The sequence below is a fragment of the Thalassolituus marinus genome, from assembly GCF_020320395.1.
Lineage (GTDB): Bacteria > Pseudomonadota > Gammaproteobacteria > Pseudomonadales > Oceanobacteraceae > Venatoribacter > Venatoribacter marinus.
On sequence record NZ_JAEDAH010000026.1, the window covers coordinates 1 to 50,742 of the forward strand.

Below are 50,742 nucleotides of genomic sequence, written 5' to 3' on the forward strand. Positions count from 1 at the left end.
AGGGGATAAGTTCCCCTGGTAGGCAGTAGGCATTGCAGATTTAAAAGTCGTTTATAGAAAACAGATATCTTTAAACTGTGGGACCGCAGTGGCATTGCACTCCTTTTTTTATGAATGCTGAAAGGCTTCGCCGGGCATATCACTTTGTCCTGTGGTGGCATGCGAACTCAGGCTGGCTGCGCTAAGCTGAAACTCAGATTATGGGCCCGGGATCTGGCCATGGCATTGCTTAAGAAAAATATCTGGCTGCTGTTTCTGTTCGTGCTGCTGGCCAGTTGCACGCTGTTGATATATTTATCGTTTGCCCGCTGGAACGGTATGATGCGTCATTATGACGAACTGCAACAAGGCGTGGTCAAACACTGGTACGGTAGCTTCTCCTCTGTTCTTGAACAGCAGGAAGGCATTATCACTCTGATGGGAAAAACCCTGCTGTTGCAGCAGCGCGAACGTAACGTACAGAACGATCTGGATGAGATTATGGCGCTCAATCCGGAAATCTTTGCCGGTTTTGCCCTGATCTCCACGGCAGGTGAAGTGCTGGAACTGACCAGTAATCTGCAAAGCGATAATCTTCCCAATCTGTCTGAGCTGCCACAGACCCGCGATTCCTTCGGCTATGCCATGACCACCGATAAAATGGTGCTGGGCCGTACCTACAATGCGCCGCGCCTGGTGGTGCCCGCACGCAAAGCAATTTATGACAAGGATGGCCAGCTGCTTGGGGTGATGACGGGAGCACTGAAGTTCGGTTCGGAAGACGGCTTGTTTGGCCGCACTCAGGTGCTCGGTGACTTTAACCGGATAACCATTCTGCGCGAGCGCGACCATTACATTCAGTACGCGACCAACGGTCAGCCACTGGCAGATTTTTATAGTGAGCCAATGCCGGCCATTGAATATGAGCGTTTGCTGGCGGCAATGAAAATGAATCGTTCCTTCGATTTTCTCCATGCCCGCGACAGTGGTCAGGCGCTGAGCTTTGAGCGCATCAGTGAGGATGGTCGCGGTACTGTACGCGGTGTCGCACTCTACAATGAACGCTATGAGTTCTGGTTAATTTCTGAAATCGAAGAAAGCTTTTTCATTTATCAGTTTATGCATGTTTTTGCCGGATACCTGTTCATCATGGTGATGTTTCAGCTGGCGATGTTTTTTCTGTTTCGCAGCATTGATCGTTCGGAAAAAAAGCAGCGTTCTGTGCTGGAATTTCAGGCCAATCATGATCCGTTAACCCAGTTGCCAAACCGCAACTTCCTGCTGAGCAAATTTGAAGAATGGCGCGCCAATAAAACGGAATTTTCTCTGCTATTTGTTGATCTGGATAACTTTAAGGGCATTAACGATAGCTTTGGTCACAAGCTGGGTGATGAGCTGCTGGTACGACTTGCCTCGCGGTTACAAAAGGTTATTCAGAGTCGTGATCTGCTGATTCGTCATGGCGGTGACGAGTTTGTCATGCTGATTTCGGATGAACGGCTTGAGGCTGCAGAAAATCTGGTTGCCAACCGGATTTTTTCCGCCTGCGAGAACATTGATGTGCAGCAAAAGATATTTTCACCTGGCGTCAGCATCGGCATTGCTCATTTTCCACAGCATGGCCAGGAACTGGATGAGCTGATGCGAGCGGCAGATATCGCCATGTATGATGCCAAACGCAAGCGCAATACGGTTCGTATTTTTCAGCCGGATCTGGAAGGTAAGTACCTGTTGCGTGCCCGCATCGAACAGTTACTGCGCGGGGCGGAAAAGCGCGGTGAAATTTATATGAACTATCAGCCGCAGGTGGACAGCAGTGGACGGTTGCATGGTGTCGAAGCACTGGTGCGCTGGAATCCCCCCGAGCTTGGTTTTGTTCCACCGGACCAGTTTGTTGCAGTCGCTGAACATAGCGGTCAGATGACGGCGCTGGGTGACTTCATTATCGACAATGCACTGCAGGAGATCGCCGATATTCAGAGTAGCAGTGGCCGCAGTTTCTGCCTGTCACTGAATATTTCGGTTAAACAGCTGTCAGAGCCAGACTTTGCCGACAAACTGCAGGAAAAAATTGTCGCCAGCGGCCTCGCTTTTGTAAATGTTGTGGTTGAAATAACTGAAAATATTCTGATTGATGATGTTGAACGTATGCGTGCAGTACTGGAACAAATACACGCTCAGGGAATTCGTATTTCGCTGGACGACTTTGGCACCGGTTATTCTTCGCTGAGCCTGCTACGTCATTTACCGCTGGATGAAATCAAGATCGATAAAAGCTTCGTCGATCATCTGATCGAAGATGAAACCGCATTGCGTATGGCGCGCAATATTGTCGCCATCGGTCGTAACTACAATGTGACTCTGGTGGCTGAAGGGGTGGAAACGGAAGCTCAGCTAGAGTGCCTGAATCAGATTGGATGTGATCTTTATCAGGGCTATTATTTTTCACGGCCATTATCGGCTGAGGCGCTGCGTTGCTTTCTGGATGAGCGTCCGCTGTAAGACAATAAAAAAGCCGCAGAGTCTGCGGCTTTTTTTAAATCAGAAGACCTGGTGGCCTTCGATAAACACGGCGCTGACGGCGCCTTTCAGTGTTTGCCCGGCGAGAGGGCTGTTGCGTCCTTTGGACAGCAGCTCTGAGCGACGGAAACTGCGTTCGAGCAGGGGATCGATCAGAGCGGCATTAAATGCCTGACCTTCAACCAGTCCCTGTTCAATACCGGCAATCTGTGCAGGCAGCGTACTGGTGGCACGAATCAGTGCTGTCAGCGACAGTTCCCCGCGTTCAACCAGTTGCAGTGCCAGTGGCAGGAAGCCGTCAAACATCGACATGCCCGGCTCAGCATCAGCGAATGGCGCCTTCTTCGCCGCCACCTCATGTGGCTGATGGTTCGAACTGATGGCCAGTTCGCCGGAATTAACTGCGGCCAGCAATGCCTGACGGTCACTTTCGCTGCGCAGCGGAGGCTGTACATTGAACTGGCTGTTGTAGCCGTTTACCGCGTCATCGGTATAGATCAGATTGGCCAGCGCTGTGTCGGCACTGATGCTCAGGCCTTCATTGCGTGCCTGCTGCAACATGGCAACACTGCGCGCGCAGCTGATCTGACTGATGTGTGCACGTACACCGGTTTGCTCAATCAACAGCAGCATCTGCGCCAGCGCGATGGTTTCGGCGGTGCGTGGAATGCCACTCAGGCCCATGCGGGTGGCCACCGGACCTTCGTGCATGCAGCCGCCAGCGGACAGCGCGATGTCGTTGGCGCTAAGGAACACCGGGATATCGTACGTTGCTGCATATTCCATTACCCGGCGCAGAACGTAGCTGTCTTTGAACGGACGACGAGCGTTGCTCAGTGCCACGCAGCCGGCTTCGTGCAGGGTAAACATGCTGGCCAGCTGTTCGCCTTCCAGACCCTGAGTCAGGGCGCCGAGTGGCAGCACCTTGCTGTATCCGGCTTTGCTGGCTTTTTCCAGAATCAGTTTCACTACCGCGGAACTGTCAGTTACTGGCTTGGTATCAGGTAACGAGCAGACGTGGGTAAAACCACTGGAACAGGCGGCACGGGTTTCGCTGGCGATGGTGCCTTTGTGCGCATAACCGGGTTCCGGCAGGTGGGCACCAAGGTCTACCAGCCCGGGCACCAGCCATTTGCCCTGACCGTCGATGGTCAGCTCAATGCCACCGCCAGCGGGTTTGTGACCAATGGCGGCGATTCGTCCTTCGGCAACGTACAGGTCAGTTACCTGATCCAGATTGCTGGCCGGATCAATCAGACGGGCGTTTTCAATGTGCAGGTAACGCATGATTAAGCCTCCTCCTGATCGTTGCCATACAGTTCATTTTTTTCCTGCTGCTGGCCGCTCATGGCCATGGCCATCACCGCCATACGAACGGCAATACCGTAGCTGACCTGATTCAGAATGACCGATTGCGGGCCGTCGGCGACGTTGGATTCAATTTCGACACCGCGGTTGATCGGACCCGGGTGCATGACGATGGCATCCGGTTTGGCGTAGGCCAGTTTCTCTTCGGTCAGACCGTAAAGTTTGAAAAATTCGCCTTCGCTTGGCAGCAGTGCATTCTGCATACGTTCTTTCTGCAGGCGCAGCATGATCACCACGTCACAATCTTTCAGGCCCTCTTCCATGCGGTAGAAGGCCTTACAGCCCAGCGACTCAATGTCTTTTGGCAGCAGTGTGCCCGGGCCAATAACCCGTACTTCCGCCGCACCCAGAGTACGCAGGGCGTGAATCTGGGAGCGAGCAACACGGGAATGCAGGATATCGCCAACGATAGCGACGATTTTGCCTTCGATGCTGCCTTTGTGGCGACGAATCGTCAGCATATCCAGCATTGCCTGAGTCGGGTGTGCATGGCGACCGTCGCCGGCGTTAATGATGGCAACGTGCGGGGTGACGTGCTCGGCAATAAAGTGCGCGGCACCGGAATCGGCATGACGCACGACGAACATGTCGGAATACATGGCCTCGAGATTCCACAGCGTATCCATCAGGGTTTCGCCCTTGGCCGTCGCTGACTTGGAAATATCGAGGTTAAGAATATCGGCAGACAGACGCTTAGCCGCCAGCTCGAAGGTTGAGCGGGTGCGGGTGCTGTTTTCGAAAAACAGGTTTACCACGGTTTTACCGCGCAGCAGAGGGACTTTTTTAACGTCCCGTTCCTGTGTGCTGATAAAGGAATCGGCGGTGTCGAGGATTTCGGTCAGAAGCTCGCGGCTCAGGCCCTCAGTGGTGAGGAAGTGCTTCAGACGACCGTCGGCGGTCAGCTGCACCTTGGCTGGGTCTGTATTCATGATCAGGCTGCTCATAAAGTCGGTAATCAGGCGAGTGTCAGGGTCAGGGGTTGCGGGCCGGTCAGTTTCACCAGCTGGCCTTCGCTCAGCGTCAGTGCGGCGCCACACAGGTCAGGCTGAATCGGCAGCTCGCGACGACCGATATCCAGCAGGCAAACCAGGGTGATACTGGCTGGGCGACCGTAATCGAACAGTTCATTCATTGCGGCACGGATGGTACGGCCACTCATCACTACGTCGTCGACCAGAATGATATGACGGTCTTCAATGCTGTCCGGCAGTTCCGAGCCTTTTACCTGCGGATGCAGGCCGTGACGGGTGAAGTCATCGCGATAAAAACTGATATCCAGCGAGCTGACGCCGTCTTCGGTCTGCAGTTTTTCCTGCAGGCGGTCAGCAACCCAGACGCCGCCGGTGCGAATGCCAACCAGCAGTGGGCGGTCAATCTGTTGCTCTGCCAGGTAGGTGACCAGTCGCTCACTCAGCTCAGTACAGGTTGTTTCGATATCAGGCAGGTTCATTGAGCCTTACTCCTCAAGCGGCCAGGCGGCCATCCAGCTTTCAAGAATCAGTTGTGCCGCCAGCCCGTCGACCGAGTTGGCGCCAAAGTCGCGGCTGCCACCCTGAGCAATCACAATGCCTTTGGCTTCGTAGCTGGTCAGGCGTTCGTCATGGGTGTAGGCGGGGCGATGATAACGGCCTTCCAGTCGTCCGGCGAATTTCTTTGCCCGCCGGCTCATGTCACTGGGTGTTCCGTCCATATTCAATGGCAGACCGACGACAAAGGCATCGGGTTGCCATTCATCAATAATGCGCTGCAACAGATCCCAGTCGGGAATGCCGTCGCGGGCTTTGATCGGTTCCAGTTGTTGACTGGTTGCGGTGAGGCGCTGACCGGTGGCAATGCCGATGCGTTGAGTACCGAAATCAAAGCCCATCAGGGTGCGTACGCGCGCGGCTGGAGCCTGACTCATCAGGCGTGCCCCGCATCGCTGCTGAGAAATTCAGCACTGATTCCGAGCAGCGACAAGGCCGCGTCGTAGATTTCTTCAACCGGCGTGTCGAACAGTAGTTCGCCAGAGGCTTCAACGGTGAGCCAGCTGTTGTCACGTAATTCGGCATCCAGTTGGTCGGCATCCCAGCCAGCATAGCCCAGAGACAGTCGGTAATCCCGTGGTCCGGAGCCGCCGGCAATGGCGCGCAGGATATCTTTCGACGATGTCAGGTGGGATTGCTCGGTGATGTTAAGGGTTGAGCCCCAGTTGCCCTGCTGGCGATGCAGGATAAAACCGTTTTCCGGACTGACCGGACCGCCGGCATATATCTGCGGATCAATCAGCGGCAGGCGGGATATTTCCAGCTGCTCACAGATGTCGCGAAACATCACCGGCATCGGTTTATTGAGAACGATGCCCATAGCGCCGTCGTGGTTGTGTTCACACAGGTAGGTAACGGTCCCTGCAAACCATGAATCTTCCAGCTGCGGCATGGCAATCAGCAGATGATTCTTCAGCGATTTTATCTGTTCCATTAATTGGCTTCCGACAGATAGCGGTTCCCTTTGAACTGCCAGGTGCGGATGATTTCCAGAATGTCAGTGTTTTTGCGCATTTCTTCGGTAAAGGGAGCAAAGGGAGCCGACATGCGTACGATGCGCAGCGCAGCGTCATCCAGCACTTTACGGCCAGAAGACTCAAGAATGGTCAGCTCGTTGATGGTGCCATCCGGGTTGATAGCAACCAGCAGACGCAGACGACAGTTGTCGAAGCAGCTTTCGGCTTCGCGCGGATAATTCAGTGCCCCCATCTGTTCAATCTTGCGGCGCCAGCTGTTCACGTAATAGGCGTCATTGGCTTTCATGGTGGAGGCCGCAGTCAGACGCTGTACTCGTGGTTGCTTGGCGTAGGCCTGACGCTGGGTGTCGAGTTTGGCTTCCAGACTGGCCATCTCGAGACTGCGCTGCAGCAGGGATTTCTGTGGGCCATCCGGCAGATCCAGTTGCAGTGTTGGGGCCAGATCGGAGGTGTTGGTACGGCTGCGTGAATCAGCGCGGGTGGTGACGATACGCTGGTTGCCCTCAGGTTTGCGCGGCGCTGTGGCCTGCTGTTCCTGCGGCGATGCTTCATTAACGGTATTGGCCTGAAAGTCTGCTTCGACGTCGGTGGTCAGCATACGGGCCTCGTCCAGAGTACCGCTGCCCTCCTGATTTTCCTGGGCAATAAAGTCTGCGTGTTCCGGTGCCTTGTCGCTTTTATAGCTGGCCAGGGTCACTTCCAGTGTTTTTGACAGGTTGCTGGGGTCTGTGGCTTTGAAACTGATGCCAAGCACCACCAGAGCGTGCAGTAATAGCGCCAGAAACAGGGCGAAGGACAAACGATCGGAGCTGTTTACGACGGTTGCTGACATACGCGCAGAGTTACCTGATTGTGACCTGGAAAACCGGTGAAAAACGCCTGCAAGTCTGCGCGTTTCGCACCGGTTTGTCCATCATCTGGCGCTGGATGTGAGGTGTCCGGCGTCGGAGGTCGGACGTCAGACGTCAGACGTCAGACGTGTTCAGCTTCGCCAGCAAACACTCAATCAGCTGACCTGCAACGTCGATACCGGAGTCGCGGCTGATTTCACGTACACAGGTGGGGCTGGTGACATTGATCTCGGTAAGGTTGTTGCCGATCACATCAAGGCCTACGAAATACAGTCCTTTCTCTTTGAGGTAAGGACCAACCTGTTCGGCAATGGCGCGATTTTCATCACTCAGGGGCTGAGTCACACCGGTGCCGCCGGCGGCCAGGTTGCCACGGGTTTCGCCGCTGGCCGGAATGCGTGCCAGGCAGTAAGGCACTGGCTCGCCATCAATCATCAGAATGCGCTTGTCGCCTTCGGTGATTTCCGGGATATAACGCTGCGCCATAATCTGTTGGCTGCCGTGGTTGGTCAGGGTTTCAATGATGACGCTGACGTTCGGGTCATCATGCTTCAGGCGGAAGATGGATGAACCACCCATGCCGTCCAGCGGTTTGAAGATGACATCCCCCTGTTCCTTGTGGAACGCCTTCAGCAGGTCGGCGCGACGGGTCACAATGGTCGGCGTCATCAGCTCAGGAAAAGCCGTGGCGAAGATTTTCTCATTACAGTCGCGCAGGCTTTGTGGCTTGTTGGCCACCAGTACACCTTCTTCTTCGGCGCGTTCCAGAATATAGGTGCTGTAAATGAACTCGCTGTCGAATGGCGGGTCTTTACGCATCAGAATGATGTTCAGGTCGGCCAGTGGGCGCTCTTCAAACTCGCCCATGTCGTACCAGTGCTCCGGGTTCATGGCAACACGTACCGGCGCCATGCGCGCCATGGCGCGGCCATCACGAATGTAGAGATCGCTCTGTTCCATGTACCACAGCTGGCAGCCTTTTTCCTGGGCGGCATTCATCAGGGCCAGAGAGGTATCTTTCTTGAAATTAATGGTGGCAATCGGGTCCATTACCACGCCGACTTGGATGCTCATGGTCACTTTACTCGTGCTTCTGCGATTCAATAGTGCCAGTGTAACTGATCGATGGTTCCACAGGCGTAACTTAATTGTGTGATATGGCGCATAGCACCGGCCTAGCGTTTGTTACATGATATGTGATACAAACGTGCGCAATGGCGTCTACTGCGTTTGTGAACACAGCAGCTTACGAAAACATAATAAAACGGATGGTTAAGGCCGCCCTATGGACGACAACTTTCAGAACATTAAGGTCATGGTCATCGACGATAGTAAAACCATTCGTCGGACCGCAGAGACACTTCTAAAGAAGGTTGGCTGCGAAGTCATTACCGCTACAGACGGTTTTGATGCGCTGGCCAAAATCGCGGATACTCATCCGGATATCATCTTTGTCGACATCATGATGCCACGTCTGGACGGCTACCAGACCTGTGCATTAATTAAAAATAACTCAAAATTCAAGTCGACCCCGGTCATCATGCTGTCCAGTAAGGATGGCCTGTTCGATAAAGCTAAAGGACGGATTGTCGGCTCTGACGAGTACCTGACGAAGCCGTTCAGTAAAGAAGAGCTGCTCGGCTCCATTCGCCAGTACGTCAAGTCCTGAGACAGCGTTTGTATAAAGATTTTGAGAGGTAAAAAAGCATGGCCCGTATTTTGGTAGTAGATGATTCTCCAACAGAAACTGAAGCGTTTCGCTCAATGCTGGAGAAGAACGGTCATGAAGTGATGACTGCAGAGAATGGTGCTGATGGCGTGGCGGTTGCCCGCCAGGAAAAGCCGGACTGTGTACTGATGGATATCGTTATGCCAGGCCTGAACGGCTTCCAGGCGACCCGTCAGCTGACCAAAGATCCGGAAACTCAGCACATTCCTGTGATTATTGTGACTACCAAGGATCAGGAAACTGACCGTGTATGGGGTAAGCGTCAGGGCGCCAGCGGCTATCTGGTTAAACCAGTGGCTGAGGGTACTCTGCTGTCTGAGATCAACTCGGTTCTGGCAGGTTAATGATGCATCCGTTTGCCCGATTACTGGATATCGCTGAACGTAGCCGCAGTCATGCTTCGGCACTGCCACAGCAGGTTGAAGCGGTTTCCTACTGGCGTGGTGTGGGCTTTATGCTCGCAGGTCAGAATTTCGTGGCAGACATGGCGGATGTAAGTGAAATTCTGCAGCCTCCGCGCCTGACCAAGGTGCCGGGGGTGCGCAGCTGGGTGCTTGGGGTGGCCAATGTTCGTGGCCGCCTGGTGCCTGTGATGGATCTGGCCGGTTTACTCGGTCTGCCTTCCAAAGCGAACTGGCGCAGTCGTCGGGTGCTGGTGGTGGAGCAGGGTGATCACCTGATCGGTTTGCTGGTGGATGCGGTTCTGGGGATGCAGCAGTTTCCGATTGACCGTACTGTGGCAGCAGACACTATTGATCCGGCGTTTGGCGTTTATGTCGAACACGGTTTTGAGCGGGATGGCCGTGAGTGGCCTGTATTCCAGCTGGTTCAGCTGGTTCAGGCGCCGGAATTCCTGCAGATTGCGGTTTAACCGCACCGGATTATCCGGACCTGTCCTCGGACAGAAATAATTAAAATGCATGCAGTGAGTGTGGAGAGAACGGCATGAGCGGAAATTCAGGAAGCGTCTTATCGACAGCCTTCAGGAACCGTACCAACGGTGTACTGGCAGGCCTGTTGTTTGTGTTTCTGGCGGTGTTCATTGGTATTACGGTATATGTGAACACGCTGGCAAACCGGGACGAACAATACATCGAGCACGCAGGTGAGCTGCGCGTACTGTCTCAGGAACTTGCGAAGAACGCCGTAGAAGCGGCGGGTGGTAAGCGTGAGGCATTCGCCGAACTGAAAGCCGCCCGTGATAACTTCGAGATGCGTCTGGGATACCTGACCCGTGGTAATGCTGAAACTGGTCTGCCACCGGCAGAAGTGGCAGCCATGAGCGATGTATCGGGTGTCTGGGCTGATGTACAGACCAATGCCGACCAGATTATCCGCGCCCAGGATATTATTCTCTCCCTGCACGAAGTTGCCGCGACACTGGCGGAAACGATTCCTCAGCTGCAGGTGGAATACGACGAGATCGTAGAAATTCTGCTGGATAACGACGCACCTGCCGATCAGGTGGCGGTAGCCCAGCGTCAGTCCTGGTTGGCAGAACGTATCGTACGTTCTGTTAACAAGGTACTGGCGGGTGGTGAAGACGCGGTAATGGCGGCAGACGCTTTCGGTCGTGACGCCTCGCTGTTCGGTCGGGTACTGAACGGTATGATTCAGGGCAACGTTGCCATGAACATCTCTCAGGTAACTGATGAGGAAGCGATTTACGCTCTGGCGGAAGTTGCTGAGCTGTTCGAATTCGTATCCGGTTCCGTTGACGAAATTCTGGAAACCTCTCCTGAACTGTTCCAGGTTCGTGAAGCATCTGACTCTATCTTTAATGACTCTGTGACGCTGCTGCAGCAAACATCCTCCCTGACTGAAGGCATTCAGGAAGGTGGTGCTCAGCGTCTGACTCTGCAGCTGGTTGGTTACGTATCTGCGCTGCTGGCGCTGGTTGTAATGGTGGCCTTCGGTGTTGTGTCTTACCGTGAAACCCGTCGCGACCTTGAGAAAACTGCTAACGCCAACGAACAGAACCAGATGGCGATTCTGCGACTGCTGGATGAAATTGCTGACCTTGCGGACGGTGACCTGACAGCTTCGGCAACGGTAACCGAAGACTTCACGGGTGCGATTGCTGACTCCATTAACTACGCGATCGACCAGATGCGCTCTCTGGTATCGGCGATTAACGATACAGCGGTACAGGTATCCTCCGCTGCTCAGGAAACCCAGGCGACAGCAATGCACCTGGCAGAAGCTTCTGAGCACCAGGCGCAGGAAATTGCCGGAGCCTCTGCGGCGATTAACGAAATGGCGGTGTCCATTGACCAGGTATCTGCTAACGCCTCGGAATCATCCGCGGTAGCGGAGCGGTCGGTAGCGATCGCGAACAAAGGTGCTGAAGTGGTACAGGCGACCATTAACGGCATGGATAACATCCGTGAACAGATTCAGGAAACCTCCAAGCGTATTAAACGTCTGGGTGAATCCTCACAGGAGATTGGTGACATCATCTCCCTGATTACGGACATTGCTGACCAGACCAACATTCTGTCTCTGAACGCTGCGATTCAGGCATCCATGGCCGGTGACGCTGGCCGGGGCTTCGCGGTAGTTGCGGACGAGGTACAGCGTCTGGCGGAGCGTTCTGCTGCGGCAACCAAGCAGATTGAAGCGCTGGTTAAAACGATTCAGAACGATACCAACGAAGCGGTAATCTCGATGGAACAGACCACTACCGAGGTGGTACGTGGTGCTCGCCTGGCGCAGGACGCGGGTGTTGCTCTGGAAGAGATTGAAAACGTATCGAAAAACCTCGCGGAACTGATTCAGAACATTTCCAACGCTGCTCGTCAGCAGGCATCGTCCGCAGGTCATATCTCCAATACGATGAACGTTATTCAGGAAATTACCTCGCAGACATCTGCGGGTACGACTGCAACAGCGAAGTCGATTGGTAACCTGGCAGAAATGGCTAACAAGCTGCGTGAATCCGTAGCGGGCTTCAAGCTGCCGGAAGCTGAAATGGATGAGCAACAGGCGCTGTAAGCGTCTGGCTGGATAACTATAAATGAACCATCAGTTACGTGCCGGACTGAGCACCATCCCTGAAATGGATGACACTCAGTTTGGTCGATGGCAAAACCTGCTGGAAGAGCGAACCGGAATGTGCCTGGCACCTCAGCGTCGTTCTTTCCTGCAGACCAGCCTTGGAATCCGTATGCGGGAAGTCGGCTGCGACAGCTATGAAGAATACTATCAGCGTATTCTCAGCGGTCCGGTGGGGGCAATTGAATGGAGTACGCTGGTTGACCGGCTGACCGTTCAGGAAACCCGATTTTTCCGTGATCCGGATGCATTTGCCTTCGTTGAACAGTATGTACAGCAAAAAGCTGCTGACCCATCTACAGAGTCTGTCGACTTGTGGAGTGTTGGCTGCTCCTCAGGTGAGGAAGCCTACAGTCTGGGCATGATTGCCGAGCGCTGGCTGACGCCTGCAGGTAAACAGTACGCTGTCACCGGAACTGATATATCCACCATCGTTTTGCGTAAAGCCCGTGCTGGTAAATACCAGGGGCGGGCTCTGGACTGGGTCCCTGCGGACTATGCAGGAATCGGGTTCAAGGAAATGGCACCGGGCGGGGCACTTGAAGTGTCAGACCGGCTGCGTCAGCGCAGCTGCTTCAGTCAGGTGAATATCCTGAATCTGTCAGCCAGCCCGCTGCAATCGCAACATGTAATTTACTGCCAGAATGTGCTGATTTATTTCCGCCGCTGGCGTCGCCGCGAGATCCTGAATGTACTGGCTGAGCGTCTGGCGCCCGGTGGCATTCTGGTAATTGGCCTGGGCGAAATGGTTGACTGGCAGCATCCGCTGCTGGAACCAGTGCATAGCAGCCGTGTATCCGCATTTGTGCGCAAGCAAGCAAACTCTACAGGGGAGACCGCAAGGCGATGAGTCAGGACTACATCGCCCTGGAATGGGTAAAAGGGGAAATCGAAGAAACGCTGCAGCAGGCCCAGCAAGCGCTGGAAGCCTATGTGGAAAATCCCCAGGATAAAAGTCGGTTGAAATTCTGCCTCAGCTACCTGCATCAGATTCACGGTACGCTGCAGATGGTAGAGTTTTATGGTGCTGCGCTGCTGGCGGAAGAAATGGAAGCCATTGCAGCGGCTATCGGAGAAGGATCTATCGCCAACGAACGCGATGGTCTTGAAATTCTGATGCAGGCCATTATTCAGCTTCCACACTACCTCGAACACGTGAAGGTGGGTCGTCGCGATCTGCCTGTCGTTCTGCTGCCTATTCTGAATGAGCTGCGCTCCGCCCGTGGTGAAGCCTTCCTGTCAGAAACAGCCTTGTTTGCGCCGCAGATCAGTTATCCGGCTCGACTGACCGATCAGCAACTCGCAACCTTTGCGTCTGCCGATTTTGGTCAGTGGGCGCGCAAACTGCGTCAGATGATGCAAACGGCCACTCTGCAGTTGCTGCAGAATAAACAGCCGGATGTTGCGAAACAGTACCTGAATAAAGTGTTTGCCCGTCTGATGAAGGGCCTGGGTAATACACCGTCTGGTATGGTGTGGCTCCCGGCTCTGGCATTCAGCGAATGGCTGATGAAGCAGAACAGTCTGCCGAAGAGTGCTAAGCAACTGTTGCGTCAGCTGGATCACTCTCTGAAAGGTGTGATCGAAAACCCTGCCGAAGCTATTAATGAGCTGCCAGCAGAAGAGCTGCTAAAAAACTTATTATTCTACGTTGCCCGTACAGATGTGCAGGGCGAAGCCATTCGTCGTGCTCAGCATGAATTTGGTTTGCAGCAGGCATTACCAACCGAAGAGGAAATTCGTCAGGAGCGCGATGCGCTGTCTGGTCCGGATAAAGACACGGTCGGTCATGTGCTGGGTGCACTGGTAGAAGAAATTGCTGCAATCAAAGACCGCTTTGATTTGCTGATTCGTAGTGATGAAGACCGTATTGCGGCACTTGAGTCCCTTTCTCCTTCGCTGAAACAGCTGGCAGATACCATGGGAATGCTGGGCCTGGGAATGCCACGTCGTGTCATGCAGGAACAGCAAAGCACGGTTACACGCTTGCTTGACGCTGGCAGTGTACAGGACAGTGAACTGCTCGATGTGGCAGGCGCCCTGTTGTACGTCGAAGCTACGTTAAGCGGTATGCAGCGTGAAGGCGACCTGAACGCTCAGGCCGGTGAAACTACCTTGTCTGATGCACAGAAGGCCGTTTTACGCGAAACCCGCAACGTGCTGGAGCAGGTCAAAGACGCCATCGTTGAATACATCGCCAAGCAGTGGGCGATCGAAGAGCTGGAAGAAGTTCCATCTTTGCTGCACAGCATTGAGGGTTCACTGAGTATGATTCCGCTGCCTCGGGTGGCGAATATTCTGGCTCAGGCTGCTGCTTTTATCCGCGGTACCCTGGTGGATGATGGTATCAAACCAGAGTGGGCGGTACTGGATATCCTTGCGGATGTACTGTCGTCGGTTGAGTACTTCGTCGAGCGTTATACCGAAAACCCGCGTAGCGCGGGCGATGAGCTGCTGGAAAAAGCAGAGGCATCACTGCTTGCTCTGCCGGGTGTGGAAGCCGCAGCGTTTAATGATTCTGTTGAAGATGACGTAGCAGAAGCTCTGCCAGAGGCGAATGTAACCAGCTTTGATGAGGCTCTGGGTCTGAATGAGGCTCAGCCTGAAGTCGCCGGGCAAACGGCCGACGAGTTGTCGGTTGAAGAAGTGCCTGTTATCGAGGTGGATGAGCCGTCTGCCGATGATCTGCTGGCAGAGACAGTAAGCACGGATGAAGAGCTGTCTGCTGAGGAAGAATCACAGGATATTGACTACCCTGATGAGTTTGCTATCAGCAGCGAATCTGTTGAAGACATCGTTGCCGAACCGGTTGCTGAACCCGTAGCAGCGGCTCCGGTCGTTTCTGTCGACGACGATGATGATGATCTGATTGATGATGAGATCATTGAAATCTTCCTTGAAGAAGCCGAAGAGGTTGTCGAGACGCTGAATGAATTCTGGCCGCAATTTAAGGCGAATCAGGATGACAGCGAAGCGATGACGACTGTTCGTCGTGCTTTCCACACCCTGAAGGGTAGTGGCCGTATGGTGAAAGCTGAGTTTATCGGCGAACTCGCCTGGTCTGTGGAAAACATGTTCAACCGCGTGCTGGATAACACCATTGTTATCACGCCGCAGCTGATTGATCTGGTGGACTACGTTATCAGTCAGCTACCTGCCCTGATTGACGACTTCCGTCATCAGCGTGGCGCTTCGATAGCTACCCAGCCGTTAATGGATTATGCATTTGCATTATCTGCCGGTGAGGCCGTAGCGGATTTTGTTGCCCCGGGTGAAGACGTTGCAGCCGTAAGTGCAGAACCAGAGGTTGCGGTAGCAGACGTTGCTGACGACGAAGATGAAGACGATGCCTTACTGGAAGTCTTTGAAGGTGAAGCAAGTGCTCACCTGGTTACTGTCGACGAGTTTGTTCAGCAGTCACGTGATGAAGATTACATCAATGGTCTGACTGATCAGCTGCAACGTGCGTTGCATACGCTGAAGGGCAGTGCCCATATGGCAGGCATTACTGCCATTGCTATGGTGGCTTCTCCGCTCGAACGTTTTATTAAAGAAATCCGCGCCTATCAGGTCAGTAATAATGCGGCGATTGTCGATTTGCTGGCGGATGGCTCGCAGATGATCGCGGCGGCGCTGTCTGATCGCGAGCTGATGAAAGCAGAATCGCTACCGGGCGCAGATGAATTTGTTGAGCGGGTTCAGGCGCTGGAAGCGCAGATTCTGTCGGCACTGAAGAGTGACGATGGTCAGCGTAGTGGTCCGAATCCGCACGCGATTGCACAATTCCTGGCTCAGGGTATGGACTCTTTGCTGGAAGCAGAGCGATTGCTGGCGCAATGGCAGGCAGAACAGGACAGTAGTGTTCTGGCATCACTGGAAAACGATCTCAGTGAAGTTGCTGCAGGCGCTGCAGAAGCTGAAGTGCCGCACATTCAGGCGCTGGCCCAGGCGATGAATAGCCTTTATCAGCGTATTGCCTCAGAGCAGGCCATGCCGGAAGACACTCTGCTGGCAATGTGTGCCGAAGCGCATGAAGCAATCCTGACTATGATGGATTGTCTGGCTGCTGGTCAGGAAACTCTGGCCGCTGATGAACTGATTGATCGTATTGATCAGTGGCAGTTTGTTGCTGTTGAGTCCGAAAACAACGACATCATCGATATTGAAGATGCTGATCTGGTATCTGCAGAAGCGGATGTTTCTGTATTTGATTCCACTGATGACGAATCTTCCGATGGTCTGCTGCCCGACCTTGAGTCGTTGTCAGCAGATGACCTGACTGCAGATGAACAGGTGCCGGATTCGTTTGAAGAAATCAGCGTAGCTGATGACTTTTCTGAGCTGGCGTCGGATGTTTCGCTGGTGTCTGAAGACGATGTATTTAACCTGATCGAAGATAACTTCGAATCAGACTCGGTTCTGGATGCGGATGTTATCGACGTAGATATTGCTGATGAGATCACGCTTGATGATACGCCAGCCGAGTTGCTGCAGGATGCGGTGGAAGACGTCAGCAATGCCTTCGCCTCGCCTGTTGAAGATATCGTTATTGATGAAGAAGACAATGACCTGCTGATTGAAGAAGAGCAGGCGGTCGAACCTTTGCCTCTGCCATCGGTTGAGGATGGTGATGACGATGAGATTCTGGAAATCTTCCTCGAAGAAGCGGACGAGATCAGTGAGTCGGTAGAAAACGCTCTGGAGCAATGGCAGCAGTCGCCGGACAACCTGGTGCATGTAGCGCAGTTGCAACGAGAACTGCATACGCTGAAGGGCGGTGCACGGATGTCGGAACTGAGTGAAGTTGCAGATCTGTGCCACGAGCTTGAAACCCTGTATGAGAACATCAATGACGGTCGTCTGGGTGTTCAGCCAGATGTATTCACAATCCTTGAACGCGCTCATGATGAACTGAGTACGCAACTGGATATGGTGCGTCAGGGACAGCGTCCGCAACCGGCCGATGCGACTGTTGAGGTTATCCGTAACTATCTCAAAGGCGGTGCCTTTGCAGAGGTGCCGGAGTACGTTGCTGATGAATCCGACGAGCCTGAATTCGAAGCCGTGACACCTGCTGCGCCGATACAGGCTGAGGCTCTGGATGAATCAGACCGGGAAATCCTTGAGATCTTCCTTGAAGAAGCCGCTGAGTTGCAGGAAGCACTGGATCGCGCCCTGCATCAGTGGGAGCAGGATCCGACTCGCCTGAGTGAGGCCGAAGAAGCACAGCGTGTATTGCATACACTGAAAGGTGGTGCTCGTCTGGCTGGTCTGTCTGATATCGGTGATCTGGCCCACGACTTTGAAGCCAACATTCTCAAAGCCCAGCAAGGACAGATTGCCATTGATGGTGGTTTCTTCAAATCGGCTTACGGAACCCAGGATGAGCTGATCAGCAAAGTTGAAGCGGTTGCTCATGCTCTGGAATCAGATGGCATGCTGGTGCTTGGTGAGAAAGAGCTGACTCTGGAAACTATTGAGCATGCACCTGTTGTTGCTGATGAGGAAGCAGAGGACGTTGTTATCGCAACGGAATCAGAATCCTCTGGCAGTGCCGAAACTCAGACCACCGATGAGCCAGCGTCCAACGTTGTTCCTCTGCGTCCGGCGGCACCAGCTGTAAAACCTGAACCGCCGAAAGTGGCTCAGCAGCAGACCGTACGTAAAGCGCCGCAGGAGCTGGTAAAAGTTTCTGCTGACCTGCTGGATAACCTGGTCAACCTGGCGGGTGAAACCTCGATTGGTCGGGGCCGTCTCGAGCAGCAGGTAACTGACTTTGCTAATACCCTCGACGAAATGGACATGACGCTGGAGCGTCTGCGTGACCAGCTGCGTCGTCTGGATATGGAAACTGAAGCTCAGGTGCTGTTCCGTCAGGAACGTCATGGCCCTGAATATGAAGACTTCGATCCACTGGAAATGGACCGATACTCAACCATGCAGCAGCTCTCGCGAGCGCTGGTGGAATCGGCCTACGACCTTGTGGACCTGAAAGAAACCCTGAGTCACAAGACCCGTGATGCTGAAACCCTGCTGCTGCAGCAAAGCCGTGTTAACACGGAACTGCAGGAAGGTCTGATGAAGACCCGCATGGTACCGTTCCAGCGTCTGGTGCCACGTTTGCGCCGTATCGTGCGCCAGGTGAGTCTGGAGTTGAACAAGCAGGTTGAACTGCGGGTATTCAATGCCGACGGTGAAATGGACCGTACCATTCTGGAACGGATGATCTCACCACTGGAGCACATGGTTCGTAACGCAGTTGACCACGGTATCGAAAACCGCGATCAGCGTGCAGCTTCCGGTAAGCCGGAAGTGGGCAATATCGACCTGGAAATCAGCCGTGACGGTGGCGATGTTGTTCTCACCCTGACGGATGATGGTCGTGGTGTGAATCTGGATGCTGTCCGCCGTAAAGCCATCGAGCGTGGCCTGATGGATGCTGATGCCAATCTGTCAGATCAGGACGTTATGCAGTTCATCCTGCAGGCTGGTTTCTCGACTGCCGAAGCCGTTACTCAGATTTCCGGTCGTGGCGTTGGTATGGACGTGGTGAGCTCTGAAATCAAACAGATGGGCGGTTCAGTCGAGATTCAGTCTGAAGCAGGTGTTGGCACACGCTTTATTGTACGACTGCCATTTACCGTATCGGTTAACCGTGCCTTGATGGTTCGGGTTGGTGACGATCTGTACGCCGTACCGCTGAATAACATTCAGGGTATTGTGCGTGCTCCGGTTAATCAGCTGCAGTCACTGTACGAAAAGCCGCAGAACGAGCGGGTATTTGAATATGCCGGTAACGATTACCGCGTTGAATACCTGGGCGTGATGCTGGAAAACGAAGCTCAGCCTAAGTTCACAACACAGCATATGCCTGTGCCTATGCTGCTGATCCGTGGCGCCGTTCCATTTGCGCTGCAGGTAGACTCGCTGCTGGGCTCTCGTGAGATTGTTGTAAAAACACTGGGTCCACAGTTTGCCAGTGTCGCCGGTGTGTCTGGTGGTACGATTCTGGGTGATGGTAGCGTTGTTATCATTCTCGACTTGCCAGCCCTGCTGCGTACGCAGAACTCACTGGAATATCAGCAAGCCAAGCTGCTGGATAACCAGGAAGCTGAACGTCGCCATGAGTTGGAAAACCGCCTGCCACGTATTCTGGTGGTGGATGACTCGGTTACAGTGCGTAAGGTAACCACGCGTTTGCTGGAGCGTAACGGCATGGAAGTCTTCACTGCCAAAGACGGTGTGGATGCCATGGCGACGCTGCAGGATCACAAGCCGGATCTGATGCTGCTGGATATCGAAATGCCGCGTATGGACGGCTTCGAGGTTGCATCGCTGGTTCGTCACGATTCCCGACTGCAGGATATTCCGATCATCATGATTACCTCGCGTACCGGTGATAAACACCGTGAGCGAGCGATGTCGATCGGTGTAAACGAATACATGGGTAAGCCATTCCAGGAAGACAAACTGCTTGGCACCATGCATAAGCTGCTGGGGATTGAGGACTGACAGCATGGGTCTTCCCCGGGTAGGGATTCTGGCCGATGACCGGCTGCAGCAGCATTTGCTGAAAAGCGCGCTGCTGCATTTCGGTTTTGATGTGGCGGTGGCAACGGACCCGACACGATTGCCGGATCTTGATCAGGCTTCGCTGGATCTGGATGCCTGGGTGGTCGACCTGCGTGAAGACGACCAGGAAGATTATGAGTGGCTCGATGAGCTGCTGGTCGGCGATATTCCGGTACTGATTGGCCTTGAGAAAGCGCCGCAGAAGAATTGCCTGACGTTCCCTAAGTGGGAAAAGCGTCTGTACGGCAAACTGAAGGAGCTGCTGAAGTCTACGCCAGTGGTGGCCGAGGACGTTTCTGTACTGGATAAACTCGGCAGTAGTAATACCCCGGTTATTCCGTTGCCTGCTGAGTTTTCCGGTCATGATTACACTGGCCGTATAGCGCAGCAGGTATGGGTGCTTGGTGCTTCACTGGGTGGCCCCGGAGCGGTCAAAGCCTTCCTTGATGCCTTGCCCGCTGGCCTGCCGGTTGCCTTTGTTTATGCGCAGCATATTGATCCTCGCTTTGAAGAGACGCTGTGCAAAACTATCGGCCGCCATGCCAGTTATGAACTGAAGAATTTCACCGCTGGCGAACCGCTACGCTGTGGAGAGGTGCTGGTGGCACCTATCAGTCATGAGTTCCGTTTCGATAATGCGGGCCAGCCGTTCTCGTTGCAGCGCGACTGGCCAGGACCTTATGGTCCGTCCATTGATCAGGTTATCCTGAATGTTGCTGCTCACTACGAGCAGCGCGCAGGCTACATACTGTTCAGTGGTATGGGTAACGATGGTGCGGAAGCCATCGTGACTCTGACAGACAAGAATGTACCGGTATGGGCTCAGACGCCTGACAGCTGCGCCAACAGCTCCATGCCGGAGAGTGCGATTGAGACCAGTCGCGTGGATTTTATCGGTGACCCTTATCAGCTGGCTCTGCAGCTGGTGAATAGCGTCAAACACAGCTGGATACATAAGCATGAGCCAATCACTCACTAAGACGAATACGCCGGATCAGGTCGACTGTCTGCTGATTCCTCTCAAAGACCGTAACCTGTTGCTGCCGAACGTAACTGTGGCCGAAATTATTCCTTTTTCCCATCTGCTGACTACCGCCTCCAGTGTTGACTGGATTCTGGGGCGCATTGACTGGCGTGGTACTCCGGTTCCTGTAATCTGTTATGAGATGCTCAACAGTCAGACTGCTCCGGCTCCGAATCCTAATGCCCGTTTTGCGGTAATCAATGGCGTGGGTGCTCATGCCGATATGCCGTTCTATGCCATGCTGATTCAGGGTATCCCGCGTCTTGTGCACATCAGCGCAGATGATATTCAGGAAGTCGAAGCCATGAATCAGGGGACTTATGATCAGCAGGTTGTGTCTATGAATGGCGAGAACGCCATGATTCCTGATCTGGATCGGCTGGAACAAACCGTTCTGGGTGTTATTTGAAACAAGCGGCCAAAGTGCAGTGGTGTATCTAGATAGGTAAGATTGCTTGATATGGCGACTTACTATAGATCATCTTAAGTGATAACTGGTCATTAAAGACAGAATCTAAATACACCAACGTCTGTAGATACTTTAATGTGAATGTTAGCTAAACTCTGCCAGGGCTTGTGGTTAACGATTCAAAAAATCTTCATATTCAGTAGGCGTTCCACTGAAAATTATTTCGTCAGATTTTATTAAATTAAACCGGATGTTAAGGTTGTCTCTTATTAAATAATTATAAATTGGTGCGATGTATAGCTCGCCCTTCGTTAGTCCATTCTCACCATCGTCTACCATTTTATCAAAATATTTCTTAAATATTTCTGTAGATCGGAAGAAGTAAAGGCCATCTGAACATAAATCTGAGATCGGATTTTTCTCAGCAGTCTCTATAACGTTTCCAGGAATTTCAGGGTGTTCTTTAGCAAAAGACCAATTGTCTCCTGAGCCTTTAAACACTTCTAAATAGCCGTCAATGTTTTCTAGGAAGCTTGGGTGTGAGAAGCCGGGGCGAATGGTGTCTATATTAAAAATAGTAATAGACTCACTACTCGGAATGTCAGCCATAGTCAGCCCAAGATAGACTGTTTCGGCTTGACCTTTAGTTTCACCTTGCAAGGTTACAATCCTATAATTTAGAATACCTAATGCCGTGCACTCCTGATTGACAAAATTTTCTGTGTTAAATATATCGCGTATAATAAATAGAAATGATTCCGTTTTGAAATATTGGCTGAAACTTGAAACGCAGTGTGAAAATAAACTCTTACCATGAGCGTTAAGCATATATTTGGGGAGCTTATAGCCTGCGTTAAAAAAACGACTGCTCATTCCGGCCATAGGTATAACAATCATTTTAATAGATCCTTGTAGTAACTAAAAAGCCTTAGTGCATTAGCAGCCAATGCCAACTGTCGTCGTTGGCAGTCATTATGCAGGGGCAGCATTGATATGAAAAGGTTAATCATTATCGGGATTATTTCACGTGCATCATAGTCTAAGCTATAATTTTTGAAAAAGTTGTCTGTTAGTTCGTCAAGTACGGTGTTTTGGGGTAGTAAAAATGTCAAATTGTTTGCATGATGGCGATTAAGAGTGTATCTCTCTGCAATGATAAAGTCATATCGACCAATAATGGAATGACATAGTTTTGCTATGTCATACCGAATATCGCCATACGGCGTAAAGTTTCTTTCATCGAGTGTTCCGCGTGGGTCGATCAGGCGAATAGATTGAACACGAAAATCATAAAGAATGTTGCTAAAGCAGAAGTCGCCATGACTGATTGTAATATCTTTATCTGTCGCTGGTTTAATTAATTTACAACAATGAGCAGCAATCTCTGATAAGGATGGCAGTTCTTCACCATTAATGACCCATTTCTGATCAGGAGAAAAAGGGCCTGATTTTCGTAAAACATCCAGACGTTCAAAAACTTTTTCCTGGTGAAGATTCTGAATGCTTTCTTTTAATTTATCAGGTCCATTATAGTACTTTGCTGAAGATAGATATTCGTTGCATGCTTGTAGTATTCGTAGCCATACTACGCTAGGAAGCTCAGAAAATACCGCTATCTCATTCAGTGCTGACATATAGAGGTATTCGATCTCGTAAGACGCCGAATCAGATTTTTCAGTAAGAGAAAACACATGTGGCGTATATATTTTTAAACGCTCTGGAAGTGCTGAGAACCAAAGGTATTCTGCTTTCATTTTCCAGGCTTTATTGCTGGTCTTTTTAACTACTCGTGGTGATATGTCAAGATCATTAAACGCTCTTTGTGTTGTGATCTTGGATTTTGAGCGGAAATATGTATGTAAATGGCCAAAATCTAGCCAAGCTGGATAATGAATGGCTCTAAGAGAGTGGATTCTTGAATAACCGTTGAGAGCGGATATAAAACCAGAATTCTGTCGTAACGACTCCAGTAATACAGACTTTGACGAAAACTTGAAATAACCACTGACTACCATCCCAGGAGCGCGAGAATCAAACTCATCCGTAAATTCAGTTTGATCTTTTCTCTCTACTATTCCGGCCCATTTATAATAATCATCAGTACGGGCGATTGATACTTGATCTGGGTGACTGGTATCGATATTTCCAATAAGGGTGTCACCATGAATTATGGATGTTGAACACTCCGCACTGCCTGTCTGCTCCAGGCATTGTATCAGCGACTCTTTCAATGTCAGATCAGGTGATAAAAATAAAATTTCAATACCGTGCTCAGATAACCATCTCTCGTCATAAGTTGGTAAGCGGTAACTATTTGGTAATGTCAGTATTTTTCTAGTCTTTTCTGATGCTAGTTTCAGTTGATGTTGATAAAGCCTTTTATTTCCTACAGGTAAAAATGCCGGTGGGATCTGACCAAACTCCGCAGCTAGTTCGGCATCTACAAATTGAGCAGATGTAATGATTAAAATGTCACTTTTCATTCGCTAATAGCCGGATTATTTCTTCATAATTCATCGAACGAAATTCTGAAGGACGTATCGACTTGTCATCTATATAGAACCCTTCGTGCCCACACCAGGGCTTGCCCACATGAATCTCATCGTAAGGTACATTGTGCTTAGCAAGCCACTCAAATATTACTGGTAAGGTATTTGCTGTAATTTTTCCAACAGAGGAGTTATAAGTACGCATGTTACGACTGGTACTTATGATGATATCAAATCCAAGGTTTTTATATTCTCGTAGCTTGTCGATCATATCAAGCCTGGGGAGAACATTGTTATAGTCTCCAGAGCCCTCAATGGTTAATGTGTTGTCAAGGTCAAATACTAGTCTTTTCAAAGGGAGCTATCCTCTATTCGAGTGGTTGTTAATGGATCTCGAAAGCATAGGGCTGCTAGTGCAGTTGGGGATTTTATACTGGCGTGGTTGGTTATGTTTCTATGCGAAGGATCTTCTATGTTGAACATGATTGATTATTAATAATATGTTTTTACTCGTTGTTTGCAATTTCCGGATATTTTTCAGTAATATATCTAGACATGCTGGAATTACGTTCGCTGCTCGCCTTGTGGCTACGGAGTGGAATCTGATGTGCCTGCAGCCCCACAAATTCAGGACGTAAGAGGCGTAGACCAAAGTTTTCTTCTATAACCCGTAATTCTTTCTTCTGAAGATAGTTTTTGAGCATAACTTCTGGAAAACAACGTTCTGAACCGGGTTCAGAAAGAAATTCAGTTGTGAGCCAATGGTATAAATTACAGTACTCTTTCATTGCAGAAGGTCGCCCAATTGCAAATTGATCACCATAACCACCATAACCATTATAGTTATAATCAATAATGATGTTTTTGTCGTTAATCTGGATGTCTTCACAGTCAAACTGACCAACCCAGAAATTATCATAACGCATTCGACAAATTAAATCGTATTGATCGGGCGAATGTCCACTGGATTCGATCAGATTAAAGGCTTGATTAACACCAAACCACATAGGAAAAACATTTGGGCTTACGTATGGTATTTTAACTCCATCACCAAAGCTCTTTAGACCGTAGTTCGTTATGGCTAAACGCTCTTCTCTGGAAAAGTCAGGTGAATCGGTTTCTATGAAGAAGTAGTTTTCAAGAGGTTCAAGAATATCAGGGTTGCTTTGACCTGCCCAAAGGTGGCAAAAATAAGTTATATTATGGCCGTAAAAGAACCGTTTTAACGACTTTGTGCAATGCTCAAGACTTCTGGGTTGGCCACTCATAACTACAGCGATGTTTAACTTTCTTTCAGGTTTTCTTACTTCGTTCTGAGTGAAGGATATTAACTTTCGAATTTGGCGTTCCGATTTATTTCGTAACGAACTTTTGAGTATGGAAGGTCCAAGTAAAGTGAGATACTGATCGAATTGTTCTTCAGATACTCTTTCTCTTGTTTTGAGCATTATTATTGCGAATAGTTTAGCCAGGTTGTGCCAGCGCTTTTTAGCTAGCTTACGGAATATCTTCCTTTCAGTATTCTTCATTTGGCGTTCCTTTCTAGAGCAGAGCGTTCACACGCAGTCATGAGTATCGCTTGTAATATTATGAAATAGACCAATGTGAACTTGGTACTAAAAAAAATCTCACTGCTGCTGAATATAATGTATTGCATGCAACTGATTAAACCTGCTTTGGCATATATTGAGGTTTTGTGGTTGTAATAGCAGTGGATTATGGACGTAAGGAAGGCTGCTAATAGAATTAGACCGACTATGCCACGACTGGAAAGTACCTCCATCAGCTCATTGTGAGGATGCTCGAAGTAGAATGAGGCTTTGTGCTCTGAGTTCAATTCTTGTAACTTATTTGAAAACCCGTCTAAGCCAGTACCTATAATCGGATTTTCTTTAAAAGCTTCGTAAGATACTTCCCACATATCAATTCGTAATTGTGTTGAAGAGTCCAAAACAACGGAATCCTGCCCGAAATGAAAGGTTTTTAATACCCGGTTGCGCAGCATTTCTGATGACGAAAATAGCGCAATAAGTAACATGAATGCTACGACGGCTTCCCGTAATTTTATAAGACGGAAAAAAGTCAGGCCAATTAAAACCAATGGTATACTTATCCAGCCGCCACGAGTCTGGGACCATAGTGATGCTGTCAGGCCCATACCCAGGCCAATTATGCCAAGTATGTATTTACCTTTAACGTTCAGCTGCTCATCTCTGGATAAGATCAGTGTTAGGACTGCACTGGTCAGGCAGACATTGCCCCAAAAAATTGGATGTGCAGAGCTAAAGCCTCGGTGATTGCTGCCATCTGACTCTTTTATGACCGGATAAAGTGCAATAAAGGTTGCAGCTAGTGCTAACCAGAATAGCCAGGTTCGATTGATAGGCCTATGCCATAAAATATATACCGCGGCTGGAGCCAGAAGATAAAATGAAAGTGCGCGCATCATGCCTGACGAAACATCTGATATCGGATTTTGGAAATAAATCATCAGGGAATAAGTGAAAATCGCAATGGATGTAGCGATGAAATAGCGCAAGCCCAATGTAATATCAGGCGTTGATCCTTTTTTTAGGATGATTAGTAAGGGACTTAGCAGTAACAGTATCGTAGCAAGACTTTGACTGCTGTTCTGGTTGCTATGGCTTAGTAAAAACACACTGCAAAGTACGAATAGCATGAAGCCGGTATAAATACTTTTAGTGTTCTTAATAAAAGTTAAATTGTTCATTTAATACTTCTTTTAATAAGGGCACCAGCTTTTGCATATGGCTCGGTAATGCCGATTTTATTGGTTGTATCAAGGTCGCTTGTTGAAAGAATAAACTTGGAAAATTCTTCTTTCAGGCGACCTTCTTTGTAGCAGTTTACCCAGCGACGATAATGATCACCCATGCGAGCATTGGTATCTCGGAGCAGTCTGAGTCGGTTGATAATGTTAGCTTCAAACTGCTCGTAATTGCGGATCGGGTAGTGGTACACAGTAATCTCAGATTCTTCCCGGGCATTCACCCAGCGCCAGCCATGTTTGGCGCGGTGGTTACCGCCTTTCATTTTGATCAAGCCGTGCGGGTTTACGATGGTTTTCGGACTGATCTTTACCAATAGCATGGAGACTGCATTATCACTGATCTGCGTTTGTGAGTTGTACAGAATCGGATTTTTAACGGCGTAGCCTGCATCTGTATAGTGGTAGTCAGGTTGCAGGCACTCTTCGGTCAGGACCATATTGCGGCGGTGTACGGTAACTACAGAGTCGTCGGAGCGAAGATGATCCTTTAAGGTCGTTCCCTCTGCTGGCAGCCAGAATTCATCCGCATCATTGGATATCACCAGGTCGGCTTTCAGTTTTGTGCGTGCGTAATCGGCCAGTTGTGTCATCCACAGCGCCTGTTGGTAGTTCTGGGCAGGCTGGTCTATTACGTGCAGGTCAAACTCGCTTTTCAGGGCTTCCAGTAGCTCACGTGTTCCATCGGTCGAACCGTTATCCATTACCGCAAAACAGTCGACGCCCTGCGCTGCATGGAAACGGATGTTGTCTTCGATGATGTCGATTTCGTTGCGCACCAGCAGGGTCATGGCCAGGCGAACAGGGCCACGACGGGTCAGGCGGTGCTTCCAGTATTGAAGAGGCTTAAGCAGCATCATGAGTTGCAATCCGGGTTTGCAGGCAGAGTGTTACATTCAATGCCCAGCTGTTTAAGTAATGATGTCCATTCGGCGCTTGTATCCGGGCTGATCAGCGCGCTCACCTGTAATTCTGGCCTCAACCACTTGGCGGTTAGCAAGGCGGTTGAAACATCGCCGGCGATTTTACAGTGTGGCGACAGTAACGGCAGTAATATTTCCATCGGTGTGCTGGCGGGTACGGCGATTGCCCGAAGAGGTATATGCCAGAGTGAGGTCATCTGCTCAGCCGTTGTCAGTGCTTGCTCTGTGCGCGGGTGATGCTTGTAACCAATGCTATTCCCACTATGGTCCAGCCATTCGCCCAGTACTTTCTGCATTGGGCTTATAACAGAGCTGTGCGGCAGTAGCAGGAGTCCCTGCAGCTGATCAATTGCTGTGTCAGTTTTGCCAAGACATATCCGCGCCAACTCGGCGAACTCAGGGCGTTGCAGGTTATCCGGTAAGGTTAGGCAAGGGCGCTTTTTCAGAGCAGGCAGGGCAAACTCAGGAAATGCCAGTACGCTGTGGTCAATCCAGTCTGAGGCACCGATGGTTGCAGGCTGCTTCCACCACCAGCCATAGGCCACTTTCTTGGCAATATTGTCCAGAATCCGGTCTTTCAGCCAGTGCGTTTTACGGCCAAGGTAGCTGTAGGTTCCATCATCCAGATAGACGCCACGAGCATGGCTATGAGCCATGGCAAACTGAAACTCAATGCGGCGGTCGTTGCCAGTGTAGATCCAGTCGGGCTGCAGATCGGTTAGTCGTTGCTGAATCCATTTAAAGCTCAGTTGCCGCTGCTGGCGCTTACCGGAACCAGTTGCTTTGCTGGATAAAACCTCCGTACGGGCAAACGGGGTGCCTTGCCAGTTTTGCAGTGCCTGCCTGAAGGTTTGAGTTGTGTCTGTCTGATCAATCAGGCCCAGTTCGGCGGTGTCACCGTGGGGAAGCTCCAGAGCAACCATTGCCGCAGTCAGTACATTAAATGGAGTTGAGGCCAGAAAGAGATGCTTAGCCAAGCGTTTCTACCTCTCGCAGCAGATGCTGACAGGCAGCTTGAATGTGGTGATCGTCAGCTGATTGCCAACGTCCGGGAATCTGATATTCGTTGTGCAGGTAGGCGAGCAGCCCTTTGCGCAGGGTTGGGTTCGGAATGAACTGCACTAATTTGGGTAGCTGCTGTTCCAGCTCGTTCTGATTTTGAGCGTGGAGGGTCAGGCCGGGAATGTTGTAAAACGCTTGCCCCAGCACCAGGGTATTGATGTTGGAGATAACGGCCTCAATGCCCACAGTCGAGTTGATAGTCGCAACGCCAGCGGCATGCTGAATCAGTGTTTGTGTATCGCCCTGCAACAGCAGACGAATTTTGTTTGAGCGTTGCTCAAGCTGTTGTGCCAGATTCTGATAATCCTGATCGCAGGCCGGATGGGTTTTCATAATGATATGAGGCATGCGTTCACCGAGTGACTGTTCCGCCTGCAGCAGTGCATCGGTCAGGGCAAACATATCTTTCAGCCATGGCGAAAACAGCACGATCTGGCTGTCGGTGTTGACCTGAAAGGGTATAAATATGTAGTGCTCGGGCAGTTCTGCAGGACGCTCCTTCTGAACAGTCGGCTTAGTTGTCCATTGACCGGAGTAGCTCATGAAGAAAGTCGGGTCACGGGGAACACTGTTAAGAAAATTCACCCCTCTTGCATCCAGGGTGGTCATGTCTGGTAACAGACCATTCTCCATTACCAATGTCCGGAGTCCGGCTGATTTTGCTGCTTCAATTACGATGCGCTGGCGGAACTTAAGCCCATTCCATAACAGAACATGGGTTGCGCCGGATCTTATCAGAGCCTGTTTGTAGACGGCCTTCAGCAGTTGTGCTTCCAGCATTTTTACCAAGCGGAATACGCGCCAGTAGCCATGTCTGCGTTGGCGTCCCTTGCGGCTGTTTTGCTTCTCGCGCAGGTGATCATCAACCAGTCCGGATAAGCACTGATCAGCCTGCTCAAGGTGCCGAAGCCAGCGAATATCCATCCACAGAAATTTGTGCCAGATAACACAGGCTTGCGCACCGGTCTTGTTCAGGTGCGCAGCCAGGTGACTGAAGTACTGCTGGTGGATTTTTCGCGCAGCAAAGAAAGCAATTTCCATAAGTTCCCCCGAAAGCACATCGGAGTTTACCGTATTTTCTGGTGAAACTCAGCCGGTCATCAAGAGCTGTTCCGGATGCAGCATCTCCTGTGTGATGGCATCCATCAATGCGTAGCGGTTGTTGTATTGTGAGCGTTTTTTACTTGGAACTTCTTCCGGTTTCTTACGCGGATATAGCAGTGGCAGGGCCACCCATACGCCGTCATCCGTGGCCTGACCTCCAAGCTCTTCCCAGAACTGATCATAATCAAACTGAATTTTGTTCAGTGTTTTTTCTTCTTTCTGGTAATAGTGGTGAGCACTTGATATGGCGTAGATAGCCTGTACCCCGAGCTTTTGTGCCAAAATGGTCAGCATCAGGTACATAAAATTATGAGGACGGAGGCCGTAGGTGTCTTTGGTAAATTTCCGCGTTTCTTCCAGATTGCCGGAACGACCCTGAAAACCTCCGATCCAAAGGGCTTCATCGTAAAAATGCAGATGGGCCTGATAGAAAACTTCACCATCTACCAGAAATTTCAGGGTGCACTGTCCCTCGTATCGCATCAGATGGTTGTAATACAGAATCATCTCAACCAGTTTTCCGGCGACATAGGTCTCCCCCATCTTTAAGCCCTCGCCGTGAATGGCTCGCACGCCTTGCTCCCCCAGTTTCTGATGAAGGAAGCTGTAGTGGCCCAGTAATCGCTGTTGTGTGAATTCGGGCGATACTTCTTTGGTGACATAGGCTTTAAGCCGACACATAAACAGTAAATACGGATGCAGTGCTGGTACGTAGTCAATACCACCTTGTTTCATACCCGCTATCAGTGTGCTGATCCAGCGGTGGTAGCGTACTCCCCAATACAGGGATTTGATTTTGTGTGTGTTCCGTTCATTCGTTGACCAGAACAAACGGATTGCGGATAAATAAGCCATGTATCGTCCTCTGAAAATGGCCGCAGTGTACATTTTTTTTGTAACGGAGTTGTAGATTTCTATGGGGGGGCTGTTACGTATCTGCAACACCACTAGGCTATCTCAGAGGTGTTGCAGATTTTTTACGTGAGGAAGGGCTATGAAGGGGTCATACCAGGTTCTTCCATACAGCCAGGCTGGCTTCCGACTGGTTCATGGTATAGAAGTGCAGGCCCGGAGCTCCACCGTCCAGCAGGCGGCGGCAAATGTCGGTAACCACTTCTTCACCAAACTTCACGATGCTGTCAGAGTCATCGCCGTAAGCTTCCAGTTGCTTGCGGATCCAGCGCGGAATTTCCGCACCGCAGCCGTCAGAGAAACGGGCCAGTTTGCTGTAGTTCGTGATCGGCATAATACCCGGAATGATCGGGATGTCTACGCCCATCGCCTGAACTCGTTCCACGAAATAGAAGTAGCTGTCGGCATTAAAGAAATACTGGGTGATGGCGCTGTCAGCACCAGCCTTCACTTTGCGCACAAAGTTTTCCAGATCTTTTTCAAAGCTGGTCGCCTGTGGGTGCATTTCCGGGTAAGCGGCAACTTCCAGAGTGAAGTGATCGCCGGTTTCTTCACGGATGAATTCAACCAGATCGTTGGCATAACGCAGTTCGCTGCCACCCAGGCCAGAACCTGAAGGCAGGTCGCCACGCAGAGCAACGATACGATCGATGCCCAGTTCTTTGTACTGGTCCAGAATGCCGCGAATTTCCGCTTTGCTGCCACCAATGCATGCCAGATGAGGTGCAGCCGCAATGCCACGTTCCTGAATGGCTTTGACGATGGCGTAGGTGCGGTCGCGGGTAGAACCACCGGCACCATAGGTCACCGAGAAAAACTCCGGATTAAAGGCAGCGAGTTCGTCGCGCACAGTCAGCAGCTTTTCTGTCCCTTCCTCGGTTTTGGTCGGGAAAAATTCAAAACTTAAGGTAGTCATCTTTAGTCAGACGTCCGGCAGAAAAAGCCGGACGCTCCTGTTTATAAATTAAAGTCAGACGTCTGGCGCCAGGCGTCCGACGACAAGCTGGCGATGCAGCAAGCTCCGATTAATATTTATACGCTTCTGGCTTGTACGGACCATCCACATCCACATCGATGTACTTGGCCTGAGCCGGAGTCAGCTTGGTGATCACACCGCCAAAGCCTTCCACCATGTCTTTCGCCACTTCTTCGTCGAGCTTCTTCGGCAGAACCTTAACGTAGATGCTTTCTTTCTTCTCGGCTTCCATCAGATCAGCGAACTTACGCTCGTACAGATAGATCTGAGCCAGTACCTGGTTAGCGAAAGAGCCATCCATGATACGGGATGGGTGACCAGTCGCATTACCCAGGTTCACCAGACGGCCTTCAGACAGCAGTAGCAGGTGATCATCAGCCGCTTCGTCACGGTAAACTTTGTGTACCTGTGGCTTAACTTCTTCCCACTTCCAGTTTTCGCGCATGAACGCAGTATCGATTTCGTTATCGAAGTGACCGATGTTACAAACAACCGCGCCGCTCTTCAGCTTCTGCAGCATGAACTTGTCACATACGTTGACGTTACCAGTGGTGGTTACGATCAGGTCAGTTTTACCCAGCAGATCGCCATCTACGCAATCCAGAGTGCCCAGGTTTTCACCATTGATGTATGGAGAAACCACTTCGTAGCCGTCCATACAGGCCTGCATAGCGCAGATTGGATCAACTTCGGTCACTTTAACAATCATGCCTTCCTGACGCAGGGAAGCAGCAGAGCCCTTGCCCACATCGCCATAACCGATAACCAGTGCTTTTTTACCGGACAGCAGGTGGTCAGTACCACGCTTGATGGCATCGTTCAGGGAGTGACGGCAGCCGTACTTGTTGTCGTTTTTAGACTTGGTAACGGAATCGTTCACGTTGATCGCTGGCACTTTCAGAGTACCGGCTTTCATCATTTCCAGCAGACGGTGTACACCGGTGGTGGTTTCTTCAGAAATACCGTGAATGGTCGCCAGCATTTCCGGGAAGTCGTTGTGAACCATCTCAGTCAGGTCACCACCGTCGTCCAGAATCATGTTCGCATCCCAGACTTTATCGCCGTCTTTTTCAGACAGGATGGTCTGCTTGATACACCACAGGAATTCTTCTTCGGTCTCACCTTTCCAGGCGAATACCGGAATGCCAGCGGCGGCGATAGCGGCTGCTGCGTGATCCTGAGTCGAGAAAATATTGCAGGAAGACCAGCGTACATCGGCACCCAGGTCCACCAGAGTCTCAATCAGAACCGCGGTCTGAATGGTCATGTGGATACAACCCATGATCTTCGCGCCCGCTAATGGCTGAGACTCTTTGTATTTACGACGCAGTGCCATCAGTGCTGGCATTTCGCCTTCGGCAATTTTAATTTCTTTGCGGCCCCAGTCGGCCAGACTCATGTCTGCAACTTTGTAGTCGGTGAAGGACATAGTGGTCTCCGTTTGTTGTCGGACGTCTGACGTCAGTGGTCGGACGCAATAATGTTTGTATTACGCTACGCGAAGAGACTGAATTAAGCGGTTCAGCATGGCGAAGATCTGATTAATAAGATCGTTCAGCTCATCCGTTACCTGACAGTAGCCCAGCGATGTCGCAATTAATAATTGAGTTTCAAGTTCAGTCAGTGAGCCCCGTGCGGTAAACAGAAAGCGACAGAAATCTTTATCACTTCCTCGTCCGCTTCCTTCGGCAATATTCGAAGGAATACTCACTCCAGCGCGTCTGAGCTGACTACTCAATCCAAATCTTTCATGCTCTGGAAAAACCGAGGTTAGTTGATAAATACTACTCACTAACTGCATCGATTTTTGCCAGACGATTAATTCCTGATATTTCCTGCGCAAATCAGCCTCCTTGCTGAAATGCGTCGGACGTCTGACTTCAGACGTCCGACCTGCTTACTGTCCCGCTGCCGCTTTCAGCGCATCAACCTTGTCAGTACGTTCCCAGGTGAACGCAGTGAAGGTTTTGGTCTTTTCCTCACCGTTTTCGGTGAAGGTGTAGCTGGCTTCAAATGGCTCACGACCAAAGTGACCGTAGGCTGCTGTCAGCTGATACATTGGGTTCAGCAGTTCCAGCTGGTTCTGGATCGCGTATGGACGCAGGTCGAATACTTCACGAACGGCCTTCGCCAGTTCGATGTCGCTTACCTTGCCGGTACCGAAGCTGTTAACAGAAACCGAGGTCGGCTCTGCAACACCAATGGCGTACGACACCTGAATTTCACAACGGTCAGCCAGACCCGCAGCAACGATATTCTTCGCTACGTAGCGACCCATGTATGCCGCAGAGCGGTCTACTTTGGATGGGTCTTTACCGGAGAAGGCACCACCACCGTGACGCGCCATACCGCCGTAGGTATCAACGATGATCTTACGACCCGTCAGGCCAGCATCACCTACCGGGCCACCGATTACGAAGTTACCGGTAGGGTTGATGTGGTACAGAGTACCTTCGTGCAGCCATTCAGCAGGCAGTACGTGCTTGATGATGTTTTCCATCACGGCTGCGCGCAGGTCGTCCAGGCTGATGCTTGGATCGTGCTGGGTAGACAGAACCACGGCATCAATCTTAGGTGAATCGCCTTCCCAGTTAATGGTTACCTGAGATTTTGCATCCGGACGCAGCCACGGCAGGGTGCCGTTACGACGCAGTTCAGACTGACGCTGACACAGCAGGTGTGCGTAGTACACAGGTGCTGGCATCAGGTTAGGTGTTTCGTTGGTGGCGTAGCCGAACATCAGACCCTGGTCACCGGCGCCCTGATCTTCAGGCTTGGCACGGTCAACGCCCTGGTTGATATCAACAGACTGCTTACCAATGCCGTTCAGAACCGCACAGGTTGCACCGTCGAAGCCCACGTCGGAGCTGTTGTAGCCAATGCCGGTAATTACATCACGAACGATGTCTTCCAGGTCAACGTAGCAGGAAGTGGTCACTTCACCCGCTACCACGGCCATACCGGTTTTCACCAGGGTTTCTACCGCAACACGTGCGTATGGGTCGCGAGCGATGATCGCGTCCAGTACGGCATCAGAAATCTGGTCTGCAACTTTGTCCGGGTGGCCTTCGGACACAGACTCAGAGGTGAAAATGGAATATTCGCTCATGTTAAGCCCTCAATTCAGTGGTTAACGCGCTTTGTCATGCAGAGGGGGCGCGATGAAATAAGCGGAACTGAATCTGAAATCCGTTCCTTAAACCAAGATACTGACTTTGCCCTTCCGTCAGGCCGGCTTCGCGGGCCCAGCTGGTCAGGTCGTCAGGATCAAATCCCAGCCAGAGATCACCACAGGATGTTCTGGCCCAGCTCTGTTCGTGACGGCACAGGTCCGTCACCAGAAACGTACCGCCATCTTTCAGTAAGGCAGCGACATCGTTAAAAATCGTACGTGGTGCCGGTACGTGGTGCAGCACCATATTCGCTACGGCAAAATCCACCGCTCGCGGTTTTTGTGTCAGCAGCAACTGAGTATCACCCAGCAGGCACTGCACGTTGTCCAGCTGCTGCTGGCTGACCGTCATGGCCGCCTGCTCCAGCATCTGTGGCGAAATATCCAGCGCAGTTACTGCAGTAAAACGCTGCGCCAGCAGGGGTAAGAATGCCCCCTCGCCAGGACCAACTTCCAAAGCGTAGTCGCTGGCGCCACGGTAGCCAGCGAGAATGCCGGTCAGTGTCTCGCCATACTGATCCCACGAGGCAATCAGGTCCTGCTGTTCTTTAAAGGCATCTGCATTGCGGGCAAAAAAGCCGGCACAGGCCTGAGCCCGCTCCTGCAGCACTGCCGTCAGCCCTTGCTGATATTCCGCGTCGTCCAGAGCATCGCTGGCATCAATGGCAGCGAACATGGCCTGCAGCCACAGATTCCAGCTGTCGTGACCACTGATCAACGGCCGGCGGTAAAAAATACTGTTGCCTTCGCGTTGGGTGCTGACCAGCTCAGCTTGTGACAGCACTTTCAGGTGATGGCTCATGCCCGACTGTTTAATACCGAACACCTGGCATAGCTCCAGCACACCGAAGGACCCTTGCCCCAGCAGCTGCAGAATAGCCAGACGCAGACCATCACCGGCAGCTTTGCTGGCGCGGGCTAAGCGTTCGTGGTTAACAGTTGGAATCACGCTATCAGACATGGCGTGCAGTTTAGGGTGAAATTCAACCTATATCAAATTTTTTTGATATAGGTTCTGCGTCTGTTTCTCTATCGGGATGGGCCGATTGATTTGTTATAGCTATAATTAATTGATGTCAGTGAAATATGCAATTTCATCTATGACTGCCATCGGCCTAATCTGAGTTCGTTCCCAGACAACAACCTCAGGAGAGGCAGCATGAAAACAGTAAAAGCTATTACCGCACGTATTACCGGCCAGCGCGATAAGCAGCAGGGCGCTGTGTATAACTATGCCGACAACTACTACGGCGATCAGGTACGGGTGATCAGCAACGCGGGAAAGTAACGCATGACTGATTATCTGCTGCGCAGCCGCTGATGATCGGGTGGGTCATCCGCGGCTTTTGGTATTGTGTATTTCACACAAGATGACATGCAGTGGTTGACGCTTGTGGTAGCATGCTGCGCAAACTGCCCGACGTCCCCGGAATGCTCTCATGACTGTGAAAAGTGAACGCTTAAACAACTGGCTGGAAAACCCATTACTATGGAGCTTCTTGCTGCTTCTTTATCCGCTGCTTAATGAGGTTATCTTTTCCGATTTTGTTCGCGAGGGGGAGTATAACTCTCGTATTGGTTGGTCGCTGATTGTTGCCCTGCTGATTACGTTAGTCGATAAACGTTGGTTTACGGCCCTGGTTTTACTGCCATTTGCTGTAGGCGGTACGGCGGATGTTGGTTACGCCTATTCTTTCGGGGGCGTCTTCACTACCGCTACCATGGAAGCTGTTGCTAACACCGACAGTTATGAAGTAACGGAATACATCAAGACCTATTCTTCCTGGCAGCAGACCGCTTTACTCACTGTGTTGTGGTCCATCTACGCTCTGGCCATCTATTTTGTAAGAGCTCCCGCGGCGGGTCGTTTGCGCAAATCGATATTCGTGCTTGGCACCATTCTGATTCTGGTGGTCGCTTACAGAACAACCGTTATGGGTAAGTTTCACGATACCATTCCGGGTGTACTGGGAACCCTGCCTTCTTATTACAAGGGCAATATCTCTGTGCAGACAGAAGTTGCTTTACGCAAATCCCTGCTAGAAAAAACTCAGGTAAAAGCGACAACACGGTCTGCCGACCGCCAGCAGACTCACATATTTATTATTGGTGAGTCTGCAACCCGTAATCACATGGGCATGTATGGTTACTCGCGCAATACCACTCCTGAACTGAGTGCTATCCAGAACGAGCTGATTGTTTTCAATAATGTTATCAGTAGTCATGTGCAGACCCAGGCATCGTTGCGTGTCGCACTTACTGCCGCCGCTGCAGATCAGGGCGCTATGTATCGTGAAGCGTTAAGCATCATTGATGTTGCCAATTTAGCCGGGTACAAGTCCTTCTGGATTTCGAACCAGCAGCCACAGAGAGCGACGATTGCGTCGGTTTCTCATCAGGCTGATGTGACACATTACATCAGCAATGACTTTAATGGCGTAGAGGTCCGCCGCTTTGATGAGTACATGCTGAAGTCGATTGCTGAGGCCATCAGTGATCCGGCGCCCCTGAAAGTGATTTTTGTTCATACGATGGGTAGCCATGCCGCCTATGAGAACCGGTATCCGGAAAGCTTCGCGAAATTTGACGATAGCAAGGTGAATGGATACCGGGAGCCTTTGTCTGAAGGTGAGATCGATGCCATTAACGCCTATGACAACTCGATCTTATACACAGATTATTTTGTCAAAGAGGTGATCTCTTTACTTAAGGCGGAATCCAGCGCTGTGGGCGCCAAAGAGGCTACCTTGACCTACTTCTCAGACCATGGTGAAGAGGTGTATCAGACTGCCCGTGTTAAAGGACATACACCCGACAACCTGACTCCGGCGATGATGGAGATCCCATTTTTGGTATGGTCGTCTGATCCGGATGGGGAGCAGGCCAGTATTTTGCGGGATAACAGTCGCAAGGCATTTATGCTTGATGATCTGTTTCATTATGCACTGGGTGTAATGGCCATAGATTCTGACATCCTGAGTCGCGGGAAGAGCCCTGCTACGGCTGAATATTCTCCGCCGAAATCCCGCAAAATCTACAAAGTCGTATATGAAGATGCCTTTCAGCCAGAGGTTGAGCTGGGATCCCGTGAGGAAAAGCGCTCTGGAGAGACCCTGTAGCGCAAAGAGGTTATGTTGAGTCGGGTGCCTGATTAATGGCACCCGATCAGCCCCAGCTCCCGCGCCTGAGTTTCCAGCTGTTCGCGGAATTGCGGATGGGCAATGCCAATCAGGGCTTTAGCCCGCTGTGCCAGCGACAGACCTTTTAACTCCACGCAGCCATATTCAGTTACCACAAAGTGGGCATCCATGCGGGTGTCGGTCACGGTTCCGCCGGCGAGTTGCGGCACAATCCGGCTCAGTGTTCCGTCTTTGGCGGTGGAATGCAGGGCGATGAAGGAGCGGCCACCTTCGGAAGCAAACGCACCGCGCACGAAATCGAGCTGACCACCGGTACCGGAAAACGGCGTACCTTTAATCGTTTCGGCATTAATCTGGCCGGTAATATCCACTTCGATAGCAGAGTTCACCGACACCATGTTCGGGTTCTGACGGATAATATTCGGGTTATTTACCCAGCTTGCGGGAAAGCCAACAATGGATGGGTTGTCGTCCATAAATTCATACATTTCATGATCACCCAGCGCCAGGGTGAACACATGCTTATGCTGCATCAATCGTTTGCGCCGGCCATTGATCACACCCTTAGCAATCAGGCGCACCATCGCCGGGCAGAACAGTTCAGAATGCAGGCCCAAATCCTTGTGGTTTTCCAGTTGCTGCAACACTGCTGAGGGCACGCCGCCAACGCCCATCTGCAGGGTATCGCCATCCTGAATATAAGCCGCCACCTGACGGGCAATCGCCCAGTCGGTTTCACTGGCCTGGGCTTCGGCTACTTCGCTCAGCGGGGTGTCGGCTTCTATCAGGTGATCAATTTCAGAAATATGCACCGAGCACTCGCCAAAGGTACGTGGCATATAGCGGTTTACTTCGACGATCACTTTTTTCGCTTTACGGATAACCGACGCACCGTAATCGGCGTTGGTGCCGAGGCTGAAATAGCCGTGCTTATCCATCGGTGACACCGTCACCATAAAACAGTCGGGCTCGATATGCTGAGTGAGCAGGCGACCCACCTGATGGAAAGCCGAGGGCACAAACTCGACCCAGTGTTTATCGCTGAGTTGCTTGATGGCTTTGCGGTCGTGGCCGCTTAAAAACAGACAGCGCGGGGTAAACCGGCCAATCAGATCCTCAACCAGCAGGTTCTGCTCCAGTGCCTCCGAGCCATGCATGTAATACACATTTAATGGTGGCAGGCGCTCCTCGCGGAAGGCTTTGGCCAGTGCGCTGATCAGCACCGGTGGCATGGCCATGCTCATACCCAGAATCAGATTGTGCGCATCCGTCAGCTGGTCGACCGCCTGATCTGCTTCCAGTCGCTTTTCTTCGTACAGTGTCTGCCAGCTCATGCCTGCCTCCATGCGGGTCTCCTTTACCTGCTCACTATGGATGGCAAATATTGTAGTTTGACGACAGTCCTTACCAACAGTGAACAAAGCTCGCAAACAGGCAAATGTTTAAACGAAATGATCTGTATCATCTGTGCCATGTGGTGTGACTGCTGTTTGATCAGCACTAAGGCACAATCAGCAAAGTACGCCGGGTTAGCTGAATTTCTGCGGTAATCGCGGCATACTCCGGGCATAACCGATAAAGGGATTTAGCATGAGCATCGTTACTCCTCCGCCTTATAACCCCGGCGACCCACAGGGCCTGCAATCAGCCGCTGCGAAAAAGCCACAGCCACAGGCGGATAAAACCCAGCAGGTGTTACAGCAACTGCAGAAAGCCATTGCGCAGGTGGTGCAGGCTGATGCGGCGAAGCTGAATATGGTGCTGGTGGCGCTGCTGTGCAAAGGCCATTTATTGCTGGAAGATGCACCGGGGCTGGGCAAAACCACGCTGGCTCGTACTCTCAGCCAGCTGCTGGCGCTGCGCATGAAGCGCATCCAGTGCACACCGGATCTGATGCCATCCGACATTACCGGTATCAGTGTTTATAACAGCGAAGAGCATAAATTCCATTTTATGCCGGGGCCGGTGTTCACCAATATTCTGCTGGCTGATGAAATTAACCGCGCCACTCCGCGTACCCAGTCGGCACTGCTGGAAGCCATGGCCGAAGGTACCGTCACTGCCGACCGTAAAACCTACAACCTGCCCAATCCCTTTATGGTGATTGCCACCCAGAACCCGGTGGAATTCAGCGGTACTTTCCCGTTGCCGGAAGCGCAACTGGATCGTTTCTTTATGCGCCTGAGTCTGGGCTACCCGGATGAAAATCAGGAAGTCACCTTAATGCTGGCACAGTTATCCGGACATCCGCTGGAGCAGCTGAAGCCGGTGCTGAATGAAGCGGCGTTAATGGCGCTGCAGGCGCAGACAGAAAAAGTGACGGTCAGCGAGCCAATGGCGCGTTATATCAGTCAGCTGGTGCGTGAAACCCGCTCATTACCCGGCGTACGTCTGGGTGCCAGTCCGCGTGGCTCACTGGCGCTGATGCGCGCGGCCCGTGCGCTGGCATTAATTCACGGGCGCCGCGAAGTAACCCCGGATCTGATCCGTCCGTTACTGGAACCAGTGCTGGCGCATCGCATCGTGTTCCGTGATGCTGCGCTGCATCACGATGATCGCAGTGAGTTCTGGAAGCAGTTACTGGCGAAAATTCCGGTGCCGGATTTTGCTGAGACCGATGGTCAGTCGGACGGCCGCTGAGCATGAGCGCAGGGCTTGAAGCGCAGCTGAAACCACTGGCAGAGTGGCTCGGCCGCTATATTAATGCACACCGTTTTCTGTGGCTGATGTCGCTGGTGTGTTTTGTTATTGCCTGGAATCGCGGCATCGCCTTGTTGTATGGCTTGCTGGCATTAATGCTGTCGCTGATTCTGATCAGCTGGGTGATGCCCTGGTGGTCGTTGCGCAAACTGAGCATGACCCGCGTGCAGCAGGGGGTGGCCAGTGCCGGCCAGAACGTCAGCCTGAATTATCATTTTGCCACGCAAAAACCCGCATTTTTTCTGCGCCTGACAGAGCACATACCGGGCAACAGTGATGCTGATACAGCCCTCAGTCAGCATTTTCTGGCCAGTGTCAGTGCCAATGACAATGTCACTCTCAGTTATCCGTGTCAGCAGCGTGGCGTGTTTGATCTGCCGCCGGCGATTCTGCACAGCAGCTGGCCGTTCGGATTTGTTCAGCGCCGCATTCGTATCACACAGAGCGCAACCCGGATTATTGTCGCACCACGGGTATTTGCGATTCGCAATTTGCCCAGACCAGTGTCCGACAATGCGTTGCCACAAGGCGCGGATTCTTTTCTCAGCCGCTCTGCGCACAGTGAATTTGCCGGTGTGCGCCCCTATCGTGACGGCGACTCAATGAAGCATGTGCACTGGGGAGCTTCGGCGCGCCAGCAGCAACTGGTGGTGCGGGAATTCCATAGCTACGATGCACCCTCGTGGCTGGTGGTGGTTGATGGCCAGGCGGGTCAGTCGATCGGCGAAGGGGCGGACAATACCTTTGAATACGCCATTCAGATTGCCGCGTCACTGCTGCTGTATGCGCAGAAAAACCAGTTACAACTGAAAGTGGTGGTCGGCAGTCAGCGGCCATTACTGGTTGACGTTAATGCTGGCGCACGCGATATCAGCGAACAATTACAGGCACTGGCCTGGGCTGTCGCCGATGGCAGCCAGAATTACCAGCAACAGATTATCAATGCGCTGAATGATGTGCAGGATTCACCGCTACTGCTCACTGTTCGCCGCGACAGTCAGACCCTCAGCCTGCCGCCGTTAGCAGGTCATATCGACGTGGTATACAACGACGAAAGTTTCGCCCAGCCGCTTAAAAAATATCACGAGGGCTGGACCGGGCAGGCCGATGGTTCGCTGCGGCTGGATCTGCATCGTCTTAGTAAACTGGCGCAGGTATTCAGCGCATGATTTCACGTTCACAGGGGTTTATCTGGCTCACCTTACAGCTCAGCATTGCTGCCGCCGGTGCTGTGGGAGCATTGTTTGACCCTGTTGCCGGGCTGGCGTCCGGCGTGCTGTTAGTGCTGCTGAATTTTTTCACACTGAAAAAAGGCTGGGATGCCCGCCATCAGCCGGAAGACAATAAATCGCTGGCCGACACTCTGGCTGCCAGTGGCCTGATGCTGTTTTTACTGTTGCTGTTTACCCACACGCTGATGAATGCCCTGGGCGCGTTGTTAATTGCCACCACACTGGCGCTCAACGTGCAGCTGAATAACTACCGTAAGTATTATCTGCTGCAACTGGTCAGCTTTGTGTTACTGCTGGTGGGGGCTGCCGAGGCAACCAGCGGCAGCTATCTGGTCATCATGACACTGTACTGTGTGTTTGCTTCGTTCTCACTGAGTGAAGCCTGGCTAGATCGCGGCGCAGACAGCGCTGCGCTAACTGGTCCGGCGTTCAGTCAGCGACTGAATATGGGGCTGCTGACCATGGGGCTGGCGGTGGTTATTTACTTATTTATCCCACGCCTGCCAGCCCTCGACTGGGGCGCGCAGGATTCTGGTGGTGATTTTTATCACAATCAGGAATGGCTGCAGAATGCCGACAACCAAGTGCTCCAGTCGGATAAAAAACCGTCTGCTCCGGAAAACAGCAGTCAGCAGCAGTATCGCGATTTACAGCAGATTACCGAGTTGTCGGATTTTGACGACAACAGCTACCGCTACGATGGCTTTAACGAAAGCTTCGACATCACCACCACCGACCGTCGCGGCCAGGTGGATTTAGATGCTATTGTGGCGCGCATGAAAGCCAGCCATGGCACCTACCTGAAGGTGCGCACCTTCGATACCTTTGACGGCAGCCGCTGGTCGACCGCCAATGAAGATATCAGTCGTAAAGTGGAAACAGCGTCCGCCGGACTGGTGGTGCTGAATAACAGGCAGGCGCAGCGCGATGATCTGTATATTCAGACCATCACGATTGAACAACCCATGCCGGCCTGGCTGGCGGTGTCGCCCGATCCGGTCAAATTGTGGGTGCCATCCAGCGTGATTGCCCTCGACCAGTTTTCCCAGCCATTAATGCCAGCAACCTTATCGCCGGGGACGCGCTATTCCGTTGCCTCGACCAACGAGCTGATCGATAACCGCTTAATTTCCCACGCACCCGCGCCGGATGCTGCCGACCTGCAATTGCCAAAAGGCTTTGATAAACGCATTCGCAGGCTCGCCTATGAAGTCACTGCCATGGGGCGTAATCCGTATCAGCAGGCACAATTGCTGGAACAGCACCTGCGCAGCGAATATCAGTACGACTTCGATTCCACTCTGCTGTCTCAGGGCCACACGCCGTTAAGCGAATTTTTATTTAAAACCAAAAAAGGTCACTGCGAATATTTCGCCAGTGCCATGACGGTGATGCTACGCAGCATGAAAATTCCGGCTCGACTGGTAACCGGTTTCAGTGTAACAACGCAAAACCCGCTGACCGGCTATTTTGAAATTCGCGCCATTGATGGCCACGCCTGGACCGAAGCCTGGCTCGACGGTCGCTGGGTCACTTTTGAACCCACGGCCTACTACAACTTTCCTGAACAACAGCAGAGTCCGCTGGCAGCAGAACAGATCAGCCAGTACGCCGAGGATTTACTGCGCCGCCATCAGAACAGCGGCGCGCAGGAAATAACCTTGATGGGCGTGCTCAGCAGCCTGTGGTTGCTGTTGTATACCGCGGTCATTGTGGCGCTGGCCTGGCTGCGTTTGCTGGTACAAACGCTGTGGCCTGTGTTGCTGGTGTCGGCTGTACTGGCGCTGGTTGCCTGGTTCAGCCGTCATCTTTGGTTAGCACGACTGCAGGCGTATATCAGCCGCTGGCAACTGCAGCGCTATCAGCCGGCCGATGCCCATAAAGCTTTGCAGTTTTATACCTACCATCTGCAACGTATCGCCGCGCAGAAAGCCCCGCTGCGTCAGCGCCAGCAGACACTGGCCGAGTGGTTGCCTTTATTGCTGCAACACTGGCCGGTCGAGGCTGAAGCACAGGCTTTTGCCGAACTGGCGACCAGCGTGTTGTACCGCTCTGAGGTGGTGGCGCCGCAAGCACTGCGTCAGGCGGCACTGGATTTACAGGCCAAAATGAACTGACGCCATTATTTTTTGCGCATGTTCTTTTTCACATCTTTCAGGAAACGCCCGAAGTCGCGATCTTTCTGACGGCGCTGGGCGTAGTTCAGATCATTAAAGTCGGTTTCGTTCTGCAGCTTACGGTAATGATCAAACTGCTCTTCGGTACCGGCTTGTTGCAGCGCAGCGCGCACGGCACAGCCTGGTTCATTGTTATGGGTGCAATCACGGAAGCGGCACTCGCCGGCACCGTCCAGTACCTCACTGAAGCGTTGTTCCAGACCAGCCTCGGCACCCAGTAAACCGAATTCACGCATGCCCGGGTTGTCGATAATCAGGGCGCCATTATCCAGCACAAATAATTCGCGCCGCACGGTGGTATGGCGACCTTCGCCGGTGCCGCTGACATCCTGTGTCGATTGCATGCTGCGCCCCAGCAAATGATTGGTTAACGAGCTTTTACCAACCCCGGACGAACCAACAAAACAATAAGTGCTGCCGGGCAGAAGCTGGGCGACAAAGTCGTTTAAGCCGTCGCCGGTGAGATTACTGATGGTCTGAATCGGGCAACGAATACCGGCCTGACGAATAGTATCCACCACCTGAGCAACATCATCGGCGCTGACCAGATCGGTTTTAGTCAGCAGGATTAATGGCTCACAGCCGCCCTCCGCAATCATCACCAGATAGCGTTCCAGCCGGTGCAGATTAAAATCCAGATGACAGGACTGCACGACCACAACAATGTCGGCGTTGGCGGCAATCATCTGCACCTCAATGGCTTCGCCGGCGGCCTTACGCTGCAGGTGAGTACGTCGTGGCAGGCATTCAGTCACCAGGGCTATGCCATCGTGCTGGCCACGCTCGCAGATTACCCAGTCGCCAACGCACGGAGCCTCATGGCTGTGGGCATGGTGATAGCGATAGCTGCCCGATACTCTGGCGCGGAAATGCTCTGCGCCATCGGCCAGTAGCAGCGAATCGCGGTCCACAGCAATGACCCGGGCAATATTCTCCAGCTCGGTTTGCTGTGTCAGTTGCTGATAGCCGCTGGTCCAGCCAAGCGTCTGGCGTTGCTGAAAAACTGAGGTCATAGAAGGCATCCTTTATCTGCCATTATTCTGCTCCGCCAGAGGAGGCCGTGCCAGCGTCTTTAAGCGCTGATTCTTGTGTTCTCGGTGAAATTCAATACACTGTTTTTACATACAGTATCTGGTTGCGGGCATTATGCGTCTGTTTATCGCCGAAAAACCCAGTCTCGGCCGTGCCATTGCCGCGGTTTTACCTAAGCCACACAGTAAGGGCGAAGGCTTCGTGCGCGCCGCCAATGGCGATGTGGTCAGCTGGTGCATCGGTCACTTACTGGAACAGGCCGAGCCGGAAGCCTATAACCCCGCCTACAAACAATGGTGCTTAGACCTGCTGCCGATTGTGCCGGAGCAGTGGCAACTGCAACCCAAGCCGAAAACCCGCAAGCAGTTGTCGGTACTGCGTAAGCTGGTGAAAGAGTCGACGCAACTGGTGCATGCCGGCGACCCGGACCGCGAAGGTCAGTTGCTGGTGGACGAAGTGGTGTCTTATTTAAAAGTCCCGGCGGCCAAGCGTAATGCCATGCAGCGCTTATTAATCAGCGATTTAAATCCGCAGGCCGTCAGCCGTGCCTTAACTCAGTTAAAACCCAACGCCGATTTTATTCCGCTGTCGGTGTCGGCACTGGCACGCTCACGCGCCGACTGGTTATACGGTATTAATTTAACCCGCGCCTGTACGGTAAAAGGTCAGCAGGGTGGTTTAAAATCGGTGCTTTCTGTCGGCCGGGTACAAACGCCGGTGCTGGGTCTGGTGGTACGCCGCGATCAGGAAATCGAACAGTTTGTCAGTCGCCCGTTTTATGAAGTGCGTGCTGCACTGCATCTTACTGCCTCAGAGCCATTAAGTTTTTACGCCAAATGGCTGCCAAGCGAAGCCTGCGCGGCCCATCAGGATGAAGACGGCCGGGTACTGAACCCGAAGCTGGCGCATAACGTGGCCAGTCGTATTCGCCAGCAACCTGCAACCGTTGAGTCGGTGGAGCGTAAACAGAAACAGCAGGCGGCACCCTTACCCTATAATCTGTCATCGTTGCAGATTGATGCCGCCAAGGCCTTTGGCTTAAGTGCAAAACAGGTGCTTGATGGTTGTCAGAGCCTGTATGAAAAACACCAGTTAATTACTTACCCGCGTTCCGATTGTCGTTATCTGCCGGTTGAGCACTATGCTCATCGCCAGCAGGTGGTCAACGCCATTGGCAGTAACGATGTAAAACTGAGTGATGTGATTCAGGGAGCCGATTTATCTCTGCGTAGCAAAGCCTGGAACGACAGCAAAGTCGAAGCGCACCATGCCATTATTCCAACGGAAAAAGGCAGTGGTTTTAACAGCCTGACGCTGGCCGAAAAACAACTGTACGGCATGATTGCACGGCAGTATTTGTTACAGTTTTATCCACCGTTTATTTATGCCGATAGCAAAGTCATTCTCAGTATTGGCGGCGGTGTCTTTCAGGCTAACGAACGTGAAAGCATTCAACCGGGCTGGAAAACGGCAACGGCCGCAAAAACAGCAGATGACGAAAACTCTGCGCTTAAAAAATTGCCGCCGCTGACACAAGGGCAAACGCTGTGGAGTGGCGAACCAACTGTCGATGAAAAACACACCCAGCCACCGCAACATTTTACCGATGCGACTTTGCTGGCGGCGATGACCGGCATTAACCGCTACGTGACCGACAACAGCCTGAAAAAGATTCTGAAAGACACCGATGGTCTGGGCACAGAAGCAACCCGCGCCAGCATTATTGAGTTGTTATTCAAACGCACATTCCTGCGCCGCGAGGGCAAAAGCATTCGCGCCACCGAACTCGGCAAGGCGCTGGTGAATACTTTGCCACAAAGCACCACGGTGCCGGATATGACGGCTCACTGGGAACGCCAGCTGAACGACATCAGTGAACGTGCACTGAAATACGATGATTTTATGCAGCCGCTGCTGCAGCAACTGAATAGCCTGGTGTCGCAGGCGGGGCAGCTGAACACGCTGGCCTTTCAGGGGATTAAATCAGAGGGGGCGGCACCACGGCGAAAGCGCAAGGCACCGGTCAGAAAGAAAAGCTCTCAGCCCAGGGCTGCCAGCAGCCGCTGATGGCTGGCATCGAGGTCTATCGCCAGGCGCGAAACCACCACCGGGTTGCCTTCTTTAGCGGCCTGTTCAATGGCAGCACATAAGTCTGCCATCTGCTCGCCGCCAAGGTTTGCACTGGCGCCTTTCAGAGTGTGGGCAATCGCGCTGGCTTCTTCACAGTTACCCTGACCAATGGCGGTTTTCAGCGCATCCAGCTGAGCCGGAGTGGTACTGACATACATGGCCGCGACTTTTGCTACCAGGGTTTCGTTGTTCATTAGTCGCCCAAGCGCATCGGCCTTATTCCAGACCTGTCGCTCGCTGCTCTGCTCGGACATGGGGTTCTCCACAGCTTCAATCGGATAGTTCTTAAAGCCTAGCACAGCGGCTGACAGGGGTCGGATTGGCTCAGTCTTAATTGCCGCTTTTGACCAATTTGTGCTGGGCAGATGGCATTACTGCACTATGATGGCGAGCAGATTCCAGTCACCGAAAGAGCTGAACGAGGTAGTCATGTCACAGCCTGAGCGCCCATTGATCAACCTGTCCTGTAGCGAGCGTGAGTCCAACCGCTCGGCCAACCCGACCTTTGCTGATTTACTGCAGGCGCGCATCAGCCGCCGTAACTGCCTGAAAGGTGGCGGTGCACTGGCGGCGGGCATTGGACTGGCACAGTTAACCGGTTGCTCACTGGGGGCAGATGACAAAAAGCCAGTGTCACGTCTTGGTTTCAGTGCCATTGCGGCCACGGTGGCGGACAGCATCACTGTGCCGGCGGGTTACACCACTCAGGCGCTGTTGCCGTGGGGCACGCCACTGATGGACGGTGCCGTGCCATTCCGTACCGATGCCAGTAACAGCGCTGCCGAACAGGCGCGGCAGATGGGCTCGCATCACGATGGTATGCACTTTTTTCCCATTGACCTGAAAAGCGGCGGCAGCAGCTCGACGGAAGGTCTGCTGGTGATGAACCACGAATACTGCGATCCGGATTTGTTGCACACCAACGGCCCGTCGCCACTACCACGGCCACTCGCCGAAGTGGAAAAAGAACTGGCCGCGCACGGCAACAGCATTGCTCATATTCGCCTGAACAGCGCGGGTGAATGGCAGCTGGTTGAGGGCAGTCGCTATAACCGTCGCATTACCGGTGCTACGCACATGGAAATCGACGGCCCGCTGCGCGCTCATGCGGCAATGAAAACTCTGTACAGCCCGCAGGGCATTGCCACCCGCGGCACGCTGAACAACTGCTCCAACGGTGTTACGCCGTGGGGTACTTACCTGACCTGCGAAGAAAACTGGGCCGGGGTGTTTATTAATAGCGGCGTGCAGCCGCGCGAGCAGTCACGCTACGGCGTGCCGGATAACGAAGACGACAACTACTACCACTGGCACACGGCGGCACCGGTCAGCGACCTGGCGGCACGCTTTAATGCCGCGCCGCAGGCCGACAGTGCCGAACAGGATTACCGCAACGAACCCAACACCTATGGCTGGATCGTTGAGATCGACCCGTTCGCCCCGGACAGCACCCCGGTTAAACACACCGCACTGGGCCGCTTCGCCCACGAAGGCATCATCTTTCACCCTCCGGTAGAAGGGCAGCCGCTGGTGGCCTATTCCGGTGACGACTCGCGCTTTGAGTACATCTACAAATACGTCAGCCGCGATGCCTATCAGCAAGCCAGTGCAGGCTCTCACCTGCTGCAGAACGGCACCCTGTATGTGGCGGTATTCCATGACAGCGGGCGCGGCGAATGGCGCGCGCTGGATATTAACGATGCAGCGTTTAAACAGCGTGCAGGCGAAGCGGGTATTCACTTCGACAGCCAGGCCGACGTGTTACTGAATACCCGTCTGGCCGCTGACGTCGTGGGAGCCACCAAAATGGACCGCCCGGAATGGGGGGCAGTGAACCCGATGAACGGCGACGTGTATTTCACCCTTACTAACAACAGCAAGCGTAAGCAGGATCAGGTTAACGCCGCCAACCCGCGCGCGAAAAACATCTACGGCCACATTATTCGCTGGGCGGAAAACGAACGCCCGCAGGCCACGGCGTTCCACTGGGATGTGTTCTGGTTTGGTGGCGAAGCGGGTACTAACCAACCGGCTTATGGCAAAAGCAGCGATGCCGCCAGCGAGATTGCCTGCCCGGATGGCCTGCGCTTCGATAACGACGGCCTGCTGTGGATAGAAACCGACATCAGCAACTCCAGCCCGCTACTGGGTAGCGAACGCTTTGGTAACAACGGTATGTACTGTGCCGACCCGGTGACCGGTGACTTCCGCCGCTTCCTGTCCGGGCCAATGGGCTGCGAGCTGACCGGCATTGCCATCACCCCGGATCAGAGCACACTGTTTGTGAATATTCAGCACCCGGGCGAAGGCTCAACGCCGGATAACTTCACCAGCCACTGGCCAGATGGTGGCAACAGCCGTCCGCGCTCGGCGACGGTGGCGATTCGTCGCCAGGACGGCGGTAAGGTTGGTACTTAATAAGGCTGGTCGTTAATAGCGGCGCAATAAAACGGGCCTGAGATCAGGCCCGCTTATCTCTGCGCTTATCTCTGCGCTTATCTCTCGCGCTTATTTCGGGCGTTTACCCCGGGCGCTTACCGCTGGCGCTTACCGCTGGCGATGACCTCGCCGCATTCCCACAGTTTCCACTCGCCGGGCTGGTACACATCCCAGGCTTCGTCTGAGGTCAGTGGTTCGGTGGCAATAATACTCACCACATCGTTAGGCGTGGTTTCGGCCTCAAAATCGACCGTCACATCCGCATCCTTCAGCTGCGCCGGACCAAAGGGCGCACGGCGGGTAATGCTCGCCAGCTTGGTTGAGCAGTAAGTGAATAACCACTGACCATTGCTCAGCAAGCAGTTAAACACGCCCTGCGCTGCGTATTCCTCCGCCAGCTCTACCAGCACCGCTGCCAGCTGCTCTGGCATTGCATCACGCGGCAGCGTGTGATGAATACGGTTCATTAAATCGCAGAAAATATTCTCGCTGTCGGTATCGCCCACCGGCTCACACGGCCCGGGCTGGCGGCTGAAATTGGCAATCTGCCCGTTATGAGCAAACACCCAGTAACGGCCCCAGCGCTCGCGCACAAACGGATGGGTATTGGCCAGACAGATCTCACCGACATTGGCCTGGCGAATATGACAGATCGCCGTCTTACTCTTGATCGGATAACTCTGCACCAGCTCGGCAATCGGAGAACTGCAGCTTGGCTGCGGATCATGAAACAGACGCACGCCCTTGCCCTCGTAAAAGGCCACGCCCCAGCCATCTTTGTGCGGTCCGGTATTACCACCGCGTTGCGTCAGCCCGGTGAAGCTGAAACAGAGATCGGTCGGGGTGTTGGCACTCATGCCCAGTAATTCACACATGGTCTGTCTGCATTGTTGAAGCTGAGGGGAGATTATAGCGGCTGCGCCGTTTGAATGCGTAGGAGCGGGCCAGGCCCGCGACGTATTTCGGGCCTGCGGCCCGGGTTATTGTTAAAAGGGGAGGTATCCCCTTTAAATCCCCTCTTGCGGCGCTGCACCTTGTTTCCGGTTCTCTCGTGATTTGTTCCCGGCACTCGCACACACGACATCCCTGTCGTGATGTCCGCTCGTCCAGCATCCATGCTGGACGTCCGGGCAAATCACTTCGAAAACCGGCGGTGCAGCAAGCCGCGGAAAAACCTCAGGGACGCAAAGCTTCAGATGTAGGGTGGGCACTGCTCACCAATCATGTTCGCTACAGAGTAAGGGACGAATTATACCGGTAATTGTAGGAGCGTCCTTTGGCCGCGATGGCGGGCGTAGCACGCCCTTATACAGCCTTGCGGTTGAAGCCCAGCCCTTCTGAAATATGCAACTTAAACGGTAATTGTAGGAGCGGGCCATGCCCGCGAATGGTTATTCCGGGGAACTTATCCCCGGCCCCCAGCTTTTTCGCCGCGCCAGCGTGTTCCTGGTTCACTC

General features: G+C 52.3%; 41 protein-coding genes. 16 read left to right on the plus strand and 25 right to left on the minus strand.

Annotated features, from left to right (window positions below):
* The first annotated feature begins 219 nt into the window (after positions 1–219).
* Entirely contained in the window at positions 220–2,481 is a 2,262-nt protein-coding gene (locus I9W95_RS05730; protein ID WP_225672765.1) for a bifunctional diguanylate cyclase/phosphodiesterase, read from the plus strand.
* A gap of 39 nt (positions 2,482–2,520) precedes the next feature.
* Here the strand turns inward: I9W95_RS05730 and I9W95_RS05735 are convergent, their stop codons facing one another.
* From I9W95_RS05735 to gshB, 7 genes are all read right to left on the minus strand, one after another.
* On the minus strand, positions 2,521–3,786 hold the full coding sequence (locus I9W95_RS05735; RefSeq protein ID WP_225672766.1) for a dihydroorotase: 1,266 nt from the start codon (positions 3,784–3,786) through the stop codon (positions 2,521–2,523).
* A 2-nt stretch (positions 3,787–3,788) separates the two neighbouring features.
* Positions 3,789–4,796: an aspartate carbamoyltransferase catalytic subunit gene (locus tag I9W95_RS05740; protein ID WP_225672767.1), complete on the minus strand. Its 1,008-nt coding sequence runs from the start codon at positions 4,794–4,796 to the stop codon at positions 3,789–3,791.
* Between the two features lie 26 nt (positions 4,797–4,822).
* Positions 4,823–5,317 carry a bifunctional pyr operon transcriptional regulator/uracil phosphoribosyltransferase PyrR gene (pyrR, locus tag I9W95_RS05745; RefSeq protein WP_225672768.1) on the minus strand — a complete coding sequence of 165 codons (495 nt, stop codon included), beginning with the start codon at positions 5,315–5,317 and terminating at the stop codon, positions 4,823–4,825.
* A gap of 6 nt (positions 5,318–5,323) precedes the next feature.
* Positions 5,324–5,770, minus strand: a complete 447-nt coding sequence (gene ruvX / locus I9W95_RS05750) for a Holliday junction resolvase RuvX (RefSeq protein ID WP_225672769.1) — start codon at positions 5,768–5,770, stop codon at positions 5,324–5,326.
* Positions 5,770–6,327 (minus strand): YqgE/AlgH family protein, encoded by a 558-nt coding sequence (locus I9W95_RS05755; protein WP_225672770.1) that lies wholly within the window; start codon positions 6,325–6,327, stop codon positions 5,770–5,772. Before I9W95_RS05755 ends, ruvX begins: the two co-directional genes overlap by 1 nt.
* Entirely contained in the window at positions 6,327–7,202 is an 876-nt protein-coding gene (locus I9W95_RS05760; RefSeq protein WP_225672772.1) for an energy transducer TonB, read from the minus strand. Before I9W95_RS05760 ends, I9W95_RS05755 begins: the two co-directional genes overlap by 1 nt.
* Before the next feature lie 133 nt (positions 7,203–7,335).
* Complete coding sequence (gene gshB, locus I9W95_RS05765; RefSeq protein ID WP_225672774.1) at positions 7,336–8,295, minus strand: glutathione synthase; 960 nt, start codon at positions 8,293–8,295, stop codon at positions 7,336–7,338.
* A gap of 211 nt (positions 8,296–8,506) precedes the next feature.
* On the opposite strand from gshB, the gene pilG reads away from it, so the two are divergent.
* The 8 genes from pilG (at position 8,507) to I9W95_RS05805 (ending at position 21,009) form a co-directional block, all read left to right on the plus strand.
* Positions 8,507–8,890: a twitching motility response regulator PilG gene (gene pilG / locus I9W95_RS05770; protein ID WP_145466915.1), complete on the plus strand. Its 384-nt coding sequence runs from the start codon at positions 8,507–8,509 to the stop codon at positions 8,888–8,890.
* A 38-nt stretch (positions 8,891–8,928) separates the two neighbouring features.
* Positions 8,929–9,294, plus strand: a complete 366-nt coding sequence (gene pilH, locus I9W95_RS05775; RefSeq protein WP_225672776.1) for a twitching motility response regulator PilH — start codon at positions 8,929–8,931, stop codon at positions 9,292–9,294.
* Positions 9,294–9,821, plus strand: coding sequence for a chemotaxis protein CheW (locus I9W95_RS05780; protein WP_225672778.1), 528 nt, complete (start codon positions 9,294–9,296; stop codon positions 9,819–9,821). The genes pilH and I9W95_RS05780 overlap by 1 nt, the downstream gene beginning before the upstream one ends.
* 74 nt (positions 9,822–9,895) lie before the next feature.
* The gene (locus I9W95_RS05785) at positions 9,896–11,944 is read left to right on the plus strand and encodes a methyl-accepting chemotaxis protein (RefSeq protein ID WP_225672780.1); all 2,049 of its coding nucleotides are present in this window, start codon (positions 9,896–9,898) and stop codon (positions 11,942–11,944) included.
* 22 nt (positions 11,945–11,966) lie between these two features.
* Positions 11,967–12,854 (plus strand): CheR family methyltransferase, encoded by an 888-nt coding sequence (locus tag I9W95_RS05790; RefSeq protein ID WP_225672782.1) that lies wholly within the window; start codon positions 11,967–11,969, stop codon positions 12,852–12,854.
* On the plus strand, positions 12,851–19,516 hold the full coding sequence (locus I9W95_RS05795; RefSeq protein WP_225672784.1) for an Hpt domain-containing protein: 6,666 nt from the start codon (positions 12,851–12,853) through the stop codon (positions 19,514–19,516). Before I9W95_RS05790 ends, I9W95_RS05795 begins: the two co-directional genes overlap by 4 nt.
* A gap of 4 nt (positions 19,517–19,520) precedes the next feature.
* Positions 19,521–20,555 (plus strand): chemotaxis protein CheB, encoded by a 1,035-nt coding sequence (locus I9W95_RS05800; RefSeq protein WP_225672786.1) that lies wholly within the window; start codon positions 19,521–19,523, stop codon positions 20,553–20,555.
* Positions 20,536–21,009, plus strand: a complete 474-nt coding sequence (locus I9W95_RS05805) for a chemotaxis protein CheW (RefSeq protein WP_225672788.1) — start codon at positions 20,536–20,538, stop codon at positions 21,007–21,009. The genes I9W95_RS05800 and I9W95_RS05805 overlap by 20 nt, the downstream gene beginning before the upstream one ends.
* A 171-nt stretch (positions 21,010–21,180) precedes the next feature.
* Here I9W95_RS05805 and I9W95_RS05810 read toward each other — a convergent pair whose 3' ends face one another.
* The 14 genes from I9W95_RS05810 to I9W95_RS05875 form a co-directional block, all read right to left on the minus strand.
* Positions 21,181–21,906, minus strand: a complete 726-nt coding sequence (locus I9W95_RS05810) for a glycosyltransferase family 2 protein (RefSeq protein ID WP_225672790.1) — start codon at positions 21,904–21,906, stop codon at positions 21,181–21,183.
* Complete coding sequence (locus I9W95_RS05815; RefSeq protein WP_225672792.1) at positions 21,903–23,492, minus strand: hypothetical protein; 1,590 nt, start codon at positions 23,490–23,492, stop codon at positions 21,903–21,905. Before I9W95_RS05815 ends, I9W95_RS05810 begins: the two co-directional genes overlap by 4 nt.
* Positions 23,482–23,853 carry an HAD family hydrolase gene (locus I9W95_RS05820; RefSeq protein WP_225672794.1) on the minus strand — a complete coding sequence of 124 codons (372 nt, stop codon included), beginning with the start codon at positions 23,851–23,853 and terminating at the stop codon, positions 23,482–23,484. The genes I9W95_RS05815 and I9W95_RS05820 overlap by 11 nt, the downstream gene beginning before the upstream one ends.
* Before the next feature lie 151 nt (positions 23,854–24,004).
* Positions 24,005–25,027: a hypothetical protein gene (locus tag I9W95_RS05825; protein WP_225672796.1), complete on the minus strand. Its 1,023-nt coding sequence runs from the start codon at positions 25,025–25,027 to the stop codon at positions 24,005–24,007.
* Positions 25,024–26,229 carry an O-antigen ligase family protein gene (locus I9W95_RS05830; RefSeq protein ID WP_225672798.1) on the minus strand — a complete coding sequence of 402 codons (1,206 nt, stop codon included), beginning with the start codon at positions 26,227–26,229 and terminating at the stop codon, positions 25,024–25,026. The genes I9W95_RS05825 and I9W95_RS05830 overlap by 4 nt, the downstream gene beginning before the upstream one ends.
* Positions 26,226–27,146, minus strand: coding sequence for a glycosyltransferase family 2 protein (locus tag I9W95_RS05835; RefSeq protein WP_225672800.1), 921 nt, complete (start codon positions 27,144–27,146; stop codon positions 26,226–26,228). Before I9W95_RS05835 ends, I9W95_RS05830 begins: the two co-directional genes overlap by 4 nt.
* Positions 27,143–28,186, minus strand: a complete 1,044-nt coding sequence (locus I9W95_RS05840) for a hypothetical protein (protein WP_225672802.1) — start codon at positions 28,184–28,186, stop codon at positions 27,143–27,145. Before I9W95_RS05840 ends, I9W95_RS05835 begins: the two co-directional genes overlap by 4 nt.
* The gene (locus I9W95_RS05845; protein WP_225672804.1) at positions 28,179–29,312 is read right to left on the minus strand and encodes a capsular polysaccharide export protein, LipB/KpsS family; all 1,134 of its coding nucleotides are present in this window, start codon (positions 29,310–29,312) and stop codon (positions 28,179–28,181) included. The genes I9W95_RS05840 and I9W95_RS05845 overlap by 8 nt, the downstream gene beginning before the upstream one ends.
* A gap of 48 nt (positions 29,313–29,360) precedes the next feature.
* Complete coding sequence (locus I9W95_RS05850; RefSeq protein WP_225672806.1) at positions 29,361–30,230, minus strand: DUF535 family protein; 870 nt, start codon at positions 30,228–30,230, stop codon at positions 29,361–29,363.
* Between the two features lie 148 nt (positions 30,231–30,378).
* Positions 30,379–31,203: a methylenetetrahydrofolate reductase [NAD(P)H] gene (gene metF, locus I9W95_RS05855; protein ID WP_225672808.1), complete on the minus strand. Its 825-nt coding sequence runs from the start codon at positions 31,201–31,203 to the stop codon at positions 30,379–30,381.
* Between the two features lie 109 nt (positions 31,204–31,312).
* A complete protein-coding gene (gene ahcY / locus I9W95_RS05860) occupies positions 31,313–32,692 on the minus strand; it encodes an adenosylhomocysteinase (protein WP_225672809.1) in 1,380 nt (459 codons plus the stop codon).
* Between the two features lie 60 nt (positions 32,693–32,752).
* The gene (locus tag I9W95_RS05865) at positions 32,753–33,106 is read right to left on the minus strand and encodes a four helix bundle protein (protein ID WP_225672811.1); all 354 of its coding nucleotides are present in this window, start codon (positions 33,104–33,106) and stop codon (positions 32,753–32,755) included.
* A gap of 54 nt (positions 33,107–33,160) precedes the next feature.
* Positions 33,161–34,372 carry a methionine adenosyltransferase gene (gene metK, locus I9W95_RS05870; RefSeq protein WP_225672812.1) on the minus strand — a complete coding sequence of 404 codons (1,212 nt, stop codon included), beginning with the start codon at positions 34,370–34,372 and terminating at the stop codon, positions 33,161–33,163.
* A gap of 34 nt (positions 34,373–34,406) precedes the next feature.
* A complete protein-coding gene (locus I9W95_RS05875; protein WP_225672814.1) occupies positions 34,407–35,396 on the minus strand; it encodes an ArsR/SmtB family transcription factor in 990 nt (329 codons plus the stop codon).
* A 198-nt stretch (positions 35,397–35,594) separates the two neighbouring features.
* On the opposite strand from I9W95_RS05875, the gene I9W95_RS18345 reads away from it, so the two are divergent.
* A complete protein-coding gene (locus I9W95_RS18345; protein ID WP_263866110.1) occupies positions 35,595–35,723 on the plus strand; it encodes a hypothetical protein in 129 nt (42 codons plus the stop codon).
* A gap of 151 nt (positions 35,724–35,874) precedes the next feature.
* Positions 35,875–37,554 carry a phosphoethanolamine transferase gene (locus I9W95_RS05880; protein ID WP_225672816.1) on the plus strand — a complete coding sequence of 560 codons (1,680 nt, stop codon included), beginning with the start codon at positions 35,875–35,877 and terminating at the stop codon, positions 37,552–37,554.
* A 32-nt stretch (positions 37,555–37,586) separates the two neighbouring features.
* Here I9W95_RS05880 and I9W95_RS05885 read toward each other — a convergent pair whose 3' ends face one another.
* Positions 37,587–38,909, minus strand: coding sequence for an acetyl-CoA hydrolase/transferase family protein (locus tag I9W95_RS05885; protein ID WP_225672818.1), 1,323 nt, complete (start codon positions 38,907–38,909; stop codon positions 37,587–37,589).
* A 256-nt stretch (positions 38,910–39,165) separates the two neighbouring features.
* Here I9W95_RS05885 and I9W95_RS05890 point away from each other — a divergent pair, with 256 nt between their 5' ends.
* Genes I9W95_RS05890 through I9W95_RS05900 form a run of 3 tightly spaced genes read left to right on the plus strand, consistent with a single transcriptional unit; the run spans position 39,166 to position 43,624 of the window.
* On the plus strand, positions 39,166–40,215 hold the full coding sequence (locus I9W95_RS05890) for an AAA family ATPase (RefSeq protein ID WP_225672820.1): 1,050 nt from the start codon (positions 39,166–39,168) through the stop codon (positions 40,213–40,215).
* Positions 40,216–40,217: 2 nt separating this feature from the next.
* Entirely contained in the window at positions 40,218–41,444 is a 1,227-nt protein-coding gene (locus tag I9W95_RS05895) for a DUF58 domain-containing protein (protein ID WP_225672822.1), read from the plus strand.
* Positions 41,441–43,624, plus strand: a complete 2,184-nt coding sequence (locus I9W95_RS05900; RefSeq protein ID WP_225672824.1) for a transglutaminase family protein — start codon at positions 41,441–41,443, stop codon at positions 43,622–43,624. The genes I9W95_RS05895 and I9W95_RS05900 overlap by 4 nt, the downstream gene beginning before the upstream one ends.
* A 5-nt stretch (positions 43,625–43,629) precedes the next feature.
* On the opposite strand, the gene rsgA is transcribed toward I9W95_RS05900, so the two are convergent.
* Entirely contained in the window at positions 43,630–44,697 is a 1,068-nt protein-coding gene (rsgA, locus tag I9W95_RS05905; protein ID WP_225672826.1) for a ribosome small subunit-dependent GTPase A, read from the minus strand.
* 133 nt (positions 44,698–44,830) lie between these two features.
* Between rsgA and I9W95_RS05910 the strand changes: the two genes are divergently transcribed.
* Positions 44,831–46,783 (plus strand): DNA topoisomerase III, encoded by a 1,953-nt coding sequence (locus I9W95_RS05910; protein WP_225672828.1) that lies wholly within the window; start codon positions 44,831–44,833, stop codon positions 46,781–46,783.
* Here I9W95_RS05910 and I9W95_RS05915 read toward each other — a convergent pair.
* Positions 46,756–47,100, minus strand: coding sequence for an Hpt domain-containing protein (locus tag I9W95_RS05915; protein ID WP_225672830.1), 345 nt, complete (start codon positions 47,098–47,100; stop codon positions 46,756–46,758). The two genes, I9W95_RS05910 and I9W95_RS05915, sit on opposite strands and share 28 nt — an antisense overlap.
* Before the next feature lie 127 nt (positions 47,101–47,227).
* Between I9W95_RS05915 and I9W95_RS05920 the strand changes: the two genes are divergently transcribed.
* Complete coding sequence (locus I9W95_RS05920) at positions 47,228–49,264, plus strand: PhoX family protein (RefSeq protein WP_225672832.1); 2,037 nt, start codon at positions 47,228–47,230, stop codon at positions 49,262–49,264.
* A 116-nt stretch (positions 49,265–49,380) separates the two neighbouring features.
* Here I9W95_RS05920 and I9W95_RS05925 read toward each other — a convergent pair whose 3' ends face one another.
* Positions 49,381–50,160 carry a class II glutamine amidotransferase gene (locus I9W95_RS05925; protein WP_225672834.1) on the minus strand — a complete coding sequence of 260 codons (780 nt, stop codon included), beginning with the start codon at positions 50,158–50,160 and terminating at the stop codon, positions 49,381–49,383.
* Positions 50,161–50,742 lie beyond the last annotated feature (582 nt).

What these genes read in the sequence shown, in the direction of transcription:
- I9W95_RS05880 (WP_225672816.1), top strand. Translation starts at nt 35,875, where the DNA reads ATGACTGTGAAAAGTGAACGCTTAAACAACTGGCTGGAAAACCCATTA.
- I9W95_RS05850 (WP_225672806.1), bottom strand. Translation starts at nt 30,230, where the DNA reads ATGGCTTATTTATCCGCAATCCGTTTGTTCTGGTCAACGAATGAACGG.
- ruvX (WP_225672769.1), bottom strand. Translation starts at nt 5,770, where the DNA reads ATGAGTCAGGCTCCAGCCGCGCGCGTACGCACCCTGATGGGCTTTGAT.
- metK (WP_225672812.1), bottom strand. Translation starts at nt 34,372, where the DNA reads ATGAGCGAATATTCCATTTTCACCTCTGAGTCTGTGTCCGAAGGCCAC.
- metF (WP_225672808.1), bottom strand. Translation starts at nt 31,203, where the DNA reads ATGACTACCTTAAGTTTTGAATTTTTCCCGACCAAAACCGAGGAAGGG.
- I9W95_RS18345 (WP_263866110.1), top strand. Translation starts at nt 35,595, where the DNA reads ATGAAAACAGTAAAAGCTATTACCGCACGTATTACCGGCCAGCGCGAT.
- I9W95_RS05810 (WP_225672790.1), bottom strand. Translation starts at nt 21,906, where the DNA reads ATGATTGTTATACCTATGGCCGGAATGAGCAGTCGTTTTTTTAACGCA.
- I9W95_RS05895 (WP_225672822.1), top strand. Translation starts at nt 40,218, where the DNA reads ATGAGCGCAGGGCTTGAAGCGCAGCTGAAACCACTGGCAGAGTGGCTC.
- I9W95_RS05920 (WP_225672832.1), top strand. Translation starts at nt 47,228, where the DNA reads ATGATGGCGAGCAGATTCCAGTCACCGAAAGAGCTGAACGAGGTAGTC.
- I9W95_RS05760 (WP_225672772.1), bottom strand. Translation starts at nt 7,202, where the DNA reads ATGTCAGCAACCGTCGTAAACAGCTCCGATCGTTTGTCCTTCGCCCTG.
- I9W95_RS05845 (WP_225672804.1), bottom strand. Translation starts at nt 29,312, where the DNA reads ATGGAAATTGCTTTCTTTGCTGCGCGAAAAATCCACCAGCAGTACTTC.
- pilG (WP_145466915.1), top strand. Translation starts at nt 8,507, where the DNA reads ATGGACGACAACTTTCAGAACATTAAGGTCATGGTCATCGACGATAGT.
- rsgA (WP_225672826.1), bottom strand. Translation starts at nt 44,697, where the DNA reads ATGACCTCAGTTTTTCAGCAACGCCAGACGCTTGGCTGGACCAGCGGC.
- I9W95_RS05915 (WP_225672830.1), bottom strand. Translation starts at nt 47,100, where the DNA reads ATGTCCGAGCAGAGCAGCGAGCGACAGGTCTGGAATAAGGCCGATGCG.
- I9W95_RS05755 (WP_225672770.1), bottom strand. Translation starts at nt 6,327, where the DNA reads ATGGAACAGATAAAATCGCTGAAGAATCATCTGCTGATTGCCATGCCG.
- pyrR (WP_225672768.1), bottom strand. Translation starts at nt 5,317, where the DNA reads ATGAACCTGCCTGATATCGAAACAACCTGTACTGAGCTGAGTGAGCGA.
- pilH (WP_225672776.1), top strand. Translation starts at nt 8,929, where the DNA reads ATGGCCCGTATTTTGGTAGTAGATGATTCTCCAACAGAAACTGAAGCG.
- I9W95_RS05785 (WP_225672780.1), top strand. Translation starts at nt 9,896, where the DNA reads ATGAGCGGAAATTCAGGAAGCGTCTTATCGACAGCCTTCAGGAACCGT.
- I9W95_RS05790 (WP_225672782.1), top strand. Translation starts at nt 11,967, where the DNA reads ATGAACCATCAGTTACGTGCCGGACTGAGCACCATCCCTGAAATGGAT.
- I9W95_RS05780 (WP_225672778.1), top strand. Translation starts at nt 9,294, where the DNA reads ATGATGCATCCGTTTGCCCGATTACTGGATATCGCTGAACGTAGCCGC.
- I9W95_RS05910 (WP_225672828.1), top strand. Translation starts at nt 44,831, where the DNA reads ATGCGTCTGTTTATCGCCGAAAAACCCAGTCTCGGCCGTGCCATTGCC.
- I9W95_RS05805 (WP_225672788.1), top strand. Translation starts at nt 20,536, where the DNA reads ATGAGCCAATCACTCACTAAGACGAATACGCCGGATCAGGTCGACTGT.
- ahcY (WP_225672809.1), bottom strand. Translation starts at nt 32,692, where the DNA reads ATGTCCTTCACCGACTACAAAGTTGCAGACATGAGTCTGGCCGACTGG.
- I9W95_RS05800 (WP_225672786.1), top strand. Translation starts at nt 19,521, where the DNA reads ATGGGTCTTCCCCGGGTAGGGATTCTGGCCGATGACCGGCTGCAGCAG.
- I9W95_RS05925 (WP_225672834.1), bottom strand. Translation starts at nt 50,160, where the DNA reads ATGTGTGAATTACTGGGCATGAGTGCCAACACCCCGACCGATCTCTGT.
- I9W95_RS05875 (WP_225672814.1), bottom strand. Translation starts at nt 35,396, where the DNA reads ATGTCTGATAGCGTGATTCCAACTGTTAACCACGAACGCTTAGCCCGC.
- I9W95_RS05740 (WP_225672767.1), bottom strand. Translation starts at nt 4,796, where the DNA reads ATGAATACAGACCCAGCCAAGGTGCAGCTGACCGCCGACGGTCGTCTG.
- I9W95_RS05830 (WP_225672798.1), bottom strand. Translation starts at nt 26,229, where the DNA reads ATGAACAATTTAACTTTTATTAAGAACACTAAAAGTATTTATACCGGC.
- I9W95_RS05815 (WP_225672792.1), bottom strand. Translation starts at nt 23,492, where the DNA reads ATGAAAAGTGACATTTTAATCATTACATCTGCTCAATTTGTAGATGCC.
- I9W95_RS05730 (WP_225672765.1), top strand. Translation starts at nt 220, where the DNA reads ATGGCATTGCTTAAGAAAAATATCTGGCTGCTGTTTCTGTTCGTGCTG.
- I9W95_RS05900 (WP_225672824.1), top strand. Translation starts at nt 41,441, where the DNA reads ATGATTTCACGTTCACAGGGGTTTATCTGGCTCACCTTACAGCTCAGC.
- I9W95_RS05890 (WP_225672820.1), top strand. Translation starts at nt 39,166, where the DNA reads ATGAGCATCGTTACTCCTCCGCCTTATAACCCCGGCGACCCACAGGGC.
- I9W95_RS05735 (WP_225672766.1), bottom strand. Translation starts at nt 3,786, where the DNA reads ATGCGTTACCTGCACATTGAAAACGCCCGTCTGATTGATCCGGCCAGC.
- gshB (WP_225672774.1), bottom strand. Translation starts at nt 8,295, where the DNA reads ATGAGCATCCAAGTCGGCGTGGTAATGGACCCGATTGCCACCATTAAT.
- I9W95_RS05795 (WP_225672784.1), top strand. Translation starts at nt 12,851, where the DNA reads ATGAGTCAGGACTACATCGCCCTGGAATGGGTAAAAGGGGAAATCGAA.
- I9W95_RS05885 (WP_225672818.1), bottom strand. Translation starts at nt 38,909, where the DNA reads ATGAGCTGGCAGACACTGTACGAAGAAAAGCGACTGGAAGCAGATCAG.
- I9W95_RS05825 (WP_225672796.1), bottom strand. Translation starts at nt 25,027, where the DNA reads ATGAAGAATACTGAAAGGAAGATATTCCGTAAGCTAGCTAAAAAGCGC.
- I9W95_RS05835 (WP_225672800.1), bottom strand. Translation starts at nt 27,146, where the DNA reads ATGATGCTGCTTAAGCCTCTTCAATACTGGAAGCACCGCCTGACCCGT.